The organism is Pseudoalteromonas sp. S327 (assembly GCF_005886415.1).
Lineage (GTDB): Bacteria > Pseudomonadota > Gammaproteobacteria > Enterobacterales > Alteromonadaceae > Pseudoalteromonas > Pseudoalteromonas atlantica.
Genome location: NZ_PNDP01000046.1, coordinates 1 through 40,788, shown reverse-complemented (window position 1 = coordinate 40,788; position 40,788 = coordinate 1). Strand labels below are relative to the sequence as shown.

Annotated in this window: 35 protein-coding genes and 1 tRNA gene; 7 read left to right on the top strand and 29 right to left on the bottom strand. The window is 41.1% G+C overall.

Annotated elements, in window-relative coordinates; genetic code table 11:
• Positions 1-235: 235 nt before the first annotated feature.
• From ybgF to CWB60_RS14775, 11 genes are all read right to left on the bottom strand, one after another.
• Entirely contained in the window at positions 236-985 is a 750-nt protein-coding gene (ybgF, locus tag CWB60_RS14825) for a tol-pal system protein YbgF (protein WP_138579698.1), read from the bottom strand.
• Positions 986-998: 13 nt separating this feature from the next.
• Positions 999-1,541 (bottom strand): peptidoglycan-associated lipoprotein Pal, encoded by a 543-nt coding sequence (gene pal, locus CWB60_RS14820; RefSeq protein WP_004587277.1) that lies wholly within the window; start codon positions 1,539-1,541, stop codon positions 999-1,001.
• 36 nt (positions 1,542-1,577) lie between these two features.
• Positions 1,578-2,936, bottom strand: coding sequence for a Tol-Pal system beta propeller repeat protein TolB (gene tolB, locus CWB60_RS14815; protein ID WP_138579697.1), 1,359 nt, complete (start codon positions 2,934-2,936; stop codon positions 1,578-1,580).
• A gap of 9 nt (positions 2,937-2,945) precedes the next feature.
• Positions 2,946-3,872 carry a cell envelope integrity protein TolA gene (gene tolA / locus CWB60_RS14810; protein ID WP_024032176.1) on the bottom strand — a complete coding sequence of 309 codons (927 nt, stop codon included), beginning with the start codon at positions 3,870-3,872 and terminating at the stop codon, positions 2,946-2,948.
• A 4-nt stretch (positions 3,873-3,876) separates the two neighbouring features.
• Positions 3,877-4,308 (bottom strand): protein TolR, encoded by a 432-nt coding sequence (tolR, locus tag CWB60_RS14805; protein ID WP_004587274.1) that lies wholly within the window; start codon positions 4,306-4,308, stop codon positions 3,877-3,879.
• A complete protein-coding gene (tolQ, locus tag CWB60_RS14800) occupies positions 4,295-4,999 on the bottom strand; it encodes a protein TolQ (protein WP_004587273.1) in 705 nt (234 codons plus the stop codon). The genes tolR and tolQ overlap by 14 nt, the downstream gene beginning before the upstream one ends.
• A gap of 1,279 nt (positions 5,000-6,278) precedes the next feature.
• A complete protein-coding gene (gene ruvB / locus CWB60_RS14795; protein ID WP_004587272.1) occupies positions 6,279-7,286 on the bottom strand; it encodes a Holliday junction branch migration DNA helicase RuvB in 1,008 nt (335 codons plus the stop codon).
• A gap of 7 nt (positions 7,287-7,293) precedes the next feature.
• A complete protein-coding gene (gene ruvA / locus CWB60_RS14790; protein WP_138579696.1) occupies positions 7,294-7,911 on the bottom strand; it encodes a Holliday junction branch migration protein RuvA in 618 nt (205 codons plus the stop codon).
• A 2-nt stretch (positions 7,912-7,913) separates the two neighbouring features.
• Positions 7,914-8,438: a crossover junction endodeoxyribonuclease RuvC gene (gene ruvC / locus CWB60_RS14785; RefSeq protein ID WP_004587270.1), complete on the bottom strand. Its 525-nt coding sequence runs from the start codon at positions 8,436-8,438 to the stop codon at positions 7,914-7,916.
• Positions 8,439-8,566: 128 nt separating this feature from the next.
• On the bottom strand, positions 8,567-11,068 hold the full coding sequence (locus tag CWB60_RS14780) for an ABC transporter permease (protein ID WP_138579695.1): 2,502 nt from the start codon (positions 11,066-11,068) through the stop codon (positions 8,567-8,569).
• Positions 11,058-11,771 carry an ABC transporter ATP-binding protein gene (locus tag CWB60_RS14775; protein WP_138579699.1) on the bottom strand — a complete coding sequence of 238 codons (714 nt, stop codon included), beginning with the start codon at positions 11,769-11,771 and terminating at the stop codon, positions 11,058-11,060. Before CWB60_RS14775 ends, CWB60_RS14780 begins: the two co-directional genes overlap by 11 nt.
• Here CWB60_RS14775 and CWB60_RS14770 point away from each other — a divergent pair, their 5' ends adjacent.
• The 3 genes from CWB60_RS14770 (at position 11,772) to CWB60_RS14760 (ending at position 13,047) form a co-directional block, all read left to right on the top strand.
• Positions 11,772-12,395, top strand: coding sequence for an arylesterase (locus CWB60_RS14770; RefSeq protein WP_024032180.1), 624 nt, complete (start codon positions 11,772-11,774; stop codon positions 12,393-12,395).
• Between the two features lie 161 nt (positions 12,396-12,556).
• Positions 12,557-12,633 (top strand) — tRNA-Pro (locus CWB60_RS14765).
• Positions 12,634-12,723: 90 nt separating this feature from the next.
• Positions 12,724-13,047, top strand: coding sequence for a DUF2845 domain-containing protein (locus tag CWB60_RS14760; protein ID WP_054983647.1), 324 nt, complete (start codon positions 12,724-12,726; stop codon positions 13,045-13,047).
• Between the two features lie 58 nt (positions 13,048-13,105).
• Here CWB60_RS14760 and CWB60_RS14755 read toward each other — a convergent pair whose 3' ends face one another.
• The 3 genes from CWB60_RS14755 to CWB60_RS14745 all read right to left on the bottom strand — a co-directional run bounded on the left by CWB60_RS14755 (position 13,106) and on the right by CWB60_RS14745 (position 17,782).
• Entirely contained in the window at positions 13,106-13,354 is a 249-nt protein-coding gene (locus CWB60_RS14755; RefSeq protein WP_004587250.1) for a hypothetical protein, read from the bottom strand.
• 165 nt (positions 13,355-13,519) lie between these two features.
• Entirely contained in the window at positions 13,520-15,088 is a 1,569-nt protein-coding gene (locus tag CWB60_RS14750; RefSeq protein WP_138579694.1) for a type 1 glutamine amidotransferase family protein, read from the bottom strand.
• Positions 15,089-15,274: 186 nt separating this feature from the next.
• Complete coding sequence (locus CWB60_RS14745; protein ID WP_138579693.1) at positions 15,275-17,782, bottom strand: UvrD-helicase domain-containing protein; 2,508 nt, start codon at positions 17,780-17,782, stop codon at positions 15,275-15,277.
• Positions 17,783-18,079: 297 nt separating this feature from the next.
• Between CWB60_RS14745 and CWB60_RS14740 the strand changes: the two genes are divergently transcribed.
• From CWB60_RS14740 to CWB60_RS14730, 3 genes are all read left to right on the top strand, one after another.
• Positions 18,080-18,664 (top strand): hypothetical protein, encoded by a 585-nt coding sequence (locus CWB60_RS14740; RefSeq protein WP_024032189.1) that lies wholly within the window; start codon positions 18,080-18,082, stop codon positions 18,662-18,664.
• Positions 18,665-18,728: 64 nt separating this feature from the next.
• Positions 18,729-19,643 (top strand): M14 family metallopeptidase, encoded by a 915-nt coding sequence (locus CWB60_RS14735; RefSeq protein ID WP_055255320.1) that lies wholly within the window; start codon positions 18,729-18,731, stop codon positions 19,641-19,643.
• A gap of 250 nt (positions 19,644-19,893) precedes the next feature.
• Entirely contained in the window at positions 19,894-20,304 is a 411-nt protein-coding gene (locus CWB60_RS14730; protein ID WP_138579691.1) for a hypothetical protein, read from the top strand.
• A gap of 18 nt (positions 20,305-20,322) precedes the next feature.
• Here CWB60_RS14730 and ccoG read toward each other — a convergent pair whose 3' ends face one another.
• From ccoG to CWB60_RS14680, 10 genes are all read right to left on the bottom strand, one after another.
• The gene (ccoG, locus tag CWB60_RS14725; RefSeq protein ID WP_121637276.1) at positions 20,323-21,705 is read right to left on the bottom strand and encodes a cytochrome c oxidase accessory protein CcoG; all 1,383 of its coding nucleotides are present in this window, start codon (positions 21,703-21,705) and stop codon (positions 20,323-20,325) included.
• Positions 21,706-21,849: 144 nt separating this feature from the next.
• Positions 21,850-23,268, bottom strand: a complete 1,419-nt coding sequence (locus CWB60_RS14720; protein WP_138579689.1) for a sigma-54 interaction domain-containing protein — start codon at positions 23,266-23,268, stop codon at positions 21,850-21,852.
• Between the two features lie 57 nt (positions 23,269-23,325).
• Positions 23,326-24,645 (bottom strand): ABC1 kinase family protein, encoded by a 1,320-nt coding sequence (locus CWB60_RS14715; protein WP_138579687.1) that lies wholly within the window; start codon positions 24,643-24,645, stop codon positions 23,326-23,328.
• 115 nt (positions 24,646-24,760) lie between these two features.
• Positions 24,761-25,318, bottom strand: coding sequence for a YceB family lipoprotein (locus tag CWB60_RS14710; RefSeq protein ID WP_029773554.1), 558 nt, complete (start codon positions 25,316-25,318; stop codon positions 24,761-24,763).
• Positions 25,319-25,411: 93 nt separating this feature from the next.
• Positions 25,412-28,093: a DUF349 domain-containing protein gene (locus CWB60_RS14705; RefSeq protein ID WP_138579685.1), complete on the bottom strand. Its 2,682-nt coding sequence runs from the start codon at positions 28,091-28,093 to the stop codon at positions 25,412-25,414.
• Entirely contained in the window at positions 28,083-28,364 is a 282-nt protein-coding gene (locus CWB60_RS14700; protein ID WP_004587239.1) for a YeaC family protein, read from the bottom strand. The genes CWB60_RS14705 and CWB60_RS14700 overlap by 11 nt, the downstream gene beginning before the upstream one ends.
• Position 28,365: 1 nt before the next feature.
• Positions 28,366-28,692: a hypothetical protein gene (locus CWB60_RS14695; RefSeq protein ID WP_004587238.1), complete on the bottom strand. Its 327-nt coding sequence runs from the start codon at positions 28,690-28,692 to the stop codon at positions 28,366-28,368.
• 59 nt (positions 28,693-28,751) lie between these two features.
• The gene (locus tag CWB60_RS14690) at positions 28,752-30,419 is read right to left on the bottom strand and encodes an alanine/glycine:cation symporter family protein (RefSeq protein ID WP_004587237.1); all 1,668 of its coding nucleotides are present in this window, start codon (positions 30,417-30,419) and stop codon (positions 28,752-28,754) included.
• A 158-nt stretch (positions 30,420-30,577) separates the two neighbouring features.
• On the bottom strand, positions 30,578-31,705 hold the full coding sequence (locus CWB60_RS14685; RefSeq protein WP_138579683.1) for a M14 family metallopeptidase: 1,128 nt from the start codon (positions 31,703-31,705) through the stop codon (positions 30,578-30,580).
• Positions 31,706-32,022: 317 nt separating this feature from the next.
• Positions 32,023-33,465, bottom strand: a complete 1,443-nt coding sequence (locus CWB60_RS14680) for a glyceraldehyde-3-phosphate dehydrogenase (protein ID WP_138579681.1) — start codon at positions 33,463-33,465, stop codon at positions 32,023-32,025.
• Positions 33,466-33,639: 174 nt separating this feature from the next.
• Here CWB60_RS14680 and CWB60_RS14675 point away from each other — a divergent pair, with 174 nt between their 5' ends.
• Positions 33,640-34,440, top strand: coding sequence for a DUF2989 domain-containing protein (locus CWB60_RS14675; protein ID WP_138579679.1), 801 nt, complete (start codon positions 33,640-33,642; stop codon positions 34,438-34,440).
• Between the two features lie 89 nt (positions 34,441-34,529).
• Here CWB60_RS14675 and ihfA read toward each other — a convergent pair whose 3' ends face one another.
• The 5 genes from ihfA to CWB60_RS14650 all read right to left on the bottom strand — a co-directional run bounded on the left by ihfA (position 34,530) and on the right by CWB60_RS14650 (position 40,063).
• Positions 34,530-34,829: an integration host factor subunit alpha gene (gene ihfA, locus CWB60_RS14670; protein WP_002960690.1), complete on the bottom strand. Its 300-nt coding sequence runs from the start codon at positions 34,827-34,829 to the stop codon at positions 34,530-34,532.
• Between the two features lie 2 nt (positions 34,830-34,831).
• The gene (gene pheT / locus CWB60_RS14665) at positions 34,832-37,219 is read right to left on the bottom strand and encodes a phenylalanine--tRNA ligase subunit beta (protein WP_138579677.1); all 2,388 of its coding nucleotides are present in this window, start codon (positions 37,217-37,219) and stop codon (positions 34,832-34,834) included.
• Between the two features lie 15 nt (positions 37,220-37,234).
• A complete protein-coding gene (pheS, locus tag CWB60_RS14660) occupies positions 37,235-38,215 on the bottom strand; it encodes a phenylalanine--tRNA ligase subunit alpha (RefSeq protein WP_004587232.1) in 981 nt (326 codons plus the stop codon).
• A gap of 82 nt (positions 38,216-38,297) precedes the next feature.
• Positions 38,298-39,008, bottom strand: coding sequence for a DnaA regulatory inactivator Hda (gene hda, locus CWB60_RS14655; protein ID WP_004587231.1), 711 nt, complete (start codon positions 39,006-39,008; stop codon positions 38,298-38,300).
• Positions 39,008-40,063 (bottom strand): DUF2066 domain-containing protein, encoded by a 1,056-nt coding sequence (locus tag CWB60_RS14650; protein WP_024032198.1) that lies wholly within the window; start codon positions 40,061-40,063, stop codon positions 39,008-39,010. The genes hda and CWB60_RS14650 overlap by 1 nt, the downstream gene beginning before the upstream one ends.
• Between the last annotated feature and the right edge of the window lie 725 nt (positions 40,064-40,788).

The window sequence follows — 40,788 nt, the reverse complement described above, 5'->3', positions numbered from 1 at the left end:
ACTGAGCTAATGACCCGCTCTTTTTGCCGCATTTTGAGTGGGGTAACCATTCGTTTGCTGCGGGCGCTTATAATACTTATTTATAAAATGAGTGCAACCGAAAATGTCTCTTTTTTTCAGTTTTTATGCCTAGGTGAGCAAAATTAAAGCGTTTGTGCTCAAACTACATGCAAATACAAGATTCGCCGAGTATTTCTATGTAGTTTGAGCTTTAAATACACCGCTTAAATGCGTCCTAATTAGCTAGACGCTCGGTTGCAAGTTTTGCAGCAGTTGTACTTGGATATTGGTTAATTAGATCACCCAATATTTTTTGTGCCTCTTGATTTAGGCCTTGCTCTTGTAAAAGCGTGCCTAACTTTAACATGGCATCTGGTCGTTTATTTGAGTTTGGAAACTCATTAACCACAACTTTAAAATGCTCACTTGCTTTTACACCATCATTTTTAATGGTCAGCAACTGCCCAAGCCAATAATGTGCATTAGAGGCATACACAGAATTAGGATAGGTTGTTAAAAATGTTTGAAACTCAGGAATAGCTTGGTCGTAGCGTTTATCTTTCATTATTAGCGCTACTGCACGCTCATACGCTTCGTTTTCAGATAAGTCACTGCTATAGGTTTGTGCGTCATTCGATTGCGTGTAATCGGTTGCAGGCGCAGCAGCGGGTTGTGTATACGCTTGGCTAACGCGGTTTTCTATTTCTTGATAAAGCTCACGCTGGCGCTGAAGTACTTTTTCAAGTTTATAACTTTGCTCTTCAGTAACACCGCGAATTTGGCTTACTTCATCTTGAAGTAGATTAAGTTGTTGCTGTAATTCAACTTGTAATAAGTTTCGCGACTGCATCATGTTTTCTAGTGACGCTAAACGCTTCTCTATGCTCGACTGTGAACTTGCAGCTTCTGAAACAGGAGCGGGAGCAGCCAAAACTTGGGTGCTCCCGCTCAATATCATGGCTGCCAAAATAATTTTCGGCTTCATAATATCTCTTATCTTAGTAAACTAGTACCGCACGGCGGTTTTTAGCGAAAGCTGACTCAGTGCGAGATTTAACCATTGGTTTCTCTTCACCGTAGCTAACTACTGACATTTGGCTAGCAGAAACACCTAAGCTTTGTAGGTATTTTTCTACAGCTTGGCCACGGTGCTCACCTAGTGCAATGTTGTACTCAGGCGTACCGCGCTCATCAGCGTGACCTTCAATTAATACTTTTACTGAAGGGTTCTGAACTAAAAACTCAGCATGTGCACGAAGTAATTCTGCGTACTTGTTCTCAACAGTTGCTTTGTCGAAGTCAAAGTAAATAATTTGTTCTTGACGAAGCGCTTCATACTTTTGACGAAGTTGCTCTTCTGCTTGTTGTTCAGGTGAAATTGTTGCTACTTCAACTGTATCCGTGTTTGTTGATTGCTCAACTGCACTTTGATTTGATTGGTTAGCTGCGCCTTCATCAATATCTGAAGATGAGCTACAAGCGGCTAATGTCATTACTGGCACAGCGATTAGCAGGCCTTTAAGTACTTTGTTAAGTTGCATTGAGTAGATTCCTATTTTTGAGTAAACCAGCAAATATTACTGTAAATATGGCGACCAAGCTGGTGCCTTTACTTGTCCGTCTAGCACGGGTAAACGTGCTTTAAAGCGACCGTCCATCGATACCAGCGCGAGTACCTGTTTATTATTATGAAGCGTGCTATAAATGATCATCGAACCGTTTGGCGCTATGCTCGGTGATTCATCAAGGCGAGTTCGCGTTAATACTTGAAACGCGCCTGTAGCCAGCTCTTTCTTAGCAAGATGGTACTGCCCGTTGGTACGGTTAACCATCACTAATTCTTTACTGTCTGGCGTTATAGAACCCGCTAGGTTCATATCGCCGTCGAAGGTCAATCGTTGTGACCTACCAGTTCTTAAATTTAACTTATAAATCTGGGCATTACCACCCCTTTCAGATGTAAACACAATATCCTGGCCATTTGGATACCAAGATGGTTCAGTATCTATACTACGGTGGCGTGTAAGGCGTGTTTCTTTACGGGTTGCTAAATCTAAAACGTAAACTTCGGTTGCACCTGTTTTATCTTTAGAAAGCACCAATAACATTTTTTTGCCATCTGGTGAAAACTGCGGTGCACCGTTAATACCGCGGTAACTAGTGATCAGCTCACGCTTACCTGAGTATAGGTCTTGAATGTAAATTTGGCTTTGGCGGTTTTCAAACGTAACATACGCAAGCTTAGTACCATCTGGTGACCAAGCTGGCGACATTAACGGCTCTTTTGAGCGCAATAATACTTGCTCGTTAAAGCCATCGTAATCGGCAACCACTAATTGGTATGGCTTAGGTTGGTCTTCACGTACGATTACATAAGCAATTTTAGTTAAAAACGCGCCTTTTTCACCGGTTAGCTTTTCATATACTACATCGCTTATGCGGTGTGAATAACGGCGAAAGCCACTTTCACCAATTACGCTTTCGCGCGCTTCTAAAATATGATCTTGGCTTTTTACTAGTTTACCGCTGCTCATCATTTGAGTTTGGCCACCGGTAATTTGCCCACGAATAACATCAACTAATTCGTAGCGTACTAAGTAACGCCCATCAGTTTGTTGCTCTACCTCGCCTACTACAACCGCTTCTACACCTTGGTTTACCCATGCTGCGTAGTCAATGTCGCCGTCTTTATTAGGAAGCTGTGGCATTTGAGCTACATCTACTGGTTTAAATTTACCACTGCGCATTAAATCGGCAGCAATTACATCGCTCAATTTTTGTGGAATTGGGCCAACACCGTTGTATTTAAAAGGCACAATGGCAATAGGACGTGCGCCGTCTACACCTTCAGTTATTACAATTTCAAGTGCCGCATTTGCTACACCCTGAAATCCTAATAATATAACTACAAAGGCTACTTTAATTTTGCTGAACATATCATTCCTTTAAAATTCTGGCTTGATTGTTAAATTAATATTCTTAAGTTGCTCGAATACGTCTTTGTCTTTAGATACAGGTAATGTATCGGCCATGCGCACAGCTCTAAGTGCAGCTTCACACACTAGCTTATCACCCCCTAACGATTTAACTTGCGTTACTAAACCATTAAACCCAAGACGAATATTTACTCGACACTGTTGGTTTTTCATTTTTTCATCAATCAGTAAGTTTTGCTGAATGCGCGCCATAATTAAAGCACGGTACTTATCAACTTCGCTCACTACTTGCTGTTGGCGTATTTTACTACGTGCAGCCTGTTCTTTAGCAAGTTGTTCTTGTAACATTTGCTCTTGCAGCGCTTGCTGACGTTTACGCTCAGCTTCTTTTGCACGTTCTTTAGCTTCTGCTTCACGCTTTTTACGCTCTGCTTCGGCTTTTTTCAGTGCCTCTTCTTCTGCTTTGCGTTTATCTGCAGCAGCTTTAGCGGCGTTTTCAGCCTCTTGCTTTTGCTTTTCAGCTTGTTTTGCTTTAGCACGCTCTTTTTGTTCAATTTCGCGCGCTTTTTTAGCTTCAGCCTCAGCTTGTGCTTTTTCTTTCTCTTTTGCTTTGCGCTGTTGCTCTAGCTTTTTAATATTACGCGCTTCGGCTTCACGCTGTTTACGCGCATTGGCGGCTCTGCGTTCTAAGTCACGAATGCGTTTATCTTCAGCGCGTTTTTTAGCATCTTCTTTTTTTTGTAGCTCAGCAATTTTTTGCTCAACTTGTTTTTGATCAACCGTGACCGCCGAAACCGCATTATCAGGCTCAGGAATAGCCGAATTAAGAGTCACTTCCATTACTTTAGGTGCCGGTGGGTGTATATTTGCAGTTGCCCACAAAAAGCCCCCTAAACCTAAATGTAAAAGTACTGACTTGATTATAGAACTATTCATGTTACTACTGTGTCCCCTCAAAGGATTCTGTCATTAAACCCACAGATGGTACGCCAGCATTCTTTAAAAAGTCCATTAATAACAACACTTCTTGGTAAGAAACCTTACCAGAGCCTTTAATCATTACTGGTACATCAGGGTTTTTCATTAGCTGAAGCTTAATAACCGCGGCCACATCAAGTGCTTCCATTGGTTCCTCTGGATCAGTCCCTATGCTTACATAGTACTTACCTGCCGAGTCAATTGAGGCAATAATGGGCGGCGTGTCTTTAGTATCAACTAAATCCGACTCTTCCATTTTTGGTAAATCAACTTTTACACCGTGAGTAATAAGCGGTGCTGTTGCCATAAATATAATTAGCAATACCAACATTACATCAATGTAAGGTACTACATTAATTTCTGCGACCGGACGGCGCTTCTTACGCTGATACATTCGCTTTAGCCTCTATTTGGGTAGCTGCTTGACGGTGTAAAATATTGGCAAATTCTTCCATAAAGTTGATGTAGTGTGATTCTAGTTTTTCAACTTTATTAGCAAAGCGGTTATACGCAATAACAGCCGGAATAGCCGCAAATAAGCCCATTGCCGTTGCAATAAGTGCCTCAGCAATACCTGGCGCTACCATTTGTAATGTTGCTTGCTTCACTTCACCAAGTGCAATAAAGGCATTCATAATACCCCACACCGTACCGAATAAGCCGATATATGGGCTAATTGAACCCACTGTCGCTAAAAACGATAAGCTCGATTCTAGTTTTTCAATTTCACGTGACAGTGCCACACGCATAGAGCGATGCGTACCTTCCATTACAATGCCAGCACTTTGAAAGGTGTTCTTTTTATGGCGTGCAAACTCTTTAAAGCCTGATGTAAATAACGCTTCAATACCATGAGATTGACCGCTACGTGATGAGATTTCGTTGTATAGTTTGCTTAAGTCGATACCTGACCAAAATTTTTGTTCGAATTTTTTTGCATCAGACAAGGCGTCGCTAATTGCTTTTTTACGCTGAAAAATAATTGCCCATGACATAACAGACATAGCTACTAGCGCTAGCATTACTAACTGCACAAGCAAACTGGCTTCTAGAATTAGATCTAAAAAATTAAGCCCTGATCCCACGTTAAACTCCTAAATAATTTCAAAAAACGTCAATTTGGTTATTTTGTGTAAATAAGACCATTGTAACGGCCATAAGTTGCATCTAGTGTATCGAGTCAAGGGTTTACTGACAACGATATTGCTATGAATTGGCAACAAAAAACGTTAAACATACGCTTAATCGCTTGTTTGTTTCTAAAACGCGACTACCGCGTTTAGTAAAACACAACTTAATACTACAAAAGTGCGTAAATATACGCAGTAAACTTAATAAAACGCACCGTTTATTCATAAAAAGTGCATAAGCACGCAAAAGTAATTCACGCCACTTGGCATGTACTAATATAACTAATACTGTAACAATACAGCTCAGACCAGTTATTTATTAATTTTCAGCCACTTATAAAGTTAACGAATAATTAACGTACAAGTTTCGAACAACAAAAAAATTCATCAGATTAGTTTTTCTTATCTGAAATTTTAAATTTTCTAGTTTGAACAAAAAATGCTTATTCCGTATTATTCTCCCATACCGAGCTTACGCACTGAATGAAACATTTTTCATTAAGCCAAGTTCTTAGTAATAGGATTTTTAATCGTATTACATTGTTTTACTCTTTTTGGATAAAACCTGATTAAGTAAAACGTAGTTCCCTGGATTACTTCCTTCAACTTGTTGTTTGCCCGCATTATATGCGGGCTTTTTTTTACCTAAATTTTACCGTCAACTTGGCATGCAATAAGTATAAATTACACAATCTGTTTATTTACCAACGGTGTATTTACTATCTTTTTTTACCCGTTTGTATCTTTAAATTATCTACTTTCAGATAACAAGCATGTTTATAACAAGGTAAAACTTATTAACACAATTAGCGCCACGTCTAATCTCTTATGTTGCTACTGTTTTAAAGCTAACTGGTTTTAATGGTACGCAGCATAGCCACGCCAGTCTTAACGTTAAGTGAATTACAAAACGATTTTAATTTATTGGTTACATTTGCAACAAAGTGGATGAAAGCTGAGTAAGTTTTAAAAAACTATACTAATTTTCTTAATTAAGTGAGCTATGTTGAGGCTTGAAAAACGTGTTGATAGCTAGGCAAAAAATTCGCTATTTCGTTGTTCTTGGCAATTGCTCCTGCACTGCTATACCTTCTGCATACAGTCGTAAATGAGAGTTTTTAACGCAGGTAGCGACACGTTTGCCTCGCAAAATGATTAAGTGTTATTGCAAATTGATATTACATTTAACAGAGGAAGTAGCCCGCTACATTTACTGTAACAGGCTAAAGAGGGGTTAATCTTGTTTTGGGAGTAAACCAAAGTGATGATACGCATTGTCTGACACAATTCGCCCGCGCGGTGTGCGCTGTATAAAACCTTGTTGAATTAAAAACGGCTCTATTACATCTTCAATGGTTTCTTTTTCTTCGCCTATGGCGGCGGCTAAATTATCTAGCCCTACAGGCCCACCCATAAATTTTTCGATAATGGCAAGTAAGTATTTACGGTCCATGTAATCAAACCCGCTTTTATCTACGTCAATCATATCAAGGGCAAGCTCAGCAACGGAGGCATTTACTGTACCATCTGATTTTACTTGCGTGTAATCGCGCACACGGCGCAATAAGCGGTTAGCTATACGCGGTGTGCCTCGTGAGCGTTTTGCAATTTCGGTAGCGCCATCGTCGCACATTTGTAAATCTAGGTAATGTGCAGAGCGCCCCACTATATGCGATAAGTCAGCTACCGAGTAAAACTCTAAGCGCTGCACTATACCAAAACGGTCTCTAAGTGGTGAGGTAAGTGAGCCTGCGCGTGTTGTCGCGCCAATAAGCGTAAACGGCGGTAAGTCTAATTTAATAGAGCGTGCAGCGGGGCCTTCACCAATCATAATATCGAGTTGGTAATCTTCCATTGCGGGGTAAAGTATTTCTTCAACTTGTGGGCTGAGTCTGTGTATTTCATCAATAAACAGCACGTCGCCTTCTTCAAGGTTGGTAAGCAATGCAGCAAGATCGCCGGCTTTTTCAAGTACTGGGCCTGAAGTGGTTTTAATACTTACATTAAGCTCATTGGCAACAATATTAGCAAGCGTGGTTTTACCTAAGCCCGGCGGGCCAAATATTAATAGATGATCGAGCGCTTCACCGCGGCTGCGCGCTGCCTCTATAAATATTTCCATTTGCTGCTTAACATGCGGCTGACCTTTGTAGTCGGCTAAAAGCTTGGGCCTTATTGCGCGGTCTATGGTGTCTTCGTTGGTTTTTTCGCTCGCGTCAATTAAACGATCAGCTTCAATCATAGGTTACTCACAACATTGATTTTAAAGATTCTTTAATAAGAACCTCAGTAGACATATCGGGTTTACTTACCGATTTTACTGCTTTTTGCGCCTGTGGCAATTTATAACCAAGCGCAACAAGTGCCGATACGGCATCGTCTGCAGCATTATTGGCAATTGTTGCATCGCTAGGAGGCTCTATAACGGCATTATCGCTAAATGGCGTAAATAAATCGTTACCCCAATCTTTTAAGCGGTCTTTCATTTCTAGCACTAAACGCTCAGCGGTTTTTTTACCCACACCCGGTAATTTAACCAATGTTGTGGCATCTTCGTTGTTTACGCAACTAACAAATTGCTGCGCCGACATGCCCGACAAAATAGCTAAGCCTAGTTTAGGGCCCACACCATTTGCTTTTAATAGTTCTCTAAAAAGCGCGCGCTCGGTTTTATTATTAAAGCCAAATAATAGTTGTGCGTCTTCGCGTACTACAAAGTGCGTGTACACTATGGCGTTTTCGCCAATACTGGGTAAGTCGTAAAAACAGGTCATGGGCATTTGTACTTCGTAGCCTACGCCGCTTACTTCTAATAAAATTTCGGGCGGCTGCTTTTCAACTAAAATGCCATTTAAACGGCCAATCATATTTATTTCCTTAAACGTCCTCTAACGGTTTTGCTTGCGCTACCCGCTAGTTTTATTAAATTTTGTTCTGAGTGCGCATGGCAAATTGCAATAGCAAGCGCATCGGCCGCATCGGCTTGCGGTGTGCCAGGTAATTTTAAAATATTTTTTACCATGTGTTGCACTTGCGATTTATCGGCGCCGCCATTGCCTACCACGGCTTGTTTAATTTGCCGTGCTGAGTATTCAAATACGGGTAAGTCGGCCATAGAGGCTCCCACTATGGCGGCTCCTCGGGCTTGGCCAAGTTTTAGCGCGGCATCCGGGTTATGCGCCATAAATACTTTTTCTATGGCAAAGGTTTCGGGGGAGAACTGCTCTATTATTTGCGTGATCCCTTGGTAGATCATTTTTAATCGTATGGGGAACTCATGCTCGGCTAATTTAATGCACCCGCTTCCTAAATAGGTAAATTTAGCGCCTTGATGCGCAACCACACCATAACCGGTTAAACGCGAACCTGGGTCTATCCCTAAAATAATGGCCAAACAGCACACTCATTATTGTTATTTTTCAATAACGGTAATAATGCCAGAGCACTGTATAAATTACCAGTGGCGAGTAAAAACAAAAACGCCCGCAACTTAGTGCGGGCGTTTAGCGTTAAAAGTATAGCTTAGGCTAAAGCACGTACTAAGCCTTGGGTATTTTGTTTAAGTTTACGGGCAATCATAAAGTAGCCAAGCGCGGCTACAAACACCCCGCCCGACACAGGCCCTATTAGCCAAATTGCTGGGTGCAATTTACCGGCTAAGTCAAACATTTGCTGCTGAACAATCAGCAAGGCTACATCACTAAATAATGCAGCTACAAACCCGGCTAAGCCACCTAATAGCAAAAACTCATAAAGCGTCGCATTTTTTATTAACCGCCCTTTGGCGCCTAACGTTCGCAGTATTACTATTTCTTGCATTCGCTCGCCAAGACTCGCTTGCACCTGAGATATAAGCACTAATGCACCACACAAAACCACAATAGCAAGCACAAAGCCAATAGCTAACGACACCTGCTCAATGGTTGATTGTATTTGCTTAACAAAGTTATCTACATCGATGGCGGTAATGGTTGGATAAGTGCGCAGTAACTGGCTAAACGCTTTCTTTTGCTCTGGCTCTATACGTACAGATGAAATATACGTTGCCGGAAAATCTTTTAGCACGTCGGGGCTTAAAATAATAAAAAAGTTAGGTTTTAGCGTCGCCCAATTTACTTTACGCACACTGGTAATTTTGGCGTCAAATGATTGCGCACCAATTAAAAATGTTAAGGTGTCGCCTATTTCTACGTCTAGGCGCTCCAGCATGGACTCCTCAACCGATGCCTCACCCACTGCGCCTTCGCCAAACCACTGCCCTTGCACAATTTCGTTTTGGGCTGGTACATTATCAAGCCAGGTTAGATTAAGCTCACGGCCAATGCCTGAACGCGCTTCTTCATCTTTTTTCTCGTTATCTTGCAACGACACTTTACGCGCAACAAGCTCGCCATTTACCGCATTTACACGCCCACGAATGGTTGGATAAAAATCCGAAACTAAAATATCGTTCTCTGCTAGATAATTATTTACAGGCTCAAGTTCGTTTTGCGTAATATTAACTAAAAATGCATTAGGCGCATCGGCGGGTAATTGAGACTGCCAATCTGAGATCATGTCATTTTTAAGCACAATCAAAAACAATAGCAATTTTATCGCCAATGAAAAGCTAATAAGCTGCACCGCATTTACGTTGGCACGTTTTTGTATAGAAGCAATAGCTAACGACCAACTGTTGCTCGGTTTTAAGCCTAATTTACGACCTCCGCCAAATATTAATTTTGAAATAACAAATAAAACCGCAATCAAAGCAAGCGTAGAGACAAATAAAATAAGCGTTATTTTAATGTTGTTACTAAATAACCACATTAATAAAAACACCGTAAGCGCGCTTAAACCTAAATGCACACGGCTTACGGCTAGTCTGTCGCCTAAATTACGGCGCAATACTCTAAGCGGTGGAATATCAAATAAATCAAGTAGTGGCTTAATAGAGAACATAACTGCACATATAACGCCTGTGCTAATGGCCACCAGCCAAGGTTTAAACCCGGCGGCAGGTAAGCTCATATCCATGCTTTTTGCTAAATAACCAGTGGCTATTTCTTGTAAACCGTAGCCTATGGCTAAACCCACAATAACCGCTAAAGCACACACCATGAGTAAGTGCATAAAATATATTTTACGAATTAATGCACGGCTTCCGCCAAGTGTTTTCATCATTGCTACGGGGTCGTATTGGCGCTCACAATAACGCTTTGCCGACACAGCAATAGCAACCGTAGCCAAAATAATGCCCAGCAAACCGGCCAGTAATAAAAAGCTTTCTGCACGGTTTAAGCTATTTGATATGGGCGACTGCCTATCTTTTACACCATACCAACGTTGGTTTTCAGCCATTTGCGGCTTTAACCATTCATAAAACCGGGTTATATCTGATTCATCGCCTGCATAGAGTTGGCGATAATTTACTCGGCTGCCAGGTTGAATAACCTCAGTTTTTGCTACATCAGCAATATTTATAAGCACTCTGCGGCTGCTCGAAAATACATTAAACGGCGCATCTGGCTCTTCAACCACCACTTTTTCTACATTAAATACTGCTGCGCCTAGCTCTACTTGGCTGCCAATATCAATATTTAAGCTGTAAAAAACCGATTCACTTAGCCACACATTGCCAGGCTTTGGGCCGCCCTGCGCTACTTGTGTTTCGCCAAGCAATGATGATTTTACTTTTAACTCGCCTTTTAACGGGTATTCGTTAGACGCCGCTTTTACCGAGGTAAATTGCATCTCGTCGTTGGCAAATAACATGGTATCAAAGTAGATCATTTGCGCAGTTTGTAAGTTTTCTTGTTTGGCTTTGCTAATAAACGCCGTATCTAGCTCATGGGCGCTTGCCAGTACTCTATCTGCGGCGATAAACGCGCTACTTTTTTGCGCTATGCTTTGTGCTATTCGCTCAGTGACCATAGACAGTGTGAGCACCGTTAATACCGCCAGCGCAATGGCGGCACTAATTACCGTTAGTTCGCCGCGGCGAAATTCACGCGCAAATAATTTAAGTGCTAACTTAGCCCACATTCGCTACGTCCTCTTTTGAGTTTTTAACTAAGCAGCCCGCTTCAATTTGTACAATATGCTGGCACTTTTGCGCAAGTGCTTCATCGTGAGTTACTAAAATTAGCGTTGTGCCGTGCTGCTGGTTTAAATCAAATAATAATGACTCCACCATTTTGCCGTTTTTACTGTCTAAATTTGCAGAGGGCTCATCGGCAAATAAAATTTTAGGTGTGCCAATAAAAGCACGGGCAATGGCTACACGTTGCTGCTCACCACCAGAGAGTTGCGATGGGTAATGATCAATACGATGGCTCAGTCCCACTTTTTCTAATAGGGCTAGAGCTTGCTCTTTAGCATCGCTTTCGCCAGCAAGCTCTGCCGGCAGCATCACGTTTTCAAGTGCGGTTAAGCTTTGTACCAACATAAAAGATTGAAATACAAAACCTACTTTTTCAGCACGCAATGCCGCGCGTTGCTCTTCATCTAATTTATGTAGCGGCTCGCCATCAAGGATAATTTCACCACTGCTGGCGGTATCTAGCCCCGCTAATAAACTTAATAACGTGGATTTTCCTGAGCCAGAGGTGCCAACAATAGCAACTGACTCGCCATGCTTGACATTAAAGCTGATGTCGCTGAGGATGGGCAACTCACCTTCGAAGGTAGAAACTACTTTAGACAAACCATTTACTTGAATAATATTTAATTGAGAAAGCGCTGACATATGACTCATTCAATCCTACGTTTTGTATTCGTTTTATTTTTAGTTATCAAACCACTTAGTGCGGCGGCCGACAACACGATTTTAATACTTGGAGACAGTTTAAGTGCAGCCTATGGGCTTAAACAAGAGCAAGGCTGGGTTAAATTGTTACAAGATAAATACGATGCAGAGCAGCGTAATATAGAGCTAATTAATGCCAGTATTAGTGGCGAAACTACCGGTGGAGCTTTACGCAGGCTAGATGCCTTACTAGCGCAATACCAACCAAGCCATGTACTTATTGAGCTTGGTGCTAATGATGGTTTACGTGGTTTTCCGGTAACAAAAATGCAGGCCAACTTAACGGATTTAATCGAAAAAAGCCAAGCTGAAAATGCCATGGTCGCGTTAATGGAAATTTATATACCCCCTAATTACGGGCCGCGTTACAGTAAAATGTTCACTGACAGTTTTACACAAGTAAGTGAAAAAACAAATGCTCATTTACTTAACTTTTTTATGCTTAATGTGGCAGATAAGCCAAACTTAATGCAAAGGGATCAATTACATCCAAATAAAGAAGCACAACCGCTGATACGCGATGAAATGTACGACTCGATCAATCAATGGCTAAATAAAGATTAGGGCGTGTTGTTTGGTGGCTTAACATGCGCTGCACGGCATGTGCTTACTAAGGGCGATACGCCCTTAGCTTAAAGTTTTTTAGCTCATTTGCACAATAAACACGCAAACAAACAATCACTTATTGATTTTTAATAAAATATACGTACTATTGCAAACAACGTCGGTATGTAGCGCAGCTTGGTAGCGCACTGTCATGGGGTGTCAGGGGTCGCAGGTTCAAATCCTGCCATACCGACCATTTAACCTCCTCTTTATTTCTTTTTCACTGTCATTTTTCTGTATTACCTTGTATACCTAGCATTAAATACTATGTGTTTAAGGATGACTTATGAAAAAACGTATTGTGTTTCCTCTGCTTTTATCTCTTTTTATTTCAAGCTTTGCGTTTGCCCAAGGTAGTTTTCGACTTAAAAACGGAAATCTATTAAGTGTGGGTAAAACTAAATCTGACATTGTAGCTGTAGTGGGCGCACCACTTTATAAAGATGTGCTTAATGAAGCTGTTGATATTGGTAATGGCGACAAATTAGTTAAAACAGAAGAGTTTACTTATAAACTAAAAGGCTCAATTGGTGGGATGTACATTGTATTGATCCGTTTTGAAAATAATATTGTGACCAGTATTAGTTCAAAACAAGTCGACAGGCTTTAAATATTTTAGAGTTAGTTTTAAGCAGTTAAAAGCGCCATACGGCGCTTTTTAGTTTTTATTAGTGTGTACGCCCTACGCCGTTACGCACCATGTCTTTACCGTTTTCAAATACCTCGGCTGTTATGCCACGCGCCAGTAATAACTGTTGTTTGTCGTCGAATACTGCAACAAAATGGCTGCCGTCTTTATTGCTTGTAGCCATACCTACACCCGATACACCTTTTAAGCCTAAGCCGCCGTTTTCTACCATTACTAAAAAGTTCTCTAGCTCTGCTAGGTTGTCGATTATGTCGTGCTCGTTATTCATAAATTGCTCTTTGTAAAATCTGCTTGGTTACTGCCTATTCGCAAAACGTAACCACCAAATTAAGCGAATAGGTATAAATTACTTGGGCGCTATTTTAAAGCCCATTAAAATAAACATAAACCTTTGTATCGGGTTATTAAGTATATTTAGTACTAGCGCTTAAGGTTAAAAGCGCTCTACATTCAGTGACAAATTACTTAACGCGCAACCATACGGCTGGGTATTAATGCGGTAATAATGCGTATTTTTTGTGGCAGTTAAATTTATTAAAAGGTCATCTTGTTGCCCTACCGCACTTTGCTCTTGGCTTAGGCACATAGCTTGCGTAAGCGAGCGTAGTTTTGAATCGGTTAAAATATTGGCAAAACGCTGCACCGGTAAAGGCGGTATTTTAATAGGCGCTAATGCTTGGCTAATGGTGCGCTCGCTAAGTTCAAACCCGGCATTAGTAATATCTATTACACTGCGAGCAGGCCAGTACGAGTAGTTATAGCTGTTTGCTTTTTGCTGCGTACTTAAATGCGCAACCCCACTTTGCCCTATTACGGTCATTAAATTTCCTTTGTTGGATTTAATAACAACAAGGGCTGTGTTTTCATCAATACCAAAACCGTGCTTAATATCACCGTTTTTTTGCTTTGCGGTATTTAATGTACTGGCTAAGTTTAGCGTTTGATTTTGCTCACTAAAGCGAGTGCTGAGTGGCCCATAGGTAAACGTGTTTAACCCGTTAAGTGCATTAGGCTGTGGGGCAAGCTTTGCTTTTAATACCGCTTCGCTTTGGTGCTGTGAGAGATAGACGTTTTCGCTTTGTATTTTGCTTCCTGCACCTAGCCCTACAATAACAGGGCGAGTTTTAAGCGCGTTAGTCCAAGGGTAGGCAGTATTATTTTCATCATACAGTGCTTTTAAAGCATTTTTAGCCGTGCCGTCGCTAAATAAAACACCGGTACTGGTGTTTATTAAATTAACTAACGCCTCAACCCCATTATTACAAAGTGTTTGCTCAGCCTTTGTGAGCTCGGGGTATACATTGCTGCGATTATACAAGTTCATTTGTGAGTGACGCAGCGCCGGTAAATCACTACAGGTATTGTTAGTAATTGCTTTAGCAAGTGCAGGTGTAAGCGACAACCATTGGCTGGTTACACCTTTTGGTAAAAGCGTTTTAAGCGCCTCTACCTGTGCGTATGGGTCGCGCTGGGCTGCGCTAATAATTAATAAGGTGGGTGTTGGGTTAGCAACCTTTAAGCTCCCCGCTATAAATTGCAATATACCGTTGCTTTGTAGCTCAGATTTTGGGGTGGTGTTTACATGAGGTTGTTCGAGCATATCAAACACAAAGTTAAACTCTTGCTTTGTTAGGCTATTAAGTTGCTCGTTGTTTATATCGCGCCATTGCCAAAGCAGCTCACTTTTAGAGACTGCGTTTACATTTTTGCTACTAAGGGCACGTAAGGTATTTAAAACATTTGCTTGGTTATTTGAATTGTTAGTAGGCCAATTTAACTTTATTTGCTCAAGGTTAGCATTGGTTACCTTAAACACGCTTTGTGACTTTGAGTTATTTTGCGTATTGCAACTTTGCGCCGCATTAGCACTGCAACTATTAATTGTACTACCGGCTAAAATAAGGGTTTGCTCTTGCTGCTGGGCAGCCCCTTTAAATGAAAATAAAGTAAATAAAACGAATATAAAGCTCACTCGCTTAGTAAAAAAAGCACGGGTACGCATAACGCTCTCAAAAATGATCTAAATAGGCGTTAAGTTTAACAGCATGTAATGGCAGGCTAAATAGTAAATGTAAATCGTCAATGTTTGCGACACATGGCATTAGTGTATAAAGCTAGTTTGACTGCTAGTTACAAAAGCGCGATGTGCGTTTTACGCAGCCAATACTCTTACATTTAATCATTAACCTTACTTATTGTGCTTACTCTGTTTTACAAACAAATTAGAGGCTATATCAATAGGGTAATTATCGTTAATTAGTTCGCTAATAAATTCAGAACACGCAGATGGCGGAGCAATTAAATAGCTTTTATGCTTAGCGCGCGTGATCCCTACGTACAATAAACGTCGCTCCTCTGAATGATTAAAGGTATCTTGTGCGGGCAATAATGCCTCAACAAGTAAATTACCCGGGTTATTGCTTGGAAAACCTAACTTGCCCTGCTCAAAACCTATAATAATACAGTAATCGGCTTCGAGTCCTTTAGAGCCATGCAGTGTCCAAAAGTGCAGTGGGTTAGCAAAGTTGTTACCTGCTAAATGCTGCTCTACCTCATTAAGCATAAACCGATAGCGGCTCAATACGGCAATACTGGCCGTGTTATTATTTTTATTAATTGTGGCTATAGTTTGCTGCACTTTTAGTGCTACTGACTTTTTACCTTGATGTAAATCGTCAAGTAACACAACTTGAGGGGTGCTTACTTGCGTATGTGTGGTGATGTGCTTTTTATATTGTTCAGGGTTTTGCATTACAAAGCGCCCCGCTACCTCACTAATACTGCTGTTATATCTAAACGTTTTTTGCAATAACGTGAGTGAGTGACTGCCTATTAAATCGTTAAACTGTGTGGTGAGCGCCAAATTACCGCCTGAAAACCGATAAATAGCCTGCCAATCATCGCCAACCGCAGTAAAACAAGGTTGCGGACCACTCTTTATTAACGTATTTAAAAACGCCATGCGTGCGCATGAAATGTCTTGAAATTCATCAACTAAAATATGGCGCCAAGGTACACTTACCTCCCCCAATTTAACCGCCTGAGCTGCGCTTGCAATCATGTCGTCAAAATCAATAGCATCTTGCTCTTTTAATTTTTCGTAGTATGCACGCTGCATTGCCACCAATAATGTTGCATAACTTTTATGATTTATAATGCCACTTTTAGCTATTCGCGCTGCAATTTGAGCGTTAGATAGTTGCTCACCCCGTATTGCGCTTAGGCAGTTTAAGTACTTATTTATATTTTGCTTTAACAGCCCTGTTGCAGATAAACGCTCGTACACTGCGTGGTTATCTACGGGGTTAATGTGTACTTTATGTTTTTGTAGTTGTGCTTTTAAACGCTGCTCAAGCTGACCTTCTTGCCAGTTATAATGAAATGTTTGCACCAACGCATGGCCCTGTTTTTTATGGTGCGCGCGTACATATTTAATATGCTCGCTATTGTGCAAGTTAGCCGCGTGCTGCACTGAATTACCTTGCCTATCTGTCACAAAATGCGCCAAGTAAACCTGGTGCTGTGGCAAGTAAAAATCGGCGGTGTCATCATTTTGGTAAGTGTGTTCAATACCATACATATAAAGCCAGTTGGCAATTAATAAGAGCTGATAACTGCTTACTTTTAGCCCCGATAGGGTGTGATAGGTTTGTGCTTTTAAGGCGGTTTTAGTTGCGATTCTAGTTTCGGTATTGAGGCTATCAGTAGGTTCATACAGTGTCTCAACAAAAGTTTTACAAAAACGTGAGTCTGTTTTTAGGGTATTACCAAGCCACTGTGTAAACCATTTATTAAGCGCCATAGCATCGTTTGCAAAAGGCGATAAACTACGTGTTTTATTAGCGCTTTGCAGTAACTTAAGCCCCAGCGCATGAAAGGTTAAAATAGTAGGCGGCGTAACGTTTAAGTTTGCTTGTTGCGCCCTTAAATTAAAGCGTTGATTTAATTCGTTTGCTGCATTTTTATTATAAGCAAGTATCAATATTTGCTCGGGTTTTACACCACCATGAGCAATTAAATCCAGTGCCTTTGCAACCATTACTGAGGTTTTGCCAGTGCCTGCGGCCGCTAGCACTAAATTTTTGTCGTTATTGCGTATAACAGCAAGGCGTTGCTCGTGTGTAAGCGGGTTTGATTCAACCACATTATAAAAGTCGGCTCTTGCCGTTAGTGTTTTTTGCTCATAACTTTTACGTAGCTGCTCTGTGGCATGCGCTACTGTTGGTGAGCTACTTAAAATAGTTAAAAACTTAATATTAATGGCCGATAAATGCTGCTGCCATAGTGCAGGTAAAGCGCCGTACTGCTGTGCCAGTGAAAACACCGCCGATTTTAATAACGGCACGTTTGAGTCGCGAAGATACTCGTTTGTTGCATAACGTTTTACAAGCGTTTTTGCTGTGTTCACTTTTTCTTCTAGGTGATTGGCAAAAACGCTGTTTAGCTGCTCACTAAGCGTTTGAGCCTGCTGTTTATTTAAAAAGCTAATTACCGTTTTTTTATTATGGTTGAGGGTTATTTTCCCGCTAAACAGACCTTTTTTAAATTGTGTAAAATTAGTAAAGTCGCTAATTAAATAGGCGCGTGAAGTAGTATTTTTAAAATGTATAACGAGTGAACTTTGCTTAATAGTAACGGTGTTAATACGCGTAAAAAAACGCCCTAACCAGCTTGGAGTGGCAATAAACTGCGCCATAAAACCTTGAATAAACTAAAATTAAAAATAAATTTTATCACAGTTTAAACGCCAAGGCGCGCCCCGCCTTAAAAGTGGCTGCGTGGTTAACCAAAGCAAGTACAAGCAGGCCTTATAAAGAGCCCATAGGCTGTGTACATTGGGTGTTTAAACTGCGGTAAACACCTCCTAAAACAATCAACTCGTCTTAAGTATTTACTCTAAACAGGTGTTTAAATTTGCTTAAACTTTACGTTTGAATATTGAACAAATTGCACTATTAGTTTAATGTGAAGCTTTTATTAAACGAGAAATAATATGGATTTAACTAAGGAAGAGTTAAGTTTTATTTCGTCTGTTGTAGGCAGTAACAAGGACAATACAAACGATAACTCGCAGCTTAGCTTAAAAACGGCTTTACCAGATACACTAAAAGGTTTGTTATCTCACGCTAAATTAACCATGTTAGCTGAGGTGGGCCATTATCAGTTGTGGTTTCCGCTTGAGTTTAAGCTCAACGATGACGGCTACTTAAACCCCGTACTGAGTGCGCCTGAGGTAATTGATACCGAAGGTGTAGACAGAAGCTGGCGTTATTCAGACCTGCATTTACAAAGCGAGCGCTTTTATGTACTTTCGCTCTCTAGCAGTGGCGTGCTATTAAAGCCGCGCGATCATCGCTATAGCCTTACCCACGCGCAACATATTACGTTTAAACTACCCAATAAGAAAAAAGTCACTCTACTTATAGATTTAGTCCGTAAAACTAATTTAGGCTATGCCGCAAAAATTGTCAGTATCAAAAGTGGTAAAGAGGCATTACGTGAGTATTTATTTGAAAAACATAAACGTGAAAACGCCACCTTGTACGAAAACACGGCAGGTGTAACCGAGCATTTCTAGTTGCAGGCTTGTAATTGCAGCGATAAGCTAACGCCTTTATAAAGCGACAAGTTAAAGGCAAACAATGAGCGACACTTTATACCCAATTGGCACTCCTAATAAACCATGGAACGACAGTGATAAAGCAGCATGGTTACAACTTCAACAAAAAAAGCGCGATTATAACCAGCTCGTAGTCAGTAAAATTACCCAGCCTAACGAGTTTTTAGATGTTGAGCAGTACGGCGAATTAAATTATTCGCCGCTTAGCTTTGCACTTTATTTATTTAAAAGTAAAAATTGGCAAAGTGATCGCCCTACCGTGTTAATTACTGGGGGTGTGCACGGCTACGAAACAAGTGGCGTTATGGGTGCGCTGGCATTTGCTCAAACCGCTGTTGCACCTTATACAACGCGTTTTAACTTTATTATTGCACCTTGTATTAGCCCGTGGGGTTTTGAAACCATAAACCGCTGGAACCCAGAAGCTATTGATCCAAATCGCTCTTTTTACGATAACAGCCCTGCCCAAGAATCTGCAGCTATTATGAAATATGTAGCCTCGCTAAACACTGAGTTAGTTGCGCATATTGATCTGCACGAAACCACAGACACAGACAACAGTGAATTTAGACCCGCTTTGGCGGCGCGCGATGGTAAAATTAACACCAACTGGAACATACCAGATGGTTTTTATTTAGTGGCTGATAGCAAAAAACCAGCACCTGATTTTCAAAAAGCCATTTTAAATAGTGTTGAAAAGGTAACGCACATTGCCCCCAGTGACGAAAACAATCAATTAATTGGTGTACCGCAGGAGCAATTTGGCGTTATAAATTACGCCGCACGCGAATTGGGCTTATGCATGGGCTTTACCAATGCCCCTTATGTAACGACAACCGAAGTATACCCAGATAGCCCAACTGCCTCAGATGAGCAGTGTACTCAAGCGCAAGTTGCTGTTATTACCGGCGCGTTAGATTATTTAAAGTCACTTTAGTGGCTTTTAATACCCATGTGCAATAATACTTAATCATTTTGCGGGGCTAAACGTGTCGCTACCTAGGTTAAAAAACGCTCATTTACGGCTGCATGGATGCAGAAGGTAGAGCAATGCAGGAGCAATTACCTAGAACAACTAAATAGCGAATTTTTTGCCAAGCTATCAACATGTTTTCTAGCCTCAAAATAGCTAACTTAATTAAGTAAATTGGTATAAGTTATAAACTAATTAAAATTAGGAACCTACGATGAAGTATAAAAATAAGCATGCTGAGGTAACTTTATCCTTTGAGGGCAATATAATTATTGCCCAATTTAGCGGAAATTTAGACCTAGAGCTATTGGCCAACTTCAAAGCCGCCCTTTTTGATAAAGTGGCTGAATTTGAAGGTAAGCAATGGGGTTACATAAGCGACTCATCGTGTGTACTTGCAGCTACGCCCGATGCAGAGCAAGAAATGGTCGCCATAAGCACACATATGCAGCACACTAACTGCTTGATAAGTGCATTTGTCCTCACCTCCCCTATTGCTATAAGCCAAATGCAGCGAATAATGCAAAACGCTAAACGCGATGTAGATTTTAACCAATGTTTATTTGATAACCTAGATGCTGCAAAACGTTTTATTTCATCGCAATTAAATAATGGCGTGAACTAATTTTAGCCCAAGCCATTGCTAGTTTTTATAAAACTGGCTTGTTTTAGTAATCGCTATATCAGGGTTTTCTACAGCGGTAATAACAAAGCTAACTGGGGTCACTTTTGTTGCTATGTCGTAGCCATCAGCGGTGACTGTAACCGGAATTTTTTTCATCACTCCTGGCAATACCAAAATAGAGCTTGGCGCACTAAGTGTGGCCACAGGTAGGCCTTCAATGGCTACGCCGTAGTGCAATGGCTGCTGGGTTTTATTAATAATAGTGAGAGTGTATGGGTTTTCTACCAAGCCTTCATAATTTACACGGTATAATGCGTTTCTGTCGCGCAGTACCGATGCCTCTATTGGCGTACGTTGCAATACCCACGCAATCATAGAAATAAGTAATACCCCTGTTAATACACCATACCCCACTAATTTAAGCCTAAATGGATTGGTTTTTTTACCTTCTAGCTGTTTTTCGCTGGCATATTTAATTAACCCTTTTTGATAGCCAAATTTATCCATAGTGTCGTCACAGGCATCAATACATAAGCCACAATTTATACACTCGTATTGCAAACCGTTACGAATATCTATGCCCGCGGGGCATACCTCTACACATAAATTACAATCAACGCAGTCGCCTAAATTAAGGGCTTTAGGATCAGCTTTGCGTTTACGAGGGCCTCGGTTTTCGCCGCGCTTTGCATCGTAGCTCACTACCAATGTATCTTTATCAAACATCACCGATTGAAAGCGAGAATACGGACACGCCACGTTACACATTTTTTCGCGTAAAAAGCCGGCATTTCCATAAGTACAAAATGCAAATAAAAACACCCAAAAGCTGGTAATGCCCGACCACTGTAAGGTAAACATTTCAAGGTATAAACTTTTAGCGGGTATAAAATACGCCATAAACGACGTTGCAGTAAGCAGCGATATAACAAGCCACGCAGCATGTTTGGTTATTTTTTTACGCCACTTTAATGCACTCCATGGTGATTTATCTAACTTTATACGCTGATTACGAGTACCTTCTATACGTTGCTCAACCCAACTAAACATTAACATCCAGATTGTTTGGGGGCAGGTATAACCACACCACACGCGGCCAAGCCAATTCGTGACAAAAAACAAAGCAAACGCGCCTACCATAAATAGCAGCGCTAAAATCATAAAGTCTTGCGGCAGTAAGGTTAAACCAAAAATAGTAAACTTTTGCGTGGCTACATCAAGTAGTACGGCTTGCTCACCTTTGTATTGAATCCAAGGAATGGCAATAAACATAAGCATAAGTAACCAACCAAGGTTACGGCGTATTTGTTGGTAAAAGCCTTTTTGCTCACGAATATAAATAGGCCCTGGTGTGTTATAGGGCTTGATGATCATATCTTCTTCTTTAATATCAAACTTCATAGTAGCTACTTAATAGTGACGGTATTAATGCTGCTTTTGCAACTTTCAGACCAAGCTGAAACTTTAATTAAGTAATTGATATTAAATATATTTATAAATTAGCAATAAAATTCATTCGCGATATTTAACGAATACCGCGATATATCACGTATTTTTGCTTATTCCTAGTTTGCGCATTTTTGAGCGCAAAGTGCTCTCGGGCAGGCCTAATTTGCAAGCAGCGCCTTTATCGCCAGATATTTGCCACTGTGATAATTCAAGCACCTCAATAATGTGCTGTTTTTGCGCCTCTGCAAGCGTAAGTGATGTATTTACAGCTGTGCTTGCATCGCCATGCAATGGCTGACTAAGTTTAAGGACAGTATGTTTAGTTAAAATAGCTTCGCGCTCTAGTACGTTTTGTAACTCGCGAATATTACCAGGCCAATCATAAGCTTGTAGTTGGCTAATCGCTTTTTTACTCACCCCTTTTATTTGCTTTGCTAAGCGTTTATTTAGTTGAGTAATTAAATTGGTGCATAAATAAGGAATGTCTTCTTTGCGCTCTTTAAGCGCGGGCACTTTAATAGGAAACACATTAAGGCGGTAATATAAATCAATTCGAAAGGTGCCTTTTTGCACCATTTGCCATAAATCACGATTGGTTGCTGCCAATACTCTAATATTTACCTTAAGCGTAGTACTACCGCCAACCCGTTCAAACTCTTGCTCTTGTAATACCCGTAGCAATTTACTTTGCGCTTCTAATGGCAGCTCAGCAACTTCGTCTAAAAACAGTGTGCCTTTGTCGGCCAGTTCAAAGCGGCCTTTACGTCGCTCGTTTGCACCGGTAAACGCACCGCGCTCGTGGCCAAATAATTCAGACTCCAACAAGCTTGGCGTAAACGCTGCGCAGTTCACTTTTATAAAAGCTTGATTACTGCGTTTACTTAACCGGTGTAAGTTACGCGCCACCAGCTCTTTGCCTGTTCCATTTTCACCTAAAATTAATACTGTGCTGTCGGTTTCGCTAACAAGTTTAATTTGCGCCAACATAGCTTGAAAAACATGGCTTTGGCCAACTAAGCCTGAGTCTTGCCAGTCTTCGTTAAGCTCTGCAATTAGGTAGTTATTTTCATCTTGCAGCTGCTCACTCAAATGCTTAACTTGCTCAAGCGCTTGCTTAAGCTCGTTTTGGGTTTGCTGCTGCGCCGATATATCGCGAAATAGCGCGACCGCACCAATTAACTCTCCTTGCCTGTAAACGGGGGTTGATGTGTATTCTACTGCAAACGAGGTGCCGTCTTTGCGCCAAAATACTTCGTTTTTAACCTCGCGGCGTTTGCCATCAAACATGGTGCAATATATTTGGCATTCATCGGCTGGATAAGGAGAGCCGTCGGCGTGGCTGTGATGATGATACTGATGTATTTTTTTGCCCAACAATTCTTGGGCTTGCCAGCCAGTCATACGTTCAGCTGCTGGGTTTACAAACACCGCATTGCCCGATAAATCAAAGCCGTAAATGCCCTCTCCTACCGCATTAAGTAAAAGTTTGGGGTCATTTAAAAATTGTTTTATCATTACATCGTCCTCGCGAAATATCACGATTATTATGCCATAAAGTGACGCGCTAAACAGTTAAATAAAGTGGCCTTTAATATAAGGCTTAAATAAAGCGTTAATATCTATTTTTGCATTTAACTTTGCCGCAATTAAATAAAGCCCAGCTAGCTTACGATGAATAAACAACGCATCAACGGGCGGTGTATGCCATTGCTGCGACTGTGCGCTCAGCTCTAGCCCTGCATTTTTAATATTCGTTGCTAAGGGGCTGTTTTTAAAATCAAACTCGCCAGTGGTTCTTAGCGGCTCACACGCCATTAAAAACAAATCAATAACATGGCTTTTGTAAGAATCTAGTAGGGTATCTTTAAAATAACCTATTTCACGTGCTGCGCTTAACACGCCCGCCCTATTGTTTTCAGTGCCTGCAATAAATAGTGACAGGTAAGCCTTGCTCAACTTACTCGAGATCTCTCGGGTTGCCCCAAAGTCAAATAACACAATTTGCTTACTCTGGGTCTGATAATGAAAATTAGCAAAGTTAGGATCAGTTTGAATTAGCTTAAACACAAACATTTCTTTAAAAAATAAATCTATGAGCCTAGCTGCAATGTTATTTTGCTCACCTTGAGGTAAATTACTAAGCGCTTCTATAGGCGTTGCTTGCACATACTCCATTGCCAAAATGCGTTTAGTGTTGTGAACGCCATATACTTTAGGCACTTTAAAATTAACGTGTTGGCTTAGCAACTCACCGTATCTTTTAAGGTAGTGTGCTTCGCGTTCATAATCAGCCTCGGCAAGTAGCTGCTCTTTAGCCTCATTTATGAGTGGCTGTATATCAAGCTCTTTAGGGATTAACCGCGCAATGTTTAATAGTGCAATAACATTGTCTACATCGCTATGTACACTTTGCGCTATACCTGGGTATTGAATTTTTACCGCCAGCTTTTCACCATTTTCTTGATAAGCTAAGTGCACTTGGCCAATAGACGCCGCTGCAAATGGCCTAAGTTCAATATGCGAAAAACGATTAAGCCAGTTTTCACCCCATTCACTTTTAAGTACCTTAACTAATTGATTGTGCGGCATTGGGTTTGCATCAGCGCGAAGCAATGCGAGTAATTGAGTAAGTTCAGGACTTAATACCTCGCCAGCATCCATAGACAGTAATTGCCCTAGTTTCATGGCAGCACCACGAAGGTGTGCTAGCTGAACAGCTAGTTTTTCTATGTTTTTAGGTTGTAAGAGTAAAGCTTTATTATTCCAACCATTACCCGAGAGCGCACTTTTAGTGCCATCTATAAGCATGTTGGTTGCAACACCACCGGCTAAGGAGCCAAGCGTTGCAAAACGAGAGAGTCTTGAGGTAGGTATGCTGCGCGAAGCTGCCATTATAAAAACCTAATTAGCCTGAGAAACAGGCTAATTAATACGTACATTTTACTGGGCTCGATCTAATTAACCAAACGTTTTGGTAATAAAACTATCGCAAGCAGTGTGCTGTACATTAAAGGCGCGGTACTAATTTAATTGCCCCTTCAACCACTTTCATATCAAGGGGTAATTTGCTTAGCAGCATCATTTTAGGGTCGTCCATATTTAACGTATAAACAGGGTTGAGGGCTAAAAAAGCATTAATTACTTCCATCGCTTCATTATCAAGCGCCGCTAAATTACCTTTAAAGCCACCTGCATCCACACTCGAATCTAGTAGTTTAACATTGCGTAAAAACACGGCTTTTTTTTCACTGTCATAAAACGGGCTGCCTTCAATTTGCAGCTTTAAGCGTACTGGGTATTTTAGTGCAAATGCATTTATTTCTGCACTGGAGTCTGCACCAAGTACTACTACATCACGGTTATCTGGACCAATATTTACACTTAAATCGTTTACATCAAACTGCACTGGCAGCCCCATTAAGCTCACCTTTTCGCTTAACTTAGGCAACTGTTTACCTAGCACACTTTCTACTTCTGAGCTGGTAAATGAGTAAACAGACACGCCTTGTGTAGAATTACATGCGCTTAAAAGTAGTGTGGTTAAAAACAGTAATAAAATTCTCATGCTAACCTTTATCCTCGTTGTAATTATAAAAAAGCCGCTTAAACAGCGGCTTTTATTATGCAATACCTGTATTTAATACAAGTTAATTACATATTATGCTGTAAAAATAGTTTTAATTTTAGCTAGTGTGTCAGGCTCAACTGAACCCTTACTGAGCGCTAATAGCTGCTTTAAATAATAGTTTAAATCAGCATGCTCACCACGGTGTTTATCATCAAGCATGGCGACTTGCTCTGCCATTCTAAGCGCTGCATTTTGCGAGCTTACATTGGCAAGAATTTCCATTCTTGTAATAAGTTGTTCACTACTAAGCGATGTCGCTAACGGTGCTTGAAATTGGCTTGGCACTACTTCGTTGTTTTCAAGTGCAGTGATCAGCGCTTCAAATTGCGCATGCTGCGCTTGGCTTGTTAGTAAAGCTAGCTTTTCGTCAATAGCACTTAATAATGCTGCCACTTTTGACGCAAGCGATTTATATTGTGCGTAGCCTTTTACTTTGGTTTCTAGGTCATGCAATTGGGCTTTTTGATTTACTTGCTCAAGGGCACTTTCTAGCTCAGCCAGTTCTATTGCAGCTTGTTTATCTGTTTCGTTTTGAGCCAGCTTTTGCTGCTCAAACTCACTGCTACGTTTGCTAAAGGTTTCATCGTTATATTGGCGAAACTTTTGCCACAGCGCATTTTCGGCTTTTAAACCTGCAAAACCTATACTTTGCCATTGCTGTTGTAATTGCTTTAACTCTTGGCATGCTGCAGCTAAATCTTCACTTTGCGAAAGCGCTGAGGCGCGTTCCACTAAGGCATTTTTTTGTGCTGCATTGCCTTTATGGTACGCATTTAATATAGCAAGTACGCTCTGCTGCTGTGTTTTAAAGCTTTCGTTTAATACGCGGTATGTTTTAGGGTCAACTTTACCCACGCTACGCCACGCTTTATTTAAACGGTTGTATTGGCTCTCAAACTGCTTCCAATCAAAGCTTTCAATAGCGGTGTCTAGCTCGCTTAGTGCTTGCATATCGTTTATCAGTACTTCACGCTGGGCTTTTGCAGCTTCGCGCGCCACTTCTTGCTCGGCAAAGTAACTACGGCACGGTGCAAACAACAGCTCTATGTTGCTATCAAACTGCTCACCTTGTTGCTTTTCTTGCTCTGTATCTAAACGGCCAAGCTCGTTCCAACGCTTACGAAACGCTTTAACTTGCTCAGCGCGATGTTGTGGGTCGTCACACGGTTGGTCGACTAACCCTGCCACTTCTTCAAGTAAGGCTTCGCGTTTTGGCGCGGCTGCGTATTTTTGCCAATCTTTTGCTTCTGCAAGTTGTGCTTCTAAATCGGCTTTTAAGTTTACTAGTGGCTGCTGAAATTGCGGTGTTAACTTATCAAACAACTCTTCAAAGCCTTTAAATACACCAAAAGCAACATTAAAGCGGCCTTGCTCAATAAGGCGTTTTACATCGCGTGCTTTACGTTTGGCTGTGCTTTGGTTTTTTTCAAGCGGTTTAGTCAGCTCACTCATTTGCGCTAAAAACTGCTTTTTATGCGTATTTAATTGCGATTTAAAGTTTTGCTGCAATGCCCCATCAACCACATTTAAATGGCTACGAGTTTGTTTAAATGCGTTATTAAAACGAGTTAAAACATCATCGTAATCAGCTAACTGCTGCGCAGGCTCAATTTCTTTAAGCTGTTCAAAAGCAATTTTATACTGTGCAATTGCGCTACTAAGCTCTGGTAGTTTAGCCACCTGATTGAATAGTTTTTCAAGCTTTGTAATAACTTGCTTAGTTTGTGCGTTATCGCCGTGTTGGGCATCGGTTAACGTTTGCTTAGCTTGCGCTACTTTGGCCTCTAACCAATCTTGCTGAATTTGCTCTGGGGTTTCTAAGCCTAATTGCAACGCGTTTTCTATTTCTTCGCTCAATGCCTCAAGTGTTGCCAGAGCTAATAATTGACGTTGCTGCTCGGCTAAACGCTGCTGTTGTTGCTCGTGCTGAGCTTTTAACGTAGCAATATGCGCATCGAGTTTATCAGTAATGCTGATGTATTTTTTATCTAGCTCTTTAACGTGCTCTTCGCTTAACCATTTAAGCTCAAGTGCTTGCCACTGCGCCATTAATTCGCCGGCTTGTGGGTTTACTATGGCGTAATCGTTTTTATCTCGCAGGGCGTTTAGCTTAGCTAAAATAACGCGTGTTGCGCTTTCTACCTGAGCGGGCATTTCAATCGCTAAGCGTTCGTTTTCAATGTGTTGCTCAAGCTGCTGCTTAGCATCGCCTTTAGCATGCTTTACTAATGGTTTAATAAGTTGATGCGTTATAACGAGCTCTACAAGTTGGCTTTGAAGCTCTTCGCTGCCCTCTTTAAACGCTTTTTCAATTAATTTAGGATTTGCTAAGCGCTTTAAAAGTTTAACGCGTACTTGCAGTTCTTTCTCTGCAAAGGCGAGCTTTTCCAGTGTTTTAACCGGTGCAAAACGGTCTATATACTCACTTTTAATTTGCGTGCTCAGTGCGCTTTCGTTGTTTAACACTGCGTTTGAAATTTGTATTTCGGCTACATCTTTTAGCGCGTGATCTTGTTTATAGGCTTTCCACCACAGTGGTAGGTTATTTACTTTTTGTAATGCTTTGCGGCGTATTTCGGCTGAGTTATCTTCCAGCGCTAATGTGCTTAAAATTGATGCGTCGCGCTCTACATCAAGTTTTTCAATTGCGTCTAGACGAACTTGCTGCTTTGGGTGTTTCCACTTAGGTGTAAAAAGGTGTTTAAAGATCATGTTCACTAAACCTAGCTATTTCGTTTTCTGATTTAAATTCTTTTTGTAGTTGTGCTTTTGTCTTTTGGATCATTTCGCCATTAGCACCAATGGTAAATTGCTCGTTTGATTGCGCTATTTTAGCTTGGTAAAGCATAACAAGTTGCACCGTTTGTTGCTTTTGCTCATCAGAGAGCGGCGTGCCATCGGGCCATTTACCGGTTGAAGCACCGTACTGTAAACGCTCAAATAATTCTGGGGTTATATTTTGTACAAGGTTGTCAATATTCATGTCATCTTTTCTTTTTTAGAGTCACTAAAATAACGCGGTTTACTAAGTACCAAATACAGCCGACACCAATCGCTACTGTATACGCGTACCATTGCAGGGTTTCTTTTGCGGGTTGTAAAAAGTATAAGCAAAAAAAGCCACCTAAAAATAGTATGAGCGCCAAGAAAGAATGGTTCATAAACATTTGCTGTTTTTTAATTCGCTGTTCGCGCTGAAGCTGTTGTACCTGCTCAGAGTTAAGCGCGCCAATGTTACTATTGCAATGCGGACACTGCTGATGTTTATCTGAAATTGATTTTGCACATTTGGGGCAATGAATAATCGCCATACTACTCTCCATACTACGCATAAAAAAAGCGCCTTGCGGCGCCTTTTATTGTACTTGTTTTATTGCTCGTTGTCTTTTTTGAATTTAACCCAGTAGTCATCTACGGATTGTTTCATTTCTTTGCGCAATAACATAATGCCAAATAAGTTAGGCAAGGTCATAACGACAATTGCAACGGCTGCTAATTTCCATACTAAAGTGGTATCGGCAAACGAAGCCCAAAAGAACGCAGCAACATAAAATACGCGATACGGCATAACTGAGCGATTACCAAGTAAGTAAATCATGGCACGGTCACCGTAGTACGACCACGCAATGGCAGTAGAAAACGCGAATAACAATAAGCCTATCGATACTATGTACTGGCCGCTATCGCCAAAAAAGCCTCGGGTAAACGCTTTGGTTGTCAGCTCTGCTGAGTGCACTAACGATTTACCTATTAAACTAATGCTGTCGTCGGTTGGCATGCCGTTTTTAACTTCAACAATACCTGTGTACTTATGTTTGTCGGTAATACCAAAACGTATGTCTTCACCAATTGAGCGTGAATGTAATACGGTAAAGCCATTACTTGTTGGCTCGCCATTAACTACATCAATGTTGCCGTTGAATAGCTCTACCTTGCTATCGTTACCGTTTAGGTAATTGTATAGCTCTTGGCGCTGCGCTTCGTTGGTTTCTGAGTAGTCACCTTTAATAATGCTCATTGACGATCGTTCAAAATGTGTTTCGAATTTTTCATTCCACACACCCGACGATAAAATAACTAAGCCTGTTAATGTACAAATAATAATGGTATCGATAAACGGCTCTAAAATTGACACCATTCCTTCAGACACAGGTTCATCCGCTTTTGCCGATGCGTGGGCAATGGGTGCAGAACCTTGACCGGCCTCATTTGAGAACAAGCCACGGTTTACACCTCTGTTAAATGCATACGCAAAAGAGGCACCTAAAAAACCACCGGCTGCAGCAGAGCCTGTAAATGCATCAACAAATATTGACGCAAACGAAGGGCCGATGTTTTCAATGTTATAAAAAATAACACCTAACGCACCTATGATATAAATCACGGCCATAATGGGCACAACACGTGATGTAATAGCAGCAATACGACGAATACCACCTAAAATAACCAACGCAAGTAAAATAGATAACACAGCACCGGTTGCCATAGGTGCAAAACCAAATGTGGCTTCCATACCCTGCGCTATGTTGTTAATTTGTGGCAAACTGCCCGTACCAAAAGAGCTAATTACAGTGGCAACGGCAAATAAAATAGCAAGCCACTTCATGTTTAGGCGTTTATCCATGTAATACATAGGGCCACCCGCCATGGTGCCATCTTGGGTTTTTTCGCGGTATTTATGTGAAAGCGTAACTTCTACAAATTTGGTGGTCATACCAAAAAATGCCGTCATCCACATCCAAAATAATGCCGCGGGGCCACCAATAGAAATAGCCAAGGCTACCCCACCAATGTTACCTGTACCTACCGTACCAGAGAGCGCAGTAGCCAGTGCTTGAAAATGAGTTGTGTCACCCTCGGTGCCTTTTTTATCAAATTTACCTGTAACTACTTTACACGCATGTTTGAAATAACGAATTTGTGGGAACTTTAAATAAATAGTAAAAAATAGACCGACTCCTAGCAGCACATAGGGAAACCAAACTGCGCCCCCTAACATGCCATCTAGGCTATCTAAAAGTTGTCCGAATGCATCCACGCTAAATACCTCTTATTATTTTATTTGAGACTGTTGATTGTTTATTACTTACTCAGAGCTAGGTAATACGATAACTAAGCCATTGCGCACTTTTATTATTTGTTAATTTTGTAATAAAAAAGGGCAACATTTTAATGTTGCCCTTACCTTATACTAATTTATCTTAATTTATCAACGACATTTACGATTGCCGCTAAAGTATCTTGACCAAATTGATACGAGCGGCGGTCTGACCAGCCGTAATCTGGGTCTGGTAAGTCGTTATTGTCTTTAAAAGGCATCTCAATTGTGTAAGTAAGTGCTTTAAATTCTTCTGCCGTTGCAGATGAGCCAACTGTTAAATTAGCTTTGCCCGGCTCGTCTTTATCGTAACCGTGCTCATCTTGAAACTCTGGCGTTATAGTAAGCAGCGCTGCTTTAAAGCTATCTTCTAAGTCTTTTAAGCGGTCATCGTAGCTTGGAATACCTTCACTGCCCGCCACAAAGTTATAAGGAATAGCTTCATCACCGTGTATATCTAAATGCATATCGAGGCCAGTTTCGCGCATTTTATTCAGTACTAAATACACTTCTGGGCTATTTTCCATGCTAGGCGTTTGCCATTCACGGTTTAAGTTAACGCCTTTTGCGTTAGTACGAAGGTGACCACGTACGCTGCCATCTGGGTTCATGTTTGGTACTACATAAAATACAGCTTTTGATAAAAGAGCAGCGGCATGCGGGTCTTCATCATCTAGTAGTTTGTGTAATAGCCCTTCTACAAACCATTCTGCCATAGTTTCGCCTGGGTGTTGGCGCGCTGTGATCCAGATTGTTTTTTTATCTTCACTAGGCTGACCAATTTTAAGCACGCTCATATCACGGCCATCAAGTGTTTCACCTAAAGTTTGTAATTGGCAAAGCTCTTCGCTTTGCGCCCAGGCTAATAAATCTAAATGACGGTCGTAGCTATATGGCGCAAAGTAAGCAAAATATACACTGGGGCATTCAGGCTCTAGTTCAAAGGCAAGCGTGCCATTTTCGTAATTTGAAGGCACACGGAACCATGTTTGACGGTCGTATGAGGCAACAGCTTGGTAGCCTTCCCATCCATCTGGGTAGGCAGAGTTTTCTAAATTATTAATGTTTAACTTATGCAGTTGATAAGGCGTTGTTTCTAGACGAAAGTGAAACCACTGGTAAAATTCAGACTGGTGATCGTTGTTTATCTCTAATTGAATATTTAACGGATCGTTGGCTTCGATAACCTTTATGTTACCACTATCAAAATTGCTGCTGATTTTCATGAAAAAACCTTAAGGTAGAATAAGTTTATCTGCTTTGTTAGGCACGTTGATATTTTGGACTAAATTGACTCTATTTTTGGTCACTAAATTACAAAAAAGAGCGGCCTAAAAGTGCAGAACTGACACTATTTAAAAACCTGTACTGTGGATAATTAAACTATCTCAAGCAGATTGCAGGTTAAATAGTAAAATGCATTATTGAATGAAATCAAATAAGCATTTCAATAATTAAAGCCTACCACACAGGGTACACTTTAAAAATATAACGCGACTAAAAAAGCCAGCAAAAAAGCTGGCTTAGTATAATTGCGTATAAATTAGCGAGGTAAGCTTGGGAAAGCAACTTCAGCCATATCACGCATACAACGAACTACTTGGCAGCTGTAGCCAAATTCATTGTCGTACCATACGTATAAAACAACGCGGTTACCTTCAACAATTGTTGCTTGCGAGTCTACAACACCTGCGTAGCGGCTACCGACTAAATCGGTAGATACGATTTCGGTTGATGCGGTGTAATCAATTTGGTCACGCAGTTCTGAATGCAGTGCTGTTTCGCGTAAAAACGCATTTAGCTCTTCAACAGACGTGCTGCTATTAAGGTTTAAGTTTAATATAGCAAGCGATACATTAGGTGTAGGCACACGGATAGCATTACCAGTTAGCTTACCTTCAAGCTCAGGAAGCGCTTTAGATACCGCTTTAGCTGCGCCTGTCTCGGTAATTACCATATTAAGTGCAGCAGCACGTCCACGACGCTCTGCTTTGTGGTAGTTATCAATAAGGTTTTGATCGTTTGTGTATGAGTGTACAGTTTCTACGTGGCCGTTATTAATACCAAACTTATCGTTTAATGCTTTAAGGGTTGGCGTAATCGCATTGGTAGTACAGCTTGCTGCACACACGATTTTATCTTCAGGCTTAATGTCTTGGTTATTTACACCATAAACAATGTTTTTAATGTTGCCTTTAGCCGGTGCTGTTAATAGTACTTTTGCAGCCCCTTTAGACTCTAAGTGCTGGCCAAGGCCTGCTTCGTCTTTCCAAATACCAGTGTTATCGACTACGAGTGCATTTTCGATACCGTAAGCGGTGTAATCAACTTCACTTGGCGAGTTAGCATAAATCACTTGGATGTAGCTGCCATTCGCTTTAATTGCATTACGCTGCGTATCAATTGTGATTGAGCCATTAAATGGACCATGAATTGAATCGCGACGCAGTAAGCTTGCACGTTTCTCAAGGTCGCCTTCTTTACCACCACGTACAACAATTGCGCGTAAACGTAAGTCGGCATAAGGGCCTGATTTTTCGATTAGTAAACGTGCTAACAAACGCCCTATACGACCAAATCCATACAATACAACATCACGCGGCTCTTTGGCTGGTGAGTCTGCAATTTCGGCTAATTCGTCTTTAACAAATTCATCAACTGTGCGGCCATTAGCAGCATCGCTGTACAAATAGCTATAAGCAAGTTTACCAATATCAATACGTGCCGAGTTTAGATCCATTTTACTAATGGCTTCTAAAAACGGAAAGCTTTCGCGTAAACGTAATTTAGTGCCTTCAAATTGCGCTACAGTTTTGTGTGATTTGATAATATCGATAGTACTAGCATTAACGAGAGGACGGCCATATACAGCGATTTCTATACCACGGTTACGATAAAGCTTACCAATGATAGGTTGCATGCTTTCAGCGTAATCTTGGCGTTCTTGCCAACTATTTGTATATTCTAATTCGTGAGATGAGGTCATTTTATTTACCTAATTTAATCATTTTGAACGGATAGCCTTTAAAAATGCATTAGATTTTGAGAGTAATGCACTTCAGGCAGGGCTATTCTAAGTTAATCTAAAGTTATTCTCTACTGTTAGCGCACAAATGATTGCGCTAGAATAGTAATGTATATATTCATTTGAGGTTAAGGGATGGTTTTAAGAGCAAGCGCAATACTAACAATGCTAGCGTTAACAGGATGCGAAGACCCACTGACTCTCGCTCAGGTATGTAAAGAAACACCTGGCTTTTGTAGTGATTTAAATAAAGATAGCCATTGTAAAAATGAGCGCTCTGAGGTTATTTTAAAACGCTATATAGAATATAAAAAACCCACAGATGAAAACAAATACCAATTGCTTAAGGGGTTTGAGTCGTATAATCAATGTATTACTTTAGCCGCAAAAATAGAACATATTAAACTAAAGTCTAAAACAACATCGCGTATTGAAGGTCAGCTTACTAGCATTAAAGAGATGACCCGACTTTATCAAGACACAAAAAACACTAACCACCCAGGCTTGCTTTACTATCATTGGTCACGTAACAATGAGCAAAGTGCGCTGACTCGTTTACTTGCAATGGAAAATGATGAAAGCGTAACCAACAGTGCAGAAATGCAGTTTTATCTAGCCTCTTATTACATTAAGTTTGACGATGAAAAAACAATTGATTTGCTATATAAAACGCTTGAGCTAAATGAACAAGGCCAACAGCCAAATCCTGAAGTGTATACCTCGTTAATCAGCTTGTTTTATAAACATGATAAATATAAGCACGCTTACATTTTTTCGAAAGTGGCGCAAAGCGCTGGCATTGAGAATATAGATTTACTACCCATTGAGCACCAACTGATGAGCGATGGTAAAAATTTAGATGCGCTCGATGTCCTTGCTCAACAAACGTATGAACAAATACAAAACGGTGAGTTTGTATCACCGCGAGAATTTTAGGTAAGCAAACTCCCCTGGCATTAAATGTGTTTTAAAACATGATGCCAGATGGTTTTTTAAATAAAAAAGGCAGCTTACGCTGCCCTTTTTTATTTTGCTTTGCTTGTGCCCACTTCTACACGGGTTTTAAGCTTTTGACCTGGTCTAAAGGTCACCACGCGGCGCGCCGAAATAGGAATGTCTTCTCCTGTTTTCGGGTTACGGCCTGGTCTTTCTTTTTTATCACGAAGATCAAAGTTACCAAATCCAGAGAGCTTAACCTGCTCGCCTTTTTCAAGCGCTGAGCGGATTTCTTCAAAAAACGCTTCAACTAAATCTTTGGCATCTTTTTTATTGATCCCGAGCTTTTCAAATAGGTGTTCAGCTATGTCGGCTTTAGTAAGCGCCATATCTAGTCCCTCAACGATGCATTAAACTTTTCGGCCAATGTGGCCACCACGTTATCAACTACCAGATTGATATCTTTCTCTTCGAGTGTTCTATCAACCGCCTGCAGTGTTAGAGCAATCGCCAAACTCTTATAATTTGGCTCAATACCTTTGCCCTTATACACATCGAATAAGTTTAGGTCAACCAATTGATTTCCGCCAACTTTTTCTATTGTGCTTAAAATATCACCTGAATTAACGCTGTCAGCCACTAAAATCGCGATGTCGCGGCGATTTGAAGGGAATTTTGAAACCCATACAGCTTGCGGTAAATTTCTTTTTTCTATTGCAGACATTTCTATTTCAAATACAAAAGTTGCGTTATTGATATCTAACGATTTTTGCACTTGAGGATGAAGAGCACCAAAAAATCCTACCTTTTTACCTTCAACATAAATAACTGCTGATTGGCCTGGGTGTAAACCGTCTGACTGTTCTGCTTTAATTTCAAAACGGCTTGTATCGTTGGTGATTGCTAATAAGGCTTCAACATCACCTTTTAGGTCGTAAAAATCAACGTTGCGTTTTTGCTCAACCCAATGCTCGCCGTGTGCAAGGCCAGTGATCACACCGCCAATGACAGGGACTTGCTGCAGGCCATTTTCTGCCCTGTCGTCGCTGATAAATTTAAGACCATGCTCAAATAAACGAATACGTGGTTGTTGACGGTTTTGATTATACGCAACCGATGCTAAAAGCCCTGGCATTAAGCTTACACGCATAGCCGACATTTCAATTGAAATTGGGTGCGGCAGTATAAGCGGATTACTTTGTGGGTGTATAATAGCTTGTGCTTTAGGGTCTACAAAGCTGTACGTAATTGCTTCTTGGTAGCCACGTGTCACTAACGTATTTCGAAACTTACTTAGCGCAATTGTTGACTCGTCATGTGTAGTCATTTTTAACTTTGCGGTTGGCGCAACATTTGGAATACTGTTGTAACCATAAACACGAGCAACTTCTTCAATTAAGTCTTCTTCAATACGAATATCGAAGCGGTAGCTTGGAATATCAGCGCTCCAGCTGTCGTTTTCAAACTTAACGTCTAACCCTAAACGAGTCAGAATATCAGTCACTTTCGCATCGTCAATATGATGACCAATTACACGGTCTAAACGCGCACGACGTAGGCGTACTTCTGTCACTTTTGGCAGTTTATCAGCAGCCACAGCTTCTATAACAGGTCCTGCTTCACCGCCAACAATATCAAGTAATAAAGCAGTTGCGCGTTCCATTGCATCGTGTTGCAGGGTAAAATCTACGCCACGCTCATAGCGGTGTGATGCATCGGTATGTAAGCCGTAACTGCGGGCTTGACCTGCAATTGCGACTGGGTTAAAAAACGCGCTTTCTAATAAAATATCAGACGTTTTTTCTGTAACACCTGATTGCTCACCGCCAAAGATACCGGCAATCGCAAGTGCTTTATTATGATCGGCTATCACAAGTGTTGATTCGTTCAGTTTTGCAGTATTGCCATCAAGCAATACTAACTCTTCGCCTGCATTGGCACTGCGAACCTTAATGCCGCCTTCAATTGCATTTAAATCAAATGCATGCATTGGGTGGCCAAGTTCTAGTAATACATAGTTAGTAACATCAACAACAGGGTCAATTGAGCGAATACCACTACGGCGAAGCTTTTCAACCATCCAAAGCGGTGTTTCTGCATCAAGGCTAATGCCTTTGATTACACGCCCTAAGTAACGCGGACACGCATCAGCATTAACAAGTTCAATAGATACTTCATCGTCAATAGTGCCGCTAACAGCTGGAATTTGTAGCTCGTTTACATCAATGCTGTTTAATACACCTACTTCGCGTGCAAGGCCTTTTATACCCAAGCAATCACCACGGTTTGGCGTTAAGTCCACATCAATTATTTTGTCATCAAGGCCTAAGTATTCGCGCAGGTCTGTACCAATTGGCGCATCGCTTGGCAGTTCCATGATGCCGTCGCCTTCTTCGCTAATACCTAGCTCAACAAAGGCACACAGCATACCGTGTGATGGCTGACCGCGTAATTTGGCTTTTTTAATTTTAAAGTCGCCCGGTAAAACAGCGCCCACTGTTGCAACAGCGACTTTAATGCCTTGGCGACAATTTGGCGCACCACACACAATATCAAGTAGCTCATCGCCACCTACATTGATTTTAGTAACGCGAAGTTTATCTGCATCTGGGTGCTGTGCGCACTCAACAACTTCACCAACCACTACGCCGTTAAAATCCGCTGCCGCGCTCTCAACTGCATCAACCTCAAGGCCAGCCATAGAAAGCTGTTCCGAAAGAGCTTGCGTATCAATAGCAGGATTTACCCACTCTCTTAACCACTTTTCACTAAATTTCATTTTATATTTTCACTCTTAACGGAACTGGTTTAGGAATTTTAAGTCATTTTCAAAAAATGCACGTAAGTCGTTTACGCCATAGCGCAGCATGGTTAAGCGCTCTACGCCCATACCAAAAGCAAAACCGGTGTATTTTTCTGGGTCAATACCTACTGACTTAAGTACGTTAGGGTGAACCATGCCACAACCTAATACTTCAAGCCATTTACCGTCTTTACCCATAACATCTACTTCAGCTGAAGGCTCTGTAAATGGGAAGAATGAAGGACGGAAACGAATTTCCATGTCTTCTTCAAAAAAGTTACGTAAGAAGTCGTGTAAAATACCCTTAAGCTCTGTGAAGCTTACATCAGTATCAACCATTAAACCTTCTACCTGATGAAACATCGGAGTATGCGTTTGGTCGTAGTCGTTACGATATACTCGACCTGGCGAAATAATTCGCAGTGGCGGTTGCTCTGTTTCCATAGTACGAATTTGCACACCACTTGTTTGGGTACGCAGTACTAACTTAGGATTAAAATAAAAGGTATCGTGATCAGCACGCGCTGGGTGATGCTCAGGAATATTTAGCGCATCAAAGTTATGAAAATCATCTTCTACTTCTGGGCCTGATTTAACTTCAAAACCTAGCTCGCCAAAAAAGCTTTCTATACGCTCGATTGTGCGTGTTACCGGATGAAGGCCACCCGTAGGCATTACGCGCCCTGGTAAAGTTACATCAATTGTTTCAGCTGCTAGCTTTTCTTCAAGCGCTTTACTTGCTAAAAGCTCACGCTTTTCGTTAATGGCAGCTTGTACATCTTGCTTAGCTTGGTTAATTACTTGGCCTGCTTCTTTGCGTTCTTCAGGAGCAATTTTACCCAGTGTTTTAAGTAAGCTTGTGATTTCGCCTTTTTTACCAAGGTAATTAACCCTGATCTCTTCTAGTTGCGCGATTTCACTGGCACTGGCAACTGCCTCAAGTGCTTGCGCTAAAATATTTTCTAAGTTCATTCGATACCTGATCTTTCACAGAAGGTGATTACAATTTTGTTGACTAATGATAACTGAAAGCAGGGTCTAGATTCTAGACCTACTACAGCTTTAACGTTGATTTTATGAAGGGAATTGTTAATTTTCGTTGTGCGGCCATTGATGCGTGATCTAATTTGTCTAATACGTCTAATAAAGCACGCATATCACGACTCAAGCGAGTCAATAAAAAGCGCGCGCATTCATCGCTTAGTTCAAGCCCACGCATATGCGCTCGCTTAACCAGTGCTTGTGCTTTATCATCATCACTCATTGATCGAATTTGAAAGGTGGTCCCCCACTTTAGCCGAGACTCTAAGTCGGGCAAGGTGATATTAAGCATGTCAGGGAGCAAATCGGCCGTAACCACTAGCATTTTTCCGGGCTCGTTAAAGCGATTGAAAAAGTTAAAAAGGGCTTTTTCCCATGCGTCATTGCCAGCGACTAAGTGCACATCATCAATACATAATACATCAAGTGCTTCTAAACCATCTAAAACCATAGGGCCAAAGTCGATAACTTCACGCATAGACAACAGCATGTTTGACAACCCACGCTCTTGGGCTTGTATGCAGGTTGCGTACAATAAATGGGATTTACCAGAATCGCCTAAGCCGCACAAATAAGTGTACTGAAATTTGTTGGCAAGCTTTGAAAAGCTCGCTTTAAGGTGGTTTACCTCTAAAGAGTCTTCCCCACCAAAATAAGAAGCAAATGTTTCATCGTCAGGTAAGGTGACTGGTAGTGCCATTTGCATTGGCTCAGCACTTAGCATTACTCACCGACCCACTGATACTCAAGACTGTTTTTATCTACAACATGGTAAAATGCGCGAGGGTCAACATAATCTCTAAAGGCACTATCAAGGCCAAGGCCTTTTTTAAGATCGCCCACACTGCCGGTGTGGTTAAGCTTAAACTCAACAAATTCTGGGGTTTTGCGCATTATTGTTGCTTGCGTCACTACACTCAAACTTTGTAGACGACGCTTTGCAAGTTCTATATCTACAAAGCTTTGAGTGCCTTTTAAGGTGAGCGTAGCCGCTGCCTGTTCATAATACGCGTTAGGGTCGATAGCGTATTCATTGGCTAATCCCAACGCTAAGCTGTCTATCATCTGGCCTACTATTTGCTGTTTATCACCTTCAAGACGGTTCGAATCAAATAAATCGTCATTAGTAAAACGCCAGTCTAAAATCCAGGTTTCGCTGTCGGGCTCTTGATACATTCTTGCTGTAATGCTTCGCTCTGCACTATAACGGCGCGACGCCTCTTCAACAGGCTCTGAAAAATTACCCCATACTTCAGGAATGCCAACCAAACGTCTGTCTTGTAAATCTAATAGCGGCACTACAACGGGTAAACCACGTCGACCGGCTTTGTCATATATAAGCTGCTCTAACTGAGGATAGCTTTCTTGTGTAACAAGCTCTCTACGCCAGTTATCTTCAATACCTAACCAAATAGCAACTAATGGGCGCTGGACGCCCCAAAGAGGTAAATTTAATTCTTTAATTAATTCATTTATTTTACGCGCTTCAAATTTAACAACTAGATTAAGCTGTCCATTTGCTTTTTCGTCGTATTCAAACTTGAGCATGTAATCTGAAATGTTTTTAGTGCGTTGTTGAGCAAGCTTATTTTGATCAGCAGATTCATCCCCGCTTACCTTTACTAAAACATTGAGTAATGCTTTGCGGCTAGCGGCTAAACGCGTGTCTCGACTTTTATCATCGACTTTTAATATATCTTGATACAGATCAGTTACTTCAACTGCCGACACAGAGAAACAAAATATAAATGATATGGCACTAATTAATAATCTATACACTGGCTATTAGTTCTTGGTTTTAAACTATTTTGATCCTAAATCAAAGCCAGTAACAAAGCAAAATTATATTTGTAATCCAGCTATGTTGAATAAATATTGTTCATCTTAAAGCTTAAATACAGAAATAAACTGCTACTTAGCTATATGTAAAATGGATTGTTATTGGTGAGGTGAGCCTTATCCGCGGGTTTCGTGATACTCAACCCACGCTACGGCGGTGGTGGAGACTTTGTGAGTAATATCTGGTAATCCCACTCATGAAATAAGAACACTATAAATCGATGCTTTTTTAGCGTCGGGTGTCGCTTCGCTCACCCGACCTACGTGATAGATGTTGATCAGAGTGTGTATTACGTGTACGCATTTCACTTTTCTGCAGACGTAAAAAAGCCCGCCTCTTTCGAGTCGGGCTTTCTTGTATTTGGTGCCTGGCGATGTCGTCGTGCCCACAGCGGTAGCGAGTCACATAGCAAATGGGACATTATCATTGCGTCGGGGCGGCCTTATGCGGTGCTCGTCATCGAGCTGTTTTGTTTGAATACAGGGCTCGGCATGAGTCTTGGCTACTTATTAAATCCCTGACAGCAAAAAACCCGTTACATCGCTGTAACGGGTTTCTCTTATTTGGAGCCTGGCAATGTCCTACTTTCACATAGCAAATGCTACACTATCATCGGCGCTGTTTCGTTTCACTACTGAGTTCGGCATGGGGGCCGGTGGTCCTC

Excerpts from the sequence above, each read along its gene's own strand:
- CWB60_RS14740 (WP_024032189.1), top strand. The coding sequence starts at position 18,080 with ATGGATTTAACTAAGGAAGAGTTAAGTTTTATTTCGTCTGTTGTAGGC.
- CWB60_RS14745 (WP_138579693.1), bottom strand. The coding sequence starts at position 17,782 with ATGGCGCAGTTTATTGCCACTCCAAGCTGGTTAGGGCGTTTTTTTACG.
- ruvB (WP_004587272.1), bottom strand. The coding sequence starts at position 7,286 with ATGATTGAAGCTGATCGTTTAATTGACGCGAGCGAAAAAACCAACGAA.
- pal (WP_004587277.1), bottom strand. The coding sequence starts at position 1,541 with ATGCAACTTAACAAAGTACTTAAAGGCCTGCTAATCGCTGTGCCAGTA.
- pheT (WP_138579677.1), bottom strand. The coding sequence starts at position 37,219 with ATGAAATTTAGTGAAAAGTGGTTAAGAGAGTGGGTAAATCCTGCTATT.
- CWB60_RS14700 (WP_004587239.1), bottom strand. The coding sequence starts at position 28,364 with ATGAATATTGACAACCTTGTACAAAATATAACCCCAGAATTATTTGAG.
- CWB60_RS14770 (WP_024032180.1), top strand. The coding sequence starts at position 11,772 with ATGACTCATTCAATCCTACGTTTTGTATTCGTTTTATTTTTAGTTATC.
- CWB60_RS14720 (WP_138579689.1), bottom strand. The coding sequence starts at position 23,268 with ATGATAAAACAATTTTTAAATGACCCCAAACTTTTACTTAATGCGGTA.
- tolB (WP_138579697.1), bottom strand. The coding sequence starts at position 2,936 with ATGTTCAGCAAAATTAAAGTAGCCTTTGTAGTTATATTATTAGGATTT.
- pheS (WP_004587232.1), bottom strand. The coding sequence starts at position 38,215 with ATGAACTTAGAAAATATTTTAGCGCAAGCACTTGAGGCAGTTGCCAGT.
- CWB60_RS14750 (WP_138579694.1), bottom strand. The coding sequence starts at position 15,088 with ATGCGTACCCGTGCTTTTTTTACTAAGCGAGTGAGCTTTATATTCGTT.
- CWB60_RS14760 (WP_054983647.1), top strand. The coding sequence starts at position 12,724 with ATGAAAAAACGTATTGTGTTTCCTCTGCTTTTATCTCTTTTTATTTCA.
- CWB60_RS14755 (WP_004587250.1), bottom strand. The coding sequence starts at position 13,354 with ATGAATAACGAGCACGACATAATCGACAACCTAGCAGAGCTAGAGAAC.
- CWB60_RS14710 (WP_029773554.1), bottom strand. The coding sequence starts at position 25,318 with ATGAGAATTTTATTACTGTTTTTAACCACACTACTTTTAAGCGCATGT.
- CWB60_RS14695 (WP_004587238.1), bottom strand. The coding sequence starts at position 28,692 with ATGGCGATTATTCATTGCCCCAAATGTGCAAAATCAATTTCAGATAAA.
- ybgF (WP_138579698.1), bottom strand. The coding sequence starts at position 985 with ATGAAGCCGAAAATTATTTTGGCAGCCATGATATTGAGCGGGAGCACC.
- CWB60_RS14730 (WP_138579691.1), top strand. The coding sequence starts at position 19,894 with ATGAAGTATAAAAATAAGCATGCTGAGGTAACTTTATCCTTTGAGGGC.
- CWB60_RS14775 (WP_138579699.1), bottom strand. The coding sequence starts at position 11,771 with ATGTCAGCGCTTTCTCAATTAAATATTATTCAAGTAAATGGTTTGTCT.
- CWB60_RS14715 (WP_138579687.1), bottom strand. The coding sequence starts at position 24,645 with ATGGCAGCTTCGCGCAGCATACCTACCTCAAGACTCTCTCGTTTTGCA.
- CWB60_RS14735 (WP_055255320.1), top strand. The coding sequence starts at position 18,729 with ATGAGCGACACTTTATACCCAATTGGCACTCCTAATAAACCATGGAAC.
- ruvA (WP_138579696.1), bottom strand. The coding sequence starts at position 7,911 with ATGATTGGCCGTTTAAATGGCATTTTAGTTGAAAAGCAGCCGCCCGAA.
- ihfA (WP_002960690.1), bottom strand. The coding sequence starts at position 34,829 with ATGGCGCTTACTAAAGCCGACATAGCTGAACACCTATTTGAAAAGCTC.
- CWB60_RS14675 (WP_138579679.1), top strand. The coding sequence starts at position 33,640 with ATGGTTTTAAGAGCAAGCGCAATACTAACAATGCTAGCGTTAACAGGA.
- CWB60_RS14780 (WP_138579695.1), bottom strand. The coding sequence starts at position 11,068 with ATGTGGGCTAAGTTAGCACTTAAATTATTTGCGCGTGAATTTCGCCGC.
- CWB60_RS14705 (WP_138579685.1), bottom strand. The coding sequence starts at position 28,093 with ATGATCTTTAAACACCTTTTTACACCTAAGTGGAAACACCCAAAGCAG.
- ccoG (WP_121637276.1), bottom strand. The coding sequence starts at position 21,705 with ATGAAGTTTGATATTAAAGAAGAAGATATGATCATCAAGCCCTATAAC.
- tolR (WP_004587274.1), bottom strand. The coding sequence starts at position 4,308 with ATGTATCAGCGTAAGAAGCGCCGTCCGGTCGCAGAAATTAATGTAGTA.
- hda (WP_004587231.1), bottom strand. The coding sequence starts at position 39,008 with ATGCTAAGTGCTGAGCCAATGCAAATGGCACTACCAGTCACCTTACCT.
- CWB60_RS14685 (WP_138579683.1), bottom strand. The coding sequence starts at position 31,705 with ATGAAAATCAGCAGCAATTTTGATAGTGGTAACATAAAGGTTATCGAA.
- tolA (WP_024032176.1), bottom strand. The coding sequence starts at position 3,872 with ATGAATAGTTCTATAATCAAGTCAGTACTTTTACATTTAGGTTTAGGG.
- CWB60_RS14680 (WP_138579681.1), bottom strand. The coding sequence starts at position 33,465 with ATGACCTCATCTCACGAATTAGAATATACAAATAGTTGGCAAGAACGC.